The following is a 55,565-nucleotide window of genomic DNA, read 5'->3' on the forward strand; positions in this document are numbered from 1 at the left end:
AGCATGTCGATGCGCGGGGCCATGCGCAGGGCGACGTCGATGTTTTCCTCGACCAGGTCGACATAGCGGTCGGTCATCGACAGGACGACGCGGATGTCCGGATAGCGCGCCATGAAGTCGGGCAGCAGGCCGCCCAGATACGTGTTCCCGAAGGCGAGCGAAGCGCTCACGCGCAAGGTGCCGCCTGGCCCCGCTCGCAGGCCGGCGGCCGTGGCCTCGAGCGCGCGCGCTTCCTCCAGCATGCGCAGGGCGTTCTGGAAGATGGCATTCCCTGCCTCGGTCAGGCCCAGTTTGCGTGTGGACCGGTTCAGGAGCCGGGCGTGCAGTGTCTTCTCCAGGCGCGCCACCTGCTTGCTGATACTCGCCTTGGTCGTGTCCATCTGGCGCGCGGCCCCGGAAAAGGAACCGGTTTCGACGACGCGCACAAAAGCCCAGATATCGGAAAAATCGCGTGGCTGCATTTCTCTCCTCTTTCGCTCACCGTATCGCTTTTGGAAACAATCAGTTCTTCGTTTGATGGATTGTATCCCTGTTATGTCCGGCCTAAGCTGGCCTGACAACCTCACCGGAGAATTTGATGACGACGACAACCAGGCTGTCGGCCCCAGCGGCCATCCATGTGGGCAGCCTCGCCCTGCCCCTGCTCTTCATTGCGATGTGGAGTTCGGGCTATGTGGTCGGCAAGCTGGCCGTGCCCTATGCCGCACCGTTCACCTTGCTGACGCTGCGCTTCGGGCTGGGCGCCGCGCTATTGTTGCTGGTCGCGCTGGCCTCGCGCGCACCCTGGCCGAAGGACCTGAAAGCATTCGGCCACCTGGTCGTGGTCGGCCTCCTGATCCAGGCGCTGCAGTTCTCGGGGCTGTACACGGCGCTCAAAATGGGCGTATCGGCCGGCGAATCGGCGCTGATCGTCGGCACCATGCCCGTGTTCACGGCCCTCGGCGCGGCCCTGATGCTGGGCGAGCGGAGCGGCATGAAACAGTGGCTCGGCATGCTGGGCGGCGTGCTCGGCGTGCTGCTGGTGGTCTGGCACAAGCTGGGTAGCGGCACTGCGGGCCTCGGGGCCTACGCCGCCGCCGTGGTGGCCCTGGCCGGCATCACGCTCGGCACCCTCTACCAGAAAAAATACTGCGCCACGATGGACCTGCGCACCGGCGGCTTCGTGCAGCTGGCCGTCGCCACCCTGGTCGCCCTGCCGCTCTCGCTCGGCCTGGAAGGCTTCGACGTGCGCTGGACGCCGACGATGATCTTCGCCTCCGGCTGGCTCTCCATCGTGAATTCGATCGGCGCCAGCAGCCTGCTGTTCGTCCTGATGCGCAAGGGCGAAGCGAGCAAGGTAGCCAGTCTGTTTTACCTGATCCCGGGTGTCACAGTGCTGATGGCCTTTGCCGTGCTGGGCGAAACCCTGAACGCGCTGACGCTGGCGGGGTTCGTCGCGACCGGCGGCGCGGTCTGGTTCTGCACGCGGGCGCGCCAGGCGCGTACCGCAAAAAAAACGGGCTGCAGCCCGGTATGACACCGTGCATGCAGCCCGCCGTGCCCGAAGGCGTGTGGCTTACTTGAAGTAGACGCTGGCCTGGGTCTTGTTATTCGACTCGTCCGATTCGGACACCGCATTGGCCGGATCCGCGACCGCAGTCACGACGTGCGTGCCGCGCGTGCGCGTGGTCGGCCAGACGATGCTGACGTCGGCACTGGCGCCCGGCTGCAGGCTCACCGGCGCACTGGTGCCGACGGTGGACGTGTCTTCCATGAACTTCACCACGGCGCCGGACGCCGCGCTGCTGCCCTTGTTGGCGACCGTCGCCACCAGCGTGGCCTTCGAGTTCACCTGCGTCGCACGCACGCTCGTCACCACCAGGTCGGGCTGGTCGAAGCGGGCGAACAGGCGCCGGCCGTCGGCCTGGCGCGCGATCGAAGCCAGCTCGGTATGGTAGCCGTTGGCCGGATCGTCGGCAGGCGACGGATTGGTGGCGCAGGCCAGGGTGCAGCCGTCGGCATAACCGACCAGCAGGCGGCCCTCGGCGTCCACGGTGGCGTCCATGAAGTCGAGCAGGTTACGGCAAGGGTTGGAACCGCCGCCCATCCAGATGCAGCCGGCCTGCACCGGATCGGTCGGGGTGGCGTCGGTGGTCACCCAGCTCTTGCCGCCATCGTAGGTATGCGCCACGTACAGGTGCCACAGGCCCGCGAAAGCGGCATCCTGGAAGTTGCCCGCGGTCTTGGTGCCGAGATAGGCGAAGGCGGCGCGGTCGCCGTCGCCGGCCACCACGGCCGGGAAGGTCACGTTCTGCACGCCGAACTGGGCGCTGAGGTCCTGGTCGTCGGTCCAGGTCTGGCCGCGGTCGCGCGACACGGCGATGCGCGGATGGCCGTCGGCGTTCGCGTAGCCGTAATAGACGGTGCCATCGCTGCCGATGCCGACCGACGGGTCGCTCTCGCCGGCCAGGCTGTTCGGTACCTTGCGGATGGTCCAGGTCATGCCGTTGTCAACCGAGACCGCGAGGCCCTGCTGGCCGCCGCAGCTCTTGTTCGGCAGGTAGACCGTGCCGTCCGGCGCGACCTTGACGTGGCCGTGCAGGCCGCCGCATTGCTCGATGGTATAGACCGGCATCGACGGACCATAAGTCAGGCCGCCGTTGTCGCTGCGTGCGCAGGTCGCCGCGACCAGGCTCTGCGAGCAGTAATACACGGCGTGCGGATAGCTCCCCAGCAGCGGCTCCAGGCCCGGCACATAGGCGCCGCCGCCGATGCTCTGGTGGTCGACGCCCTGGCCCACGCCGCCGCCCTGGGTCGGCGTCCAGGTTTCGGCATCGTCGTCGGTGTAGCAGGACAGGCTGTTGACAACCGGATTGGCCAGCAGCTGGGATTCGATGGTGCGGCCCAGCTTCGAGTCGGTCCACAGGATCGGGTCGAGGCCGGTCACCGCGGTGCATTGCGGCGGTGCGGCGCTCTTCGCCACCCAGGTGGCGGAGGCGGGCTTGACGCTGTCGTCGAAGCCGACGCGCAGGGTCTGGGTATTCGACTGGAACATCACCTTGCCGGACTTCCAGTTGGCGCCGATCGAGGGTTCGCCCGCGTTCTTGCCGAGCCCGCTGGCGGCCGGCGGCTGGTAGCTCGTATAGCTGGGCGACGGACCGCTGCCGGGGGCCGGCGCGACCGGCTTCGCTGCGAGTTCGACGCTGGCGCTGATGCTCTCGCCCAACGGCGCGAACGGCACGATGCGGATGGTGTAGGTGCCGGTCACCGCGGGCAACACGGCGACCTCGGGGTCGCTCGACGAAGCGGCCGAACCGACGATGTTGCCGGCCTCGTCCAGCACGTACAGGTCGAAGTCCGCGCTGGCGTTGGCCCATTGCACACGCACGGTCAGGTTGTGGTCCGCCGCGTACGCGGCAGGCACGTCGACCTTCAGCGTGAAGTCGTCGCACGGCAAGGCGGCATTGCAGGTGACACTGCCGGCCAGTCCGCTGGTGTTGGGCACCAGGAAAGGGCCGGACGTATAGGCCGTCGAGGTCGTGCGGTCGGTAACGCTGCCTGCCGCCGGGTTGGCGGCGCCGGCGATTCCCGCGTGCAGCCCTGCGTACAGTAGCGCAAGGCCGAGCGGCATGGTAGACCACTTCGTTTTCATCGATTATCTCCATTGACGCGCAGGTAGGCTGGCAGAACCGTTCCGCTCGGTGAGGCCTCCCGCGTTCTGATACATACGGTATCAAAACTCGTCAATACGGGTTGCACGATAGAAATGCATGCGTCCTCGACGCGCAGGCAAGGCCAGCGTCCACGGCAGCCTGCAGCGCGGTACACTGATGGGCACAATCCACCCCAACAGTGCAACCCACCAGCGAACAGGATCGACCTTGGACGACTTCATCGGCATCTACGACAACGCCCTCACGCCCGAACAATGCGACGCGATCATCAACCGTTTCAATGCCAGCGACAAGGTCGTGCGCGGGCGCACCGGCAACGGCGTCGACACCAGCAAGAAGGACAGCTGGGACCTGACCATCGGCCCGCACAAGGAATGGCATGACGTCGGCAACCTGATGATGTCTGCCGTGGCACAGCATCTGACGGCGTATATCGACCAGTACCGCGCACTGGTGCTGGGCGCGCTGGCGCCGATGGTGGCGCATCCGCGCACCGGCCAGCCGGTGGCGCTGTCGCTGGAGAACTTCGACGAATGCGGCCGGCCGCATCTTGGCGCGCTGCTGCAGTCGATGTACCGCTGCGGGCCGATCAACCTGCAGAAGTATTTGCAGGGGACCGGCGGCTACCACCACTGGCATTCGGAAGTCTATCCGCAGAACGCCAGCTGCGAGACGCTGCACCGGGTGCTGCTGTTCCAGTTTTATCTGAACGATGTGGCGCAGGGCGGCGAGACCGAATTCCTGTACCAGGGGCGCAAGGTGGAAGCGCGCAAGGGACGCCTGATCATCGCGCCGGCCGGGTTCACGCATACGCACAAGGGACATGTGCCGGCCAGCGGCGACAAATACATCGCCACCTCTTGGATCCTGTTCCGGCGCGCCGAGGAGCTGTTCGGGAAGCCCGCGGGCTGACAGGCCAGGACGGGACAGGGCCATAAAAAAAGCCGGTCAGCTTGGCTGACCGGCTTTTTTTGAGTCCGCCCTTTTTCAAGGGCGGCACATTCAAACTACATTACGCCTTCTTGGCGCGCTTGCGGCTCACGACGCCAGCGCCCAGCATGGCGATGCCGAACAGGGCCAGCGAACCTGGCTCTGGCACTTCAGCCAGTTTGAACTGACCGTTGTTGCTGACAAAGAAGCTGCCTGGGGTGTTGGCGTAAGCCGAACCGTTGCAACCGTTGCCGGTGAAATTGGCGTACTGGCAAGCGACTTCGTCGACCAGGATGCTGGTCGGGTTAGCGACGGTGTTGGCGTTGGTGAAGGCGAAGGCCATGATCGACTCGGTCGACAGGTCCTGGCCGTTTTCACGGAAGAAGTAGCCCGAATCCAGCGAACCCTGGCTAGCCTTGGCCAGCACGGTGACTTGACCGTTGTTGGTTGGCGAGCCGCTTGCATCGACCAGACCGCCGCCGCCGGCCAGCACGGTGAACTCGGCGATCATGTTGCCCTGGTTGGCACCGTAGATGCCAGCCGACGTGCCGTACTGGTTGGTCGCGTTCTGGTACATGCGGATGGTGCCGCCGCTGAAGCTGAAGGCGCCGCTGAAGTTACCGGTACCGGTCGCTTCGAAGGTTGCCGAGATATTGCCGCCTGGGTAGTTCACCGGGAACAGCTGGCTGTTGCTGTCAGCCTGGACGATGTTGAACACTGCGTGTTCCGCGAACGAGAAGCTCGAGCCGCCGGTCGGGTTGATCTGGATGAAGGCGTTGCCGTTCACGTCCAGGTATTCGTTGACTTGCTGGCCGCTGGCATAGCCGCCGCCGATTGGATTGAAGACCCAGTCGTTCAACACGGTAGCGGCGTTAGCGCCACCGGCGACGGTCATTGCAACAGCTGCGGCACAAGCGAGTTTTTTCAGGAATTTCATGATCAGTCATTTCTCTTCAGTTGGGTTGTAGCCTCTATATGCAATACCCGTGCCAGCTAAGGCGATTACTTACAAATCAATGACTTAGGGTAAATTGTTACTGATGACATACGGCAACTGTAAAGTTTTCCGATTTATTTATCCTATCATTTCAGGTTTTTGAAACGATTATTTCTATTGCGCAATGAAAAAAAGCGGCGCATCAGCGCCGCTTTTTTATTTGCTCCTGCTTCAGGTGTTGTTGACCACCAGCCTGGGTTCCCCCGCCGCGCCAAAGCGCGCGCGGATCGAGGCGGCGATGCCCTTGGCATCGAGCCCGACCGAGGCCAGCAGCGCCGCCGGGTCGCCCTGGTCGATGAACTTATCCGGCAGGCCGAGGATCAGCAACGGCTTCACGATGCCGTTTGCGGCCAGTGCTTCGGCCACGGCGCTGCCCGCGCCGCCCATGGTCGCGCCCTCTTCCACCGTCACCAGCACCTCGTGTTCGAGCGCCAGCTGTTTCACCAGCTCGAGGTCGAGCGGTTTCACGAAGCGCATGTTGGCAACCGTCGCATTCAGTTCGCTGGCCGCGCCCAGGCTCGGCGCCACCATCGAGCCGAAGGCCAGGATGGCGATCTTTTCGCCCTTGCGCTTGATCTCGCCCTTGCCGATCTCGATCGAGGTGAGTTCCTGCTGGATGGCCGCGCCGATGCCGGCGCCGCGCGGATAGCGCACCGCCGCCGGACCCGGGTAGTGGTAAGCGGTGGTCAGCATCTGCCGGCACTCGTTCTCGTCGGAAGCCGCCATGACGACCATGTTCGGGATGCAGCGCAGGTAGGACAAATCGTAATTGCCGGCGTGCGTGGCACCGTCGGCGCCGACCAGGCCGGCCCTGTCCAGGGCGAAGGTCACGTCCAGGTTCTGCAGCGCCACGTCGTGGATCAGCTGGTCGTAGGCGCGCTGCAGGAAGGTCGAGTAGATCGCGACCACCGGCTTCATGCCTTCGGTGGCGAGGCCGCCGGCGAAGGTCACCGAGTGCTGCTCGGCGATGCCGACGTCGAAATAGCGCTCCGGGTATTGCGCATGGAAGCGCACCATGCCCGAGCCCTCGCGCATCGCCGGCGTGATACCGACCAGGCGCGGGTCTGCCGCCGCCATGTCGCACAGCCAGTTGCCGAAGACTTCGGTGTAGGTGATCTTCGCGGGCGCCGTGGCCGGGATGATGCCCTCGGTCGGATTGAATTTGCCGGTGCCGTGGTACAGGATCGGTTCGGCCTCGGCCAGCTTGTAGCCCTGGCCCTTTTTTGTGACCACGTGCAGGAACTGCGGGCCCTTGAGCTTCTTGATGTTTTCCAGCGTCGGGATCAGCGAGTCGAGATCATGGCCGTCGATCGGGCCGATGTAATTGAAACCGAATTCCTCGAACATCGTGGCCGGGACCACCATGCCCTTCGCGTGTTCCTCGATCTTGCGCGCCAGGTCGAGCACGGGACCGGGCAGCACGCTTTTACCGACCGTCTTGGCCGCGGCGTAGAACTGGCCGCTCATCAAGCGCGCCAGGTAGCGGTTGAGCGCGCCCACCGGCGGCGAGATCGACATGTCGTTGTCGTTCAGGACCACCAGCAGGTTGCAGTCTTCCTCGACGCCCGCATTGTTCAGCGCCTCGAAGGCCATGCCGGCCGTCATCGAGCCGTCGCCGATCACGGCAATCGCGTGGCGGTGCTCGCCCTTCAGCTTGGCCGCGGCGGCCATGCCGAGCGCGGCCGAGATCGAGGTCGACGAGTGCGCGGTGCCGAAGGTGTCGTATTCGCTTTCGTCGCGCTTCGGGAAGCCCGACAGGCCGTTCAGCTGGCGCAGCGTGTTCATGCGCTCGCGGCGGCCGGTCAGGATTTTATGGGAATAGGTCTGGTGGCCCACGTCCCAGACGATGCGGTCGTGCGGCGTCTCGAACACGTAGTGCAGCGCGATGGTCAGTTCGACCGTCCCCAGGTTCGAGGACAGGTGGCCACCCGTTTTCGAGACCGAATGCAGCAGGAACTGGCGCAGCTCGTCCGCGAGCGGCGTCAGTTGCGTGCGCGGCAGCATACGCAGGTCAGACGGGTCGTTGATGGTTTCTAGCAGTTTCATTTAGGCCTTCCGCTGCACGATCAGGTCCGCGAGTTCGCGCAGCCGCAGTGCTTGTTCTCCAAATGGCGCCAGCGCGTCATGCGCGTCGCGCCGCAATTTCTGCGCCAGTGCTTTCGATTCTTCCAGGCCGAGGATCGACACATAGGTCGGCTTGTTGTCGGCCGCATCCTTGCCGGCGGTCTTGCCGAGCGTGGCCGAATCGGCCGTGGCGTCGAGCACGTCGTCGACGACCTGGAACGCCAGGCCGACCGCCTTCGAATAGGCTTTTAAACTTTCCAGTTCGGCGTCATTCAACTCCTTGCCGCACAGTGCGCCCAGCAGCACCGATGCGCGCAGCAGGGCGCCGGTTTTCAGCTGGTGCATGCGCTCGAGCTGCTCGAGGCTCAAGGCCAGGCCGACGCTGTCGAGGTCGATCGCCTGGCCGCCGCACATGCCGCTCGAGCCCGCCGCTTCGGCCAGCAGGCGCAGCATGCCGATCAGGCGCACGGGCGGCAGCGTGTCGGTTCCGCTCAGTACCTGGAAAGCCTGGGCCTGCAACGCGTCGCCGACCAGCAGCGCCGTCGCTTCGTCGTAGGCGACGTGCACGGTCGGTTTGCCGCGGCGCAGTTCGTCGTCGTCCATGCAGGGCATGTCGTCGTGCACCAGCGAATAGGCGTGGATCATCTCCAGCGCGCTGGCGGCACGCGCCAGTGCCTGCGGGTCGGCCCCGAACAGGGCGCCGCTGGCGTAGACCAGCAGCGGACGCACGCGCTTGCCGCCGCCAAGGACCGTGTAGCGCATCGCCTCATGCAGCTTGTGCGGCACCAGGTGCGCCGGCGGCAGATAGTCCGAGAGCGCATCCTCGACCTCGGCCTGCACGCCGGCCATCCAGGCTGCGAACGGCAGTTCCTCCGTCAGCATCTGCGTCATTACGCGCCCTCGCCCGCGCCGTCGGCGCTGAAGGGTTTGAGCATGTCGCCCTCGAGCACCTTCACCTGGGACTCGACCTTTTCCAGCTGGGCCGCGCAAAACTTCACCAGCTCCGAGCCGCGCGCATAGGCCGCGACCGAAGCTTCCAGCGGCAGCTGGCCGCCTTCCATCTGGGTGACGAGCTGGGCCAGCTCAGCCATTGCTTCCTCGAAGGAGGCCGGGCTGGTATTCGACTCCGCTGCTCCCGCGTTTGAATTGATTGCCATAGTGTCTTCTTGTTGGGCCGGCGATCCCGCCATGCGCATCGGGTGCGCCACGCGGGAGTTGAATCGCGTATTTTAAAACAATCCACACCCTAGGGGTGGTCCGGCGCGATTGCCGAGCTGCTAAATAGAACAGTTCGTCGAAAGCGCAACCGCCTTTGAATTCATGAAAACCATGCCTTTCCGGCACTATCTGTGCCATTGCGCACCACAATCACGCGACGGACCACGTTGATCGGGGACGGGCCCCGGGCTCGATAACCGTCGCGAGCGGCAGGAGTGTTGCCCGAGAAGCGCAGCTGTACGGAGGTACAGCGAGCATCGGAGGGCAACAATCCAACGCGCAGCAGGTTATCGAGCCCGGCTGAGCTCGTTCCACGCTATAATCTCCGGTTCTGTCCGAAATACCGTATTTCCTTCCAAAAAAATACTGGTCTTTGGATTCTTTCTCTTCTTTGCGGTGATGCTTTTATAAAGGGGGGTTGGGATGTCCGATCTGGCTACCCACGCCAAGCTGGCGCGCTCCTGCGCTCAGCTTCCGGTAAATGTATATTTTGACAATGCGCTGTTGCAGCGCGAAATCGAGCAGCTGTTCCAGAAGGGACCGCGCTACGTCGGCCATGAACTGATGGTGCCGGAAACGGGCGATTTCGCGACCCTGCCTTCCGAAAACGAAGGCCGCATGCTCGTGCGCAATGCCAACGGCATCGAGGTGCTGTCCAACGTCTGCCGTCACCGCCAGGCGCTGATGTTCAATGGCCGCGGCAACGCCAACACCATCGTCTGCCCACTGCACCGCTGGACCTACGACCTCAAGGGAGAGCTGATCGGCGCCCCGCATTTCGCGGAGACGCCCTGCCTCAACCTGTCCAAGTCGCCGCTGCAAAGCTGGAACGGCCTGCTGTTCGAGCAGAACGGCTACGACGTGATGGACAAGCTCAAGCAGATGTCGGTCTCGAAGGACCTCGACTTTTCCGGCTACCTGTTCGACCACGTCGAGATCCATGACGTCGACTACAACTGGAAGACGTTCATCGAGGTCTACCTGGAGGATTACCACGTCGAGCCCTTCCACCCGGGCCTGGGCAATTTCGTCTCCTGCGAAGACCTGAAATGGGACTTCGGCCGCGACTACAGCGTACAGACCGTCGGCGTGAACCGCGGCCTGCAGAAGGCCGGCTCGCCGACCTATAAAAAATGGCAGGAAGCGGTCCTGAAGTTCAATGGCGGCAAGGAGCCGAAACAGGGCGCGATCTGGCTGACCCTGTACCCGAACATCATGGTCGAGTGGTATCCGAACGTGCTGGTGGTGTCGACGCTGTGGCCGCTAAGCCCCACGAGGACGCGCAACGTGGTCGAGTTTTATTATCCGGAAGAGATCGCCCTGTTCGAGCGCGAGCTGGTCGAAGCCGAACGCGCGGCCTACATGGAAACCTGCGTCGAGGACGACGAGATCGCCCAGCGCATGGATGCGGGCCGCAAGATCCTGCTCGATCGCGGCGTCAACGAAGTCGGGCCGTATCAATCGCCGATGGAAGACGGGATGCAGCACTTCCATGAGTGGTATCGCAGCAAGATAGACCTGTAACGCATGCCTGGCCTATGGATGCTGTTCGCCAGCTTCGCCTTTGCCCTGATGGGCACTTGCGTGAAGCTGGCGGCCGAACAGTATTCCATTGCGCAGATCGTCACCGTGCGCGGCCTGGTCGGGGTTGCGCTGCTGTTTTTCATGGCCCGTGTCTCCGGCCGTTCCCTCGCCACGAATGAACCGCTGTCCCATCTCTGGCGCGGCCTGCTCGGCGTGATCTCGCTGTGGCTCTGGTTCGCCGCGATTACCCGCCTGCCGCTGGCCACCGCCGTCACCCTCAACTACATGTCGCCGATCTGGACCGCCGTGGCCCTGGTCGGCATGAGCCTGTGGCGCGGTGAACGACGTGTCGCGTGGCCTCTGGTCGGCGCGATCCTCGTCAGTTTCATCGGTGTCGTGCTGGTGCTGCGTCCGGCCTTTGGCGCCGACCAGTGGCTGGGCGGCCTGATGGCGCTCGCTTCCGGCGCCCTGGCCGCGCTGGCCTACCTGATGGTGCGCAGGTTGAGCCGCAAGGGCGAACCGGAATACCGGGTCGTGTTCTATTTTTCGCTGCTGAACGTGGCGGCCGGGCTGGCGGGGATGCTGGCACTGCCTTCCAACCCACCCACGCATCCGTCCAGCTGGGGCGGCGTCGCCCTGCTGCTCGGCGTGGGCCTCACCGGCACCGCCGGCCAGCTGGCACTCACCCGCGCCTACCGCCTCGGGCGCACGCTGGTCGTGGCCAACCTGCAGTACAGCGGCATCGTCTTTTCCAGCCTCCTCGGCGGCTGGATCTGGGGCGACGCTTTTCACTGGACCGTCTGGGCCGGCATCGCCGTGATTCTCGGCTCCTGCATTGCGGCCGGCCTGATGGGACGCCGGGCGGTGCCGGGCACGCCTTCGCAAGCTGCTGTATCGTCTACCTGATTCTTGTAACGACTGGACCGTAATGCCTTCACTTTGGATGCTGTTCGCCAGCTTCGCGTTTGCCGCCATGGGCGCCGGCGTGAAACTGGCCTCCGAGTTCTACACCACCTCCGAACTCCTTTTCTACCGCGGCCTGATCGGCTCCGTGATCCTGTTCGCCATGGTCCGCCACCGCGGCGGCAGCTTCCGCACGCCCTTCCCGAAAGAACACCTGTTTCGCAGCCTTGTGGGCGTGACCTCGCTCTGGCTGTGGTTCTTCGCGATCGGCAAACTGCCGCTGGCCACCGCCATGACCCTGAACTACATGGCGCCGATCTGGATCGCCGCCGGCCTGTTCCTGGCCGGCTGGTGGTCGAAAACGAATACCGTCGAGTGGCCGCTGATCGTCGCCGTGGGCGCCAGCTTCTTCGGCGTCACCCTGGTGCTGCAGCCGGCCGTCGAATCGCACCAGTGGCTGGGCGGCCTGGCCGGCATCTGTTCGTCGGTGATCTCGGCGATGGCCTACATGCAGGTGCGCAAACTGGGGCAGATGGGCGAACCGGAATACCGCGTCGTCTTCTACTTCTCGCTGACGACCATGGTCGCCGGCCTGGCCGGCGTGTTGGCCGGCGACGGCCAGCAGGTCGGCATGCCCTTCCATGGCCACACGACGGGCGGCGCGGTGCTGCTGCTCGGGATCGGCGCGGCCGCCCTGATGGCGCAGATGGCGATGACGCGCGCCTACCGGGTCGGCAAGGTGCTGGTGGTGGCGAACCTGCAGTACACCGGCATCGTGTTTTCCAGCCTGTGGGGCCTGGCGCTCTGGGGCGACCGCTTCGACTGGCACGTGTGGCTGGGGATCGGCGTGATCCTGGCGTCCGGCATCGCCGCGACGTTCTACAATACGAAGAGCACGCCGAAGGGCGCCGCCATCAAGAAGACCGATCCGATCGCCAGCGAACTGTGAGGAAGCCCATGTACACGACCCTGATTTCCGCCGCCGACCTCGCGGCCCATATCGACGATCCGGACTGGGTCGTCGTCGACTGCCGGCACGACCTCGCCGACCTCGCCTTTGGCCGCGCGGCTTATGCGGCCGGCCACCTGCCGCACGCGCTGTTCGCCGACATGGAAACCGAACTGTCGGGCGAAAAACGCGGAGAAGACGGCGCGTTCCGCGGGCGCCATCCGCTGCCCTCGAAGGACGCACTGGTCGACACCCTGCGCCGCTGGGGCGTGAACGACAGCACCCAGGTCGTCGCCTACGACGCCCACGGCGGCATGTACGCAGCAAGGTTGTGGTGGCTGCTGCGCTGGATCGGGCATGAGGCCTCGGCCGTGCTCGACGGCGGGCTGCCGGCCTGGCAAGCCCTGGGACAGCCTTTGTCGGCCGATCCGCCAGAGCCGCGCAGGTCCGGCAGCATCGCTCTGCACGCGCCTTTCGTACCGACCGTGACGGTGGCCGAGGTACTGGAGAATATCGAGACGGAGAAACGCACCGTGGTCGACGCGCGCGCGGCCGACCGTTTCCGGGGCGAGAACGAGACGATCGATCCGGTCGGCGGGCATATCCCGGGCGCGAAGAACCGCTTTTTTAAAGACAACCTGCACAACGACGGCCGCTTCAAGGCGCCGGAGCAGCTGCGCGAGGAATTTTCAGGGGTGATCGATGATCCTGAAAAGGCCATCATGCAGTGCGGGTCGGGGGTGACGGCCTGTCACAACCTGCTGGCGCTGGAGGTGGCGGGGATGCCGGGTGCGGCCTTGTATCCGGGGTCGTGGAGCGAGTGGAGCAGCGATCCGGCGCGGCCGGTCGCAAAAGGGTAAATCGGTCTCGATTGATCGAACGTGCTACCGGGTGGGTACAAGTGCCCACCCTACGGTGCACCACCTTTGCAGGGTGGGCTCCCGAGCCCACGCGTACGTGCCGCGGCATACCCCACCGCGACCGCGAAGCGACCGTTAATGCCCCGCCGTCAAGAACAACACCATCGCCACGCCCAGGCCGATCAACAACACCTGCGGAATCGAATCCTTCACCGTCGCCCGCCTCTGCATCTGCGGCATCAGATCGCTCACCGCGATATAAATAAACCCCGACGACGCGAACACCAGCACGTACGGAATCAGCCCGCTGGCCCGGTCCAGCGTGTAATAGCCGATCAAGCCCCCCGCCACCGACAGCAAACTGCACAGCAGGTTGAACACGTAGGCGCGCATGCGCGAGAAGCCGGCGTTGAGCAGGACGATGAAATCGCCGATCTCGGTCGGGATCTCGTGGGCGACGATCGCCAGCGCCGTGACGATGCCCAGCTCCGGATTGGCCAGGAAGGCTGCCGCGATCAGGATGCCGTCCGTGAAATTGTGCATGCCGTCGCCGATCAGGATCATCCAGCCGGACTTGCCCGCCGCGTGCGCATCGTGGCCGTGGGCGTGATGGTGGCCGTCGCCTTCGTGGTGGTGCGAATGGCGCAGCAGCGCCAGCTTCTCGAGAAAAAAGAAGGCAAGCAGGCCGGCCAGCAGCGCGCCGAACAGCTTGCGCGGGTCGGCGTGCGACTCGAAGGCCTCGGGCAGTGCGTGCAGCAGCGAGGTCGAGAGCATGATGCCGACCGACAGGCTGACCAGCCGCTCCACCATTTTGGAGAGCAGCGTGAACGAAAATACAGCCGCGGCCGAGATGCTGACGACGCCGGCGATCAGGGTCGCCAGCAGGATGGAGATGAGAATCGGGTCGATGTGAAGCCTCTTGTTCTTACTGCGCGTGGCAAGCCGGGCATTGTACCGCTCCCGGCCGGCACGCGTGCTACTTCAGACGACGCCGTGGCTGCGGAACCAGTCCAGCGCGCGCCTCCAGCCGTCCTTCGCATCGGCCTCGTTGTAACTCGGACGGTAGTCCGCATGGAAGGCGTGGCCCGCATCCGGATAGACCACGAATTCCGACTTGCTGTTGCCCTTGGCCAGTTCCGCCTTCATGCGGTTGACCGTGTCGAGCGGGATGCCCGTGTCCTTGCCGCCGTACAGGCCCAGCACCGGGGTTTTGAGGTTGGCGGCGATGTCGATCGGATGCTTCGGCGAGTTCGCCGTCGCGTCGCCGACCAGGCGTCCATACCAGGCCACGCCCGCCTTGACCTTCGGGTTGTGCGCCGCGTACAACCAGGTGATGCGCCCACCCCAGCAGAAACCCGTGATGCCGAGGCGCTCGGTGTCGCCTCCCCTTTGCTTCGCCCAGGTGACGACGGTGTCGAGGTCGGACATGACCTGCGCATCCGGGGTCTTGCCGACGATGTCCCTCATCAGGTCGGCGATGTTGGCGACCTTGCCGGCGTCGCCCGCGCGCACGAACAGGTCGGGTGCGACGGCCATGTAGCCGGCCCTGGCGAAGCGGCGCGCCACGTCCTTGATGTGTTCATGGACGCCGAAGATTTCGGAGATGACGAGGATGACCGGCGGGTTGGTCTTGCCCTCGGGCTGGGCCCGGTAGACCGGCACGTCCTGGCCGTTGATGACGATGATGTGGTCGCCGGCCGAGAGGCCCGTGGTATCGGTCTGGACCAGGGTTTGCGCCGTGACCGGCAAGGCAGCAGCGGCAAAGGCGCTGCTGGCGGCGCCGCCGACGGCCACTTTCAGGAACACACGGCGATCGACGCCGTCTTCGAAACTGCTGGCGCCAACGAGGCTGTCGCCGTCCTGTACGAGATCCTTCATGTGCATCCCTCCGGTCGATGGTTGTAAGGTTGACTATCTTACAGCGACACGGAGCGCTGCGCCGGACGAATCGCCGGCGCAGCGGAAGGCACCGATTACGGCGTCAGCGTGAAGTTGACGCCGGTCGCGTTGGCGGTGGCGATGTTCACGCCGTCGACCGACTTGGCGGTGTAGCCGGTGGCCGAGGCGTCGACACGGTAGCTGCCGGCGGAGAGGCCCGCCGAAGCGGCGAAGCTCAAGGGCAGCGTGGCGCTGTAGACCGCGTACTGCGGTGCGACCACCGGCAGGTTGGCGATCGTGTAGGCGCCGGTGGCCAGGTCCGCGCCCTGGTATTTGATGGTGACGGTCGAGCCCGAGGCGAAGGACTGCTTGGCCGCGACATAGGCTGCCTCGGTGCTGCTTGGCGGCGTCATGGTGACGGTGCCGCCGATCGTGCCTACGGTGCTGGCCGGCAGCGCGATCGGCGCGGCCGCGGTGCTGAGCGTAGTGGTGCTGGTGGTCGATGCGACCGGCACCGCGCCGACGACGGCCGCCGCGCTGTTATTGGCGGTGATGACGACGTCGTAGCTGCCCGGGGCCAGTCGCGACAGGAAGAATTCGCCGGTGCTCGCGTTCGGGGTGGTGGCGCTGACGATATTGCCGTTCTGTTGGGCCGAGACGGTGACGCCGTTGGCCAGCAAGGCAGTGTTCACGAAACCCTTGATGCCGTTGATGGCGGCCGGGATCATCTTGATGACCGGCTTCAGGGCATAGTTGGTCTTGCCGCGTGCGACCACCGATTTGCAGGCGTCGAAGTCGATCACGACGTCCGAACGCGCGCCCGCTTCCACGGTGAAGCTGCCGTTCAACTTGATGCCGCTCTGGACGGCGCTCGGGGTCTCGAGCGGCTGTTCGGCCTTGGCGCCGGTCACCAGCACGGTGTTGGCGGTGCCGCTGGTGTTGGCGTCGAGGACGAGGCGGATCTGGTTGTACTGGCCGGCCTCGAGCGAGGTCTGGCCCAGGGTTTCGAGCACGCCGTTGGTGAGATTGAGCAGGTTGACCTTTTTCGGGCTGGCCAGGGTGATGTCGGTCCAGCCGGAATCCGTTTCGCCGGCGGTCGAGCTCTTGTTGACGCGTACTTTGACGACGGTCACGTTCACGGCATCGAAGCCGCAGGCCGGGGCATCGGTCATGGCCACGTTCAGGGTACCCATGGTGGCGACCGGCGCGGCTGCCGGGGTGCCGCCTCCTCCGCCACCGCCGCAGGCGCTCAGGGTTGCGGCGGCAACGATGCTGCCGAGGAGAAGAGGAGTACGCAGGGAGGTGAAACGCATGGAATACCTTTCAAAATTAGCTCGCCCGGGAGGCGCCGAAAGGACAATAACATTCCATGTGGCAACATTATGTTGCCCAGTTCACATTGAAACGTTTGATTACATCTGATACAGGTTTGCGTTGTCTTTACGCAACTTGACCAGCGGCGTACCGTAGGGTGGGCCTGCCCACCCTACGTATGCGACCGCCTCAATCGCCGGCGCTGACCGAGCCCAGTCCCTGCACCGACTTGTTGACGGTGCGCGGGCGGCCGTAATAACTGAGGCTGCCCATGCCCTGCACCTTCACATCGAGCCGGTCCTTCGCGTACACCTTGACGTCGCCGATGCCCTGGAAGCGGATATCGGTCTCGTTCGCGATCAGGGCCCTGGCGTCGACCTCGCCCACGCCTTCGGCCGTCATTTTGAACGTTTTCACCTGGCCGTTGATGGCCATGCTGCCGGCGCCGCGGTAGCCCACGTCGAGGCGCTCGCCGCGCACGTTATCGAGTTTGATTTCGCCGGCCCCTTCGGCATTGAATGCGCGCAGCTGGGGCATGGCGATGATGATGCGCTGGTCGTCGTGGGCGGTGTTGACATTCTTGTCGCGCATGCGCACGCGCAGCTCGCCGTTCACGACTTCGCTCGTGAGGTTATCGAGGAATTTGTCGCTGCCGCGCACACGCAGTGACTGCTGCGCCGCGCTTGCATCGACGGTGACGCTGATCGGGCCCTGCACATTGATCGAGGTGAATGGCGCGGCGGCGCGCACCTGGTCGGCGGCCGATGCGGCACCGGCGGAGAGGGAGAGAGCGAGGACGAGAGGCAGAGCGCGCATGATGATTTCCTGTTTCGTTGGAGTGAAATCATTCTAGGACGGCCCTTTCACGAAAGAGCCCGTTTTGCGACGAACTGCACGATTCGCCGGATGCGCTGCCGTTGCAGGCGGCGCATCCGGCTGCAAGGAGCTGCTTACGCCTGCGTGCGCAGGTACTCGGCGATGGCCTTGCCGACTTCGGTCGTATTCGCCGTGCCGCCCATGTCCGGCGTGCGCGGGCCCTGGGTCAGGCAGGTTTCCATCGCCTGCACGATGGCGTCGTGGGCGGCCGTGTAGTTCGAGTCGCCCTGCCCCAGGAACTCGAACATCATCGCGCCCGACCAGATCATCGCGATCGGGTTGGCGATGTTCTTGCCGTAGATGTCGGGCGCGGAACCGTGGACCGGCTCGAACAGCGACGGGAAGGTCCGCTCCGGGTTCAGGTTGGCCGAGGGCGCGATGCCGATCGTGCCGGCGCAGGCAGGCCCCAGGTCCGACAGGATGTCGCCGAACAGGTTCGAAGCGACCACCACATCGAAGCGTTCCGGCGACAGCACGAAGCGCGCGGCCAGGATGTCGACGTGGTACTTGTCCCACTTGACGTCGCCGTACTGCTCGCCCATGGCGGCCACGCGCTCGTCCCAGTAGGGCATCGAGATCGCGATGCCGTTCGACTTGGTGGCGGCGGTCAGGTGTTTCTTCGGACGGCGCCGGGCCAGTTCGAAGGCGTACTTCAGGATGCGGTCGGTGCCGTGGCGGGTAAAGACGGCTTCCTGCAGCACCAGTTCGCGCTCGGTCCCTTCGAACATGCGCCCGCCCACCGACGAATACTCGCCTTCGGTGTTTTCGCGCACCACATAGAAATCGATGTCGCCGGGCTTCTTGTTCGCCAGCGGGCACGGCACGCCAGGCATCAGGCGCACCGGGCGCAGGTTCACGTACTGGTCGAATTCGCGGCGGAATTTCAACAGCGAACCCCACAGCGAGATGTGGTCGGGCACGATATCCGGCCAGCCGACGGCGCCGAAATAGATCGCCTCGAAGCCGCTCAGTTGCTCCTTCCAGTCGTCCGGCATCATCTTGCCGTGCTTGGCGTAATAGTCGCAATCGGCCCATTCGAAGGTGGTGAACTCGAGCCCGATGTCGAAACGTCTGGCGGTCGCCTCGAGGGCGCGCAGGCCTTCCGGCATCACTTCCTTGCCGATGCCGTCACCGGCGATCACGGCGATCTTGTGGGTTTTCATGTCTCTCTCCTGGGTCTGGGTGGTAACGAATGGATACCAGCATAACGCATTACAGGGCGTTTATAATCGCCACTGACGTGAATGCAAAGGACACGAATCGTGAACAATCTCCTTCAGAATGACGACCTGCGTGTCTTCGTCACCGTGGTGCGCAAGGGCAGCTTCGCGGCCGCCGCGGAAGAGCTCGGCATGTCGCCGGCCTATGTGAGCAAGCGCATCGGCGTGCTGGAAGGCATCCTGAACGTCCGCCTGTTCCAGCGCACCACGCGCCGCATCGTCATCACGGGCGACGGCGAACAGGTGTACGCGCGCGCGCAAACCATCCTCGAGAACCTCGACGACCTGATCGACGAGGTCTCCGAACGGCGCCGCGCACCCAGCGGCATGCTGCGCATCTGCAGCAGCTTCGGCTTCGGGCGCAAGCTGGTGGCGCCGGCGATCGCGCGGCTGGCCGCGGCCTATCCGGGCCTGCAGATCCGCTTCGAAGTCTTCGACCGCCTGGTCGATACCGTGGCCGAAGGCTTCGATCTCGACGTGCGCGTGGGCGACGAGATCGCCCCGCAACTGATCGCGCGCCGCCTGCGCCCGAACGGCCGCATCCTGTGCGCCTCCCCTGCCTACCTGGCGCGCCACGGCACGCCGAAGAATCTGCAGGACCTCGCCGGCCACCAGTGCCTGCCGATCAAGGAGCGCGACCACCCCTTCGGCGTCTGGCGCCTGCGCGGGAAAAACGGGGAAGAGACGGTCAAAGTGTCGGGCGCGCTGTCGACCAACCACGGCGAGATCGCGCTGCGCTGGGCGCTCGACGGCGCCGGCATCGTGCTGCGTTCGCGCTGGGATGCCCAGCCCTACCTGGACGCCGGCACCCTGGCCGTGGTGCTGCCGGAGTACACGCAGGAGGCGAACGTGTGGGCCGTGTACCCGCAGCGCCTGGCCGGGTCGGCGAAGCTGCGGGTGTGCGTGGAGTTCCTGGACCAGCACCTGGAGATGCCGCGCCACGGAGCCGCCTGAATGGCGGCCGCGGCCGTCATGCCACGCCGCCGAGTGTTGCCTCTTCCAGTTCGCCCGCCGCCACTTCCCTGCCGCCACTGGCCGGCCGGCTGCGCACGATCAGCCGGTTGATATAGGGGTCATGAGGCAGGGTCGCGAGGTATTCGGGCTCGTACTCGTACAGGAAGCAGGGCAGGATCGAATACTGGAAGGACAGCAGCAGGCGCGCGGCGCGGCGCGGCGTCTCGCCCTTGTGCAGTCCCGCCGTATCGACCGCGAACCCGAAGCCCTGCGCGCCGGTTTGCCGCGCGATGCGCGCACCGAAGCGCGCGTGCACCGCGGCATCGTCCAGCACAGGCAAACGTGCTGTTCGCCGGTCCAGGTGCGTGCCCCTCACGTAGACATGCGGGCCGCTCGCATCGTCGACCGGGGTCAGGTAAACCATGATCCGAAAGGCCAGCCAGTCTTCCGAATCGCGATGGAATTTCTGGACGTCCCCGGATGCCGATTCCCCCGGAAAGGACCAGCGCGCACTGAGCCCGGACAGGGTCGGCGTGCATCCCAGGTACTGCCTGGCCAGGTCGAGGAGCGCCGGGCTGTTCGACAGGGCGAGCAGATAGGGACAGGTCACCAGGTCAGCGAGGGCGTAATTGGCGAAAGCCACGCCGTCGGGCCTGGCGTCCACGATGAACGGAACCGCACCGCGGGCCGCGACGCACTTGTCCGCCAGGTGCAGGAGCACCTCCCTGCACTGTTCATCCGACAGCACCTGCCCCAGGGGCGCGATGCCGTCGGTCCGCAATGCCGACACGAGCTCGCTGCACCCACCAGCTCCAGTCCGGAAGCGCCCGGTCCGGCACGCCACCCAGAACCGCAGCAGGGAAATCGACGCTCGGCGAAGCACGGGGTTGGTGATCACGCGCTGCAGATAATACAAAGACAGTCGGGGAACCCTGCGCTTCAGGGGAGAATCCACTCCGATGTATTTCACGCATCCTCCACGCAAGGGATGAACAGCGGTTGAACGAACAGAGCAGCCACCCGGACATCGTGCGCGACCGAAACGGGAGAGCCGGCCCGACCATAGCGTGAAAAATATGCTTAAGCAATAAATGTGAACGGAGGAATTTTTTGGTGTCACCTTGCAAGAAGGTGGCATGTGCCGTCACGCCGCAGCGGCTGGCGGGATCGGCGAAGATGGGGGATACGCGTAATTCCTGGCCCGGCACCGGGAGCTGCCGAGCCAGGAAGCGGGCCGGATGATGCCTACTTCACGCGGTACAGCGCGCAGAGTTTGTTGCCGTCCGGGTCGCGCACATAGGCCAGGTGCAGCGCGCCCATGGCGCCTTCGCGCAGGCCGGGCGCGTCCTCGATCGAGGTGCCGCCATGCGCCAGCGCGACGTCGTGGAACTGCTGCACCTGCTCGGGCGAGCTGCACTTGAAACCGATCGTGCCGCCGTTCGCGCAGGTCGCCGCTTCGCCGTTGATCGGTTCGGTGATGCCGAAGCTGCTGCCCTCGTGGCGATAGAACAGCCGGGTGTGGCCGGAAGGTCCCTGGTTGCGGTACGGTTCGCCTGCCCCGAGTGTGCCGAGTACGGCGTCGTAAAAGCGCTTCGAGCGTTCGATGTCGTTCGAACCGATCATGACGTGACTGAACATGCTGTCTCCTTGTCTGGCTTCGATTACATATCGAAGGCGGTGTTATTGGATGAATCCGGAATCGGACGAGTGCAAGCTTAAATTAAAACCGTCTTTCCTGGCAAACTCCATCCGCGAATGCAAAAAACCCGCCAATGGGCGGGTTTTTATATTGCCGAATAAGCGCGGCAGCGCCCATGCTATCTGCGTGGTGCGCGCCGGTTATCCGCATCGGCGAATTAAATCGCGCAGATGCTTCCGGCTTTTTCGCCTTTAGGACCGGTCGAGCGCACGAACGAAACGCGCTGGTTTTCGGCCAGGCTCTTGAAGCCTTCCGACTGGATATCCTGGAAATGGGCGAACAAGTCGCCGCCGCCTGCATCAGGCGTGATGAAGCCGAAGCCTTTTGCATCGTTGAACCATTTGACGGTGCCGGTTTGAGTAGTCATTTTACATTCCTTGTTTTGCATGGGGCGAAGATGCCCGAAATGCACTTACGACCAAGAGGGGGAGTAACGGAGGAAATCAAACAGGACTGCCGAAAAGGCAAGGCGGGAAAGAAAGACCAACAATAACAACGACTTGATGTAGTGCGAGATGGAAGATACAGGTATTTTCCGGATTTGCCTAATCATTTCGGATTTAATTTCGGCCCTGTGCATTTTCCCTTCATTTATTAGGAACGAAGAAATGACTGTTAAGATCCGCAAACCCGTTCGAGGCGAATCGCGCTGAATCGGGAGCAATCAGGATTCAAATAAACAATGACCCAACACCGACTCGGCAATTTCATCCACGACAAGATGGAATCCATCTTGCAGGCATGGGAGGATTTTGCGCGCACCATCGAGCCGCCCGCGTTGACCATGGACGACACCGAATTGCGCGACCACGCCCGCCAGATGCTGACCGCCTTCGCGTCCGACCTGGCAACGGCGCAATCCGAGCGCGAGCGCTCCGCCAAGTCGAAGGGGCTGGGAAAGCGCGGGCCGGACGATACGGCCGCGGAAATCCATGCCGAAGCGCGGCTGCTGTCGGGCTACACGGTGGTCCAGCTAGTGTCGGAATACCGCGCCCTGCGCTCGAGCGTGCTCACCCTCTGGGCGGCCGATGTCGGGGACGCCGGCACGCCCAACATGGGCGACGTGACACGCTTCAACGAGGCGGTCGACCAGGCACTGGCCGAGTCGGTGGCGCGCTATGAGTTCATGGTCAAGCAATCGCAGAACATGTTCCTGGCCATCCTCGGCCACGACCTGCGCAACCCGCTCGGGACCGTGGTCACCGGCTCGAACTTCCTGATGCAGGCGGTCGACATCCCGCCGAGGTACGTGCTGGTGGCCACCAGGATGTTCAACAGCGCCAAGCGCATGAGCAAATTGATCAACGACCTGATCGACTTCACGCGCACCCATCTCGGGCCCGGCATCCCGATCCAGGTCAAGCTGGGCAACCTGGTGGGGGTGTGCGAAGAAGTGGTCGACGAAATGCGGACCTATCACCCGGAGCGCCTGATCGAGCTGCACGTGCCGGCCAAGATCGAGGCGATTTTCGACGAGAGCCGCCTGGCCCAGGTGCTGTCGAACCTGATCGGCAATGCGATCCAGTACGGCACCCCCGACGAACCCGTGTCGGTGCGCCTGGCAGGCGACGGCGACGATGTCGTGGTGACGATTAACAACCGCGGCGCACCCATCGCGGTGGATCACATCCGCACCATTTTCGATCCGATGGTGCGGATCGCCGCCAACGCCGGCATCGCCGACAGCGGCTACATGGAACGCACGAGCCTGGGCATCGGCCTGTATATTTCGCGTCAAATCGTCCATTCGCATGGAGGCACGGTCGGCGTCGAATCGAATGCGGCCGACGGCACGACCTTCACCATGACCATGCCGCGCCTGCCGGCGGGATTCCGCTCATAGCGTGAACGGATCCGAAGCCGGCAGAGCGCTCCCGGCCTGCGCACTCCAGGCTTGACGGTCAGGCCGCGGCCTGGAACGCCAGTTCGCTGTTCTTGATATTGGCAATCGGCCCGAGGATGGCGCCGTCGAATTCACGCGGCGCGATGCCCTTCTCGAACAGCTTCGGCATGTCCGGGTTGGCCAGCGCCCCGCGGCCAAGCGCAACGATGTCCGCGCCCAGCTCCAGCGCTTCGGCGGCCCGCTCGATGGCGTGCAGTGAACCGTTGGCGATGATCGTCACGCCTGGCGCATGGCGCCGCGCCAGCGCGATGAGGGTATCGCTGCCGCCCTCGAAAGCCGGTTGCCAGGCTTCGAACTCGGTGACGTGGATGAAGTCGGCCCCGGCTTGCGCCAGCGCGCCGAAAATCGCTGCCGCGTCCCGCTCTCCGCCCGGCCACTTGGCCTTGAAGTCGTTGACCTTGCCTTGCGAGATGCGGATCCCCACCGGCACCTGGTCGCCGAGTGCCGCCTTGACGGCGCGCAGCACCTCCACCAGCAGCCGCACCCGTCCCTGTATGTCGCCACCCCAGCCGTCGTCGCGCAGGTTGGTGTGGGCGGTCAGGAACTGGTCCAGCAGGTAGCCGTTGGCGCCGTGGATTTCGACGCCGTCGAAGCCGCCCACGCGCACCGCCCGCAGGGCCGACTGGACAAAGCCGTCGATCGCCTCGGCGATGTCCTGTTCGCTCATCTGCACGGGCGTCGGGTAGCGGCCTTCGCCATAATAAAAGCCCATCTGTTCACCGGCCGGCTGGACCGCGGATGGCCCGGCGGTATGCGAACGGAAGGGATTGTCCTGGCTGAGCGCCCCCGCATGCATCAGCTGCGCGAACGCCAGCGCGCCGCCGCCGTGGACCGCGGCGATAATGTCGGCCCAGGCACGCGCCTGCTCGTCGTCGGCGATGCCGGGCTGGTAGCGGTAGCCTTGCGCATAGGCCTTGTCGGTGTACAGGCCTTCGGTAATCACCAGGCCGAAGCCGCCGCGGGCGAAGCGGGTGTAATAGTCGCGCATGGCGGCGGTCGGCACGCCTGCGGCCGTGGCGGTCACGCGCGTCATTGGCGCCACCGCCAGACGGTTACGGAAATGCAGGCCCTTCATATCGTGTCCGGATAAAATCGGAGATTGGAAATCGGTCATGCGGTATGCTCCCTCATCTGGCTTGCCCTGCGGATGCAGTGCTTCGGATACCATCCTAGATGACCGGGCGCGACAGAAACAGCCGCGCTCGTGTGAAACCGCCTTATCAAAATGGGTTATAAATGCAGATCGCTGACGTACGCATTTTCCTGGCAGTGGCGGCCGCCGGCAGTCTCTCCGCCGCCGCGCGGCAACTCAATATCGGGCCGATGCAGGTATCGCGCCGCATCGCCGTCCTCGAGCAGGAACTTGGCGTACGCCTGTTTCACCGCACCACCCGCTCGGTGGCGCTGACGGCTGAAGGAGAGGCGTTTTCTCCTTATGCAAACACGATCGTCGAAGCCGAGGAAAGCGCGCGCGGCGAACTGCATCCGGCGCCGGCCACCGCGTCCGGCACCCTCAAGCTCACCGCCCCCAGCGTCTTCGGCCAGACCATCATCCTGCCTTTCCTGACGACGCTGCTGGAACAGCACCCCGACCTGTGCATCGACCTCGACCTGTCGGACCGGGTGCTGGACATCGTGGGACAGGGCCTGGACCTGGCGCTGCGCATCGCGACGCTGGAAGACTCGGAACTGGTCGCCAGGCGGATCGCGGGCAATCCCCGCATCATCTGCGCCGCGCCGCACTACCTCGCGCGCCATGGCATGCCGGCCCGGCTGGCGGACCTGGATGAGCACCAATGCATCGTGCTCCACAGCGTGCCGCGCTGGCCGGTACTGGTGCATGGCGAACTGCAGCGCAGGCGCGTCAATGCGCGCTTCACGACGAGCAGCGTCGATGCGGTGCGCACCGCCACCTTGCAGGGGCTGGGCCTGGCCATGCTCACCTACTGGGACGTGCACGAGCAATTGCGCGACGGCGCGCTGGTGGCCGTCGTGCTGGAAGACGCGGCGATGGAAGACCTGTCGGTGTGGGCGCTGACCCCGACGCGGCGCTACGCGCCGGCCCGGGTCAAGATCTTCCTTGACGCGCTGGAACAGGAGCTCGCGCGCCGGCAGCAGGGCCAGGGCATGGCGCCGGCGGCCTGAGCGTCCGGCCGACCCGATCAGGCCTGTGCTTGCGTCATCCCGCCGGGGTCAGGCAGGGGACGACATGGTGGAGCATGCGCTCGATGTACTCCTCTTTTTCTCCCACCGGCGCCACGTAATGCATCGCATCGTGCGCCGCATCGACTCCTTCCAGGCGGGCGATGACCCAGGCGGCGAGGTACTGCGAGGCCAGGCAGCCGCCCGCCGTCGCGATATTCCCCCTGGCGAAAAATGGCTGGTGGAGGACCTCGACGCCGGCCTCCTGCACCCATGGCCGGGTCAGCAGGTCGGTACAGGCGGGAACGCGATCGAGCAATCCGAGCCTGGCCAGGACCAGGGTGCCCGAGCATTGGGCGCCCAGTAACTGCCGGCCGGGATCGAGCCTCAGTTGGTCCATCAGCGCCGCATTCGCCACCACTTCCCTCGTTTGCGCGCCGCTTCCGATCAGTACCGCATCGGCCTGGGCCGCCTCGGAGAGGGAGGCCTGGGCTTCGAGTACGACCCCGTTCATCGAGGTGACGCGCGGCGTCGGGCAGGCGATGGAAACGCGCCATCCCGGCTTCTTGACGCGGTTCAGGATGCCGAAGGCGATCAGCGAGTCGAGTTCATTGAAGCCGTCGAAAGTCAGGATGGCGATATGCATGGCGACGGGTGCTCCATTCGTTGGGATACCGGCCATGGTACGTCACCCGGCCTTGCCTCATCGGCAAAAATGCTTGACCCTCACGCGGCGTCAGGCTTTATTGTTGTGCGAACTTGACAATATGCGGAGAACGCGATGCTGCTGAAGATCGGCCAACTGGCACGGCAAACCGGCCTGACCGTGCGCACCCTGCACCACTACGACGCCATCGGGCTGCTGCGCCCGAGCGGACGGGCAGACAACGGCTACCGGATGTACAACGAACGCGACGTCGCGCGCCTGCACCAGGTGCAAGCCTTGCGCCGCCTCGGCCTGGGTCTCGAGGAAGCCGGCGCCCTGCTGGCCGGCGAACACGCCGACATCGGCGCCGTCGTCGCCCGGCAGGTGGCGCAGCTGAACAGCCAGATCGGGCAGGCCACGCTGCTGCGCGACCGCCTGCTGCGCCTGCAGGAAGGCTTTGCCAGCACCAGCGAGCCGGACCTGCAGGAATGGCTCACGACCCTGGAATTGATGGCGGTCTTCGACAAGCACCTGACGCCGGAAGAAACGGCGCGCTGGCGCGCCCATGCCCAGGAAAACCAGGGTGCCGAAGCGGCGTCCTGGAAGGCGCTGACCGCGGAGATGGGGGCCATGATGCGCGCCGGCGTGCCGCCCTCCGCGCCGGAAGCCCAGGACGGCGCGCGCCGCTGGATGGCATTGGTCGATCCGCACCTCAAGCGCAGTCTGCCGCTGATGCTCAAGATGGACGCCCTGTACCGCGACGAACCGCAGCTGCAGGCCGCCGTCGGATTCGACCCTGCGCTGCTCGACTATGTCGGCCAGGCCGCCAACCACTACCGTCTCGGCCTGTACGCGCGCCACCTGGAACCGGCGCAGCTGGAGGCGATCCGCGAGCGCTACCTGCGCCACCCTAACGGCGCCTGGGTGGCGCTCTCGCGCGACCTGTCCGCCCTGATGGAACGCGGCGTCCCGCCCGGCGATCCGGACGTGCTGGCGCTCTGCGTACGCTGGCGCGGCCTGTTCGAGGAGTGCTGGGGCAGCGACCCGGACATCCGGAAGCGCATCCTGCACGCCCAGGCCATTGACCCGCTGCTGGCCCTGGGCAGCATCTGGGACACGCCGCTGCGGGCCTATCTGGAAGCCGGCATCGAACGGCTCGACGCGCAGGAGGCCAGCCATGCGTAAGCCCGATCCGAACCGCGGCGCCCTGTGGCGCAACACGAATTTCCGCTGGCTGTGCGGGGGCGGCGCCATCTCCCTGCTGGGCGACCAGTTCACCCTGATCGCCCTGCCCTGGCTGGTCCTGAAGCTGAGCGGCGATCCGCTGGCGCTGGGCGGCGTGCTGGCGGCGATGGGCGCGCCGCGCGCGCTCTTCATGCTGGTCGGCGGCGCCCTCGTCGACCGCAGCTCGCCGCGCCGTATCCTGCTCGCCACCAAGTGCGCCAGCGCGCTGCTGGTCGGCCTGCTCGGCGCGCTGGTGCTGATGGGCCGGATCGACATGGCGCTGGTGTATGTGCTGGCGGCGGCGATCGGCCTGTGCACTGCCTTCGCCTATCCGGCCGGCAGCGCCCTGCTTCCCGGCGTGCTCGAACCGGCCCTGCTGGCGCCGGCCAACGGCGTGCTGATGGGCATGCGCCAGGTGTCGATGCTGGCCGGCCCGCTGCTCGCTGGGCTGCTGATCGTGGCTGGAGGCGATGCGGGCGGCGCTGCCGGCGGCGGCCTGGCCGATGCCCGCGGTCTCGGGATTGCCCTGCTGCTGGACGCGCTCAGCTACCTGGTCTCGGCGCTCACGCTGGCGCAGGTGCGTCCGCTCGCGCAAGCCGCGGCGCCGGCAAACAGGCCGCCGCTGCTGGCGAGCCTGGCGGCCGGGCTGCGCTACTGCCGGGACGACACGGTCCTGCGCGCCTGTTTTATTTACTGGGGCGCGATGGCCTTGTTCGTGTCCGGTCCCCTGCAGGTAGCGCTGCCGCTGCTGGCCGCGCGTCTTGGCGGCGCCGGTGCCTACGGCAGCCTGATGGCCGCACACGGCGGCGGCATGCTGGCGGGGATGATATTCGCGGGCGTCCGTCCGGGCCTGCGCATCGCCAATTTCGGCACCACGCTGCTGGTAGCCGACGGCGCCGTCGGCCTGCTCTTCATCGCCATGGCCGGCGTGGCCGGCATGTGGCAGGGTGTCGGCTTGCTGCTGGCACTGGGCCTGGTGTCCGGCTACCTGCAGGTGGCGCTGATCTCATGGCTGCAGCGCCGCATCCGTGCCGACATGCTCGGGCGCGGCATGGCGCTGCTGATGTTCCTGTTCATGGGCCTGGCGCCGGTCTCCGCAGCCCTGAGCGGCTGGCTGGCAGGCGCCGTCGGCCTCGATGCCATCTTTGCCGGGGCCGGCGTGGCGATGCTGGCGCTGGTGACGGTCGGCTTCGTCGGGACACCGATCCGGCATCTGAGCGAAGCCTGAACCGGGCGGATCAGGCGAACTTGGTGGCAGCCGGCAGGCGCTTGCCGACGACCTTCACGGTCGCCATTTTCTCGCTGCCGACCGAGACCATCGAATCGGCGCGCACCTGTGCTTTATAACTCTGCGCGCCGGCGTAGGTGGTGCCGACAACGGCGAGTGCGGCGACCAGGAACAGCGTTTCCATGTGCTTGAGGACGTTCATTTTCAGGCTCCCTTCGGTTGGTTGGCGGCCCGTTTGCGTGTGCGTCCGGGCTTTCGATGGGAGTAGATTAGCAAGCGGTCCTCCACGCTTCCATCGGCGTGCGACGAAGTGCAAAAAACGCGTGATGAAGCGCGCAAAGCGGCGATATGGGCGATGTTGAGGCCGGGTGCAGGAATGTTCGCAGCTGATCAGTGCAGGACGGCGTCGCCGTAGGTGCGGCGCAGGCCCGGCTGGCGCAGCACGCGGTGCGCGGTGGCGAAGGGGACGCCCTGTTCGCTCAGCATGCGCGCCGCGGCGTACATGCCCTGCGCGCGCAGCGCTGCAATCGATGCGTCGATCAGTTTTGCGGTGTCATAGTCCCGGCGCGGTTTCATGATGTTCTCCTGGTCGATACTGCGCGATCCATACGGTGGCGCCACCGCAGGCCGCATCGTCCGCCGCATGCCGCAGCACGGCGAACCCATGCTGCACCAGCAGGCTGCGGTATTCGTCCGCGTCGAGCGAGGCGTGATACAGCGCTTCTCCGCCGTTATCGCTCCAGGTTTCGCCATATGCGCTGCCCGACGTGAATACCAGTATGCCACCGGGATGCAGCCAATGCGAGAAGGCCGCGAACATCCCGCGCTGGTCGTCGTGCGGCAAATGGAAAAAGCTGTGCCAGGCGATGAGGGCCTCGAACCTGCGGTCGAGCGTCAGCTTTCGCATGTCGCCGACCAGCAAGCGCGTGTCCGGAAAACGCGTGCGCGCGATGGCGATCATGGCGGCGCTGGCATCGACGCCGGTGAGCTCGAACTGCCGCTCGGCCAGGAAGCGCAGGATCGGTTCGCCGGTGCCGCAGCCGAGGTCGAGGATCGACGCACCCGGCTTCAGCGCCTGGACCAGGTAGTCGAGGTAGGGCTTTTCGATGAGTTCGCGGGTGCGGTGCTCGTCGAACCACGCCGCGATCTTGTCGTAAGCACGAGCAAGGTCCGTATCCCTGGCTTGCATGTCACTGTTGCGCGGGCGGACGTCGGATGGAGCGGGGGTGACCATGCCGAATGGTAGCACCTGGTCGCCGCGGCCAGCCGTACCGGTGCCCTCCCTGGTCGGCATGGGCAGCATCGTCATGGACGACGTCATCGTGCAGGACCAGGTCATGCTCGGCGCCGGCAGCCTGGTCGCGCCAGGCAAGACCCTGGAGAGCGGCTTCCTGTACATGGGACGGCCCGCCGGAAAAATCCGGCCTTTGAGCGCAGCGGAGATCGCGTACCTGCGCTATTCGGCGGAACATTACGTGCGGGTGAAGGACAACTACCTGGGTACGCCGGTTTCAGGCTGACCGGCTCGTCACCTTGAATCAGGCCGGAGCAAGGAAGGTCCGCCTCCCGTGCCGCATACCGTCATCGCATGCCGCAGCACCTCGTCGACCAGCCTGTCACGCGGCCCGCGTACGGTGCGCAGCAGGCCGATGCGCCGCAGCGGTGCGTCACCCGGCAGGGCGATGCGGGTGAGCGCCAGGTTCGAGGTCCACATCGGCGCCCAGTCCACGACCAGCGAGATCCCCAGGCCGCGGCTGACGAAGGTGGCAATCGTCATCAGGCCGTCGATCTCGAGCCGCACCCGCGGCTGGATGTTGCGCTCGCGCAGATAGCGGTCGGCCAGGCGGCCGCCCCAGATGCGGCGGTCGTAGCGGATGAAGGGCTCGGAGCGGAGCAAGGCGTGCGCATCCTGCTCGCCTGTGAAGCGGGCGGGCGCGATCACCACCAGCGGCTCTTCGGTCAGCGCATGCCACTCGCAGCTTTTCGGAATCGCGAACTGGTGCTCGACCACAATCGCGGCATCGAGCTCGCCAGCCATCACCTTGGCCGAGATGTCGACCGAATGGCCGACGTCGACGAACACCGACAGCTCGGGATGGTCGGCGTACAGCTTCTCCAGCACCGGCGAAACGATCGAGGTCGCGGCCGAGAAAAAGCTGCCGAGGCGCAGCTGCCCGAGCCCGTCGCGGTCGACGGCGGCGGCGCGCAGGTCGGTCACGCTCCTGACCACGCCGCGTGACTGGTCGAGGATCTGCAGGCCCGCTTCGGTCGGTTTCACAGCGCGGCCGGAACGGATGACCAGGGCCACGCCCAGCTCCTCCTCCAGGGTACGGATGCGAGCGGCGACGGCGGCCGGCGTCAGGTCCAGCCGGCGCGCCGCTTCGGCCATCGAGCCGCATTCGACGACGGCGACAAAGCTTTGCAAGAATCGGGTATCCATGGCCGGAGTCTAGCACCGGAAGTCCGGTCCCTGAAGCGGGAAGATAATTTTCCTATTGTTCAAAGCTAAGAATGTGGCCTGTATCCATTCAAAAATTTGTTTGACAATGCAGCCTCATTATCTTGTTGTCCCGTCAAGGAAGAGCCATGAACAACCCAGTACAGAACGTCCGCAGCCTGGTCTCGGAAGCCGAGTGGGAAGCGCGCGTCAACCTCGCCGCCTGTTACCGGCTGGTCGCCCATTTCGGCATGTCCGACCTGATCTACAACCACATCACCTGCCACGTCCCCGGCGCCGAAGGCGAATTCCTCATCAATCCGTACGGGATGCTGTACGAGGAAATCACCGCCTCCTGCCTCGTCAAGATCAACCTGGCGGGCGACATCCTGCTCAACCCGAACCCGACCTATGGCATCAACCAGGCCGGCTACGTGATCCATAGCGCGATCCACGGCGCGCGCGCCGACGTCGATTGCGTGATCCACACCCACACGCGGGCGGGCATGGCGGTATCGGCGCTGGAATGCGGCCTGTTGCCGATCGCGCAGACGAACATGCGCTTCGGGAAGGTGGCGTACCACGACTACGAAGGCGTCGCGGTCGACGTGGACGAGCGCGAGCGCCTGGTGGCCGACCTCGGAAGCTCGGACGTGATGATCCTGCGGAACCACGGCCTGCTGACCTGCGGCCCGAGCGTCGCCGAGGCCTTCAACACGATGTACTGGCTGGAGAACGCCTGCAAGGTGCAGCTCGACGCGCTGGCATGCAATGCGGCCCTGATCGTGCCGCCCCAGAAGGTCATCGAGAAGACGGCCAACCAGTTCGAGCCGCATGTGCGCAGGCCGTATGGCATCATGGAGTGGCCAGCCATGCTGCGTTTGCTCGACCGCCGCGACACGTCCTACCGCGACTGATTCACCCCTCCCCGATCCACAAACCAGGCCAGCACAGCTCCCGCAAGAGGAGCGAGGCGGCTGCGTGCGTCCATCGAAACGGACGCGCGCAACAATCAGGAGACACAAATGGAAACCGCAATCGAAAAGAAAGTGATGGGCAAGATTTTCTGGCGCCTCGTGCCCTTGCTCATGGGTTTGTATGTGCTGTCGTATATTGACCGCATCAACGTCGGCTTCGCCGCGCTGACGATGAACAAGGACCTGGGCCTCTCCGCCTACGTCTTTGGCTGGGGTGCCGGGATTTTCTTCCTTGGGTACTGCCTCTTCGAAGTACCGAGCAACCTGATGCTGGCCAAGGTCGGCGCGCGGCGCTGGATTGCGCGCATCCTGTTCACCTGGGGCCTGCTCTCGACCGGCATGGCCTTCATCCAGGGAGCGAACAGCTTCCTGGTCATGCGCTTCCTGCTCGGCGTGGCCGAAGCGGGCTTCTTCCCGGGCGTGGTGCTGTATTTGACCTACTGGTTCCCGGCGCGCTACCGTGCCCGCATCATCGCAGCCTTCATGCTCTCGATCCCCGTGTCGATCGCGGTCGGTGCGCCGCTCTCGACCTGGATCCTCGGGATGGACGGGGTCCAGGGCCTCAAGGGCTGGCAGTGGCTGTTCATCATCGAGGGCGTGCCCGCCGTGCTGGCCACCTGGGTCGTGCTGCGCTGGCTGACCGACCGTCCGGAAGGCGCCAAATGGCTCACCGCGGCCGAGAAGACCTGGCTCGAGGGGCAGCTGGCGGCCGACCGCGAAATGGCGGGCAAGGTGAAGCAGACCTCGTCGCTGCGGGCAGTGTTCACCAACCCCGCGATCCTGGCGCTGAGCTTCGTCTACTTCTGCGCCACCGGCGCCAACGTCGGCCTGTCGTCCTTCCTGCCGCAGATGATCAAGGGGCAAGGCTTCAGCAACCTGGCCGTCGGCTTCCTGACTTCGCTGCCCTATATCGTCGGCTGCGCGGGCATGCTGATCATCGGCTACTGGTCGGACCGCACCAAGGAACGCCGCTGGTTCCTGGTGCTGACCATGGTGATGGCCGCGCTCGGCCTGTACATGGCGGCGGCCTTCGGCGGCGGGATCTGGGCTATCCTGTCGCTCGCGCTGGCCGCGGTCGGCATCCTCGGCTGCAAGGGACCGTTCTGGCCCCTGCCCTCGGCTTACCTGAGCGGCACCGCGGTGGCGGGCGGGATCGCCTTCATCAACTCGGTGGGCAACCTGGGCGGCTTCGTCGGACCGTATGCGGTGGGCTGGATCAAGGATGCGACCGGCAGTTTCGAAGGCGGGCTGTATGCGCTCGCCGGCCTCGCGGCGCTGGCGGCGCTGACGACCCTCGTGTTCGTGCGCGGGCGTGGGCCTGCGCAGGTGACGGACGGGGTCGGGCCGCAGGACAAGCCGAAGGCGGTGGCCGGCTGATCCGGCCTGGTCCACTCGCCGTCGCGGCGAGTGGACTTCGGATCAGGGCAACTGGCCCTTCGCACGCAAGCGCTCGATGGCGTGGACGATCGTCGCTTCGGTCTCCACCGCTTCGGTGAAGCCGGCGCGGCGGATCTTGCCCATGTCCGACACCATGTCGAATTCGGTGTTGAACACGAAGTCGCCGAACCACCAGCCGACCAGTTTCTCGAAGGGTGGCGTGCGCAGGCCGTGCTGCCGCACCAGCCGCTCCCAGGCGTCGGCCTTGAGCGGCATCTGCTGCGCCAGCGACAAGGGTTGCGGCGGCCCGACTTCCATGTCGAAGGCTGCAGCCACGTGGCGCCAGACGCGCTCCCAGCGAAACGGCTCGTTCACCAGGTTGAAAGCCTCGCCGCGCGCCGCCGGGTCGAGCGCGGCCCAGACGCTGGCGCGCGCCATCCAGTCGGCATCCGTGGTCTGGGCCAGCACGCCGGAATACACTTTCCGGGTGCCCGGAAAGCGCAGCGGTACGCCGGCTTGCCGGCTCAGCGCGGCGAACACGCCCATCACCATCACGATGTTCATCGGGTTGCCGGCGATGTCGCCGACCACGACGTCCGGGCGCAGGATCGACCACTCGAACTCGCCGGCGGCACTGCGCTCGCGCAGCAGGTCTTCCTGGGCATAATAAAAATTCGGGGTCAGGTGGCGCGGATCGTCCTCATAGAACGGGGCCTGGGTTGCACCCAGGTGCACGCCGTAGACCTTTGCGCCCTGGTAGTGGACGACGCGCTGTAACGGCGCCCCCACGCTTTTCAGGCCGTCGAGCAGGTTGCGCAGCATGCCGCCGTTGATCCGCTCTTCGTCCAGCAGGTCGGTCCCGCCCTTGAGCGCGGCGTAGAACACGTGGGTGGTGTCGCGCGCGCCTTCCAGGGCCCGCGCGGTAGCCTGCGCGTCGAGCAGGTCGGCCTTGATGGTTTCGACGCCGTCGACAAGGGTGCGCGGCAAGGCACGGACCTGCCAGTCGGGACGTCCCTGCAGTTCGCGCACGACCGCGTTGCCGATGATGCCGCTGGCGCCGACGACCAGCGCACTGTATTTGGTATTCATCCGTTCCTCCGTTGGCTTAGTGCGCCGCTTCCCAGTTCGCGCCCACGCCGGTCTCGGCCACCAGCGGCACCTTCAGTTCGGCGACACCCGCCATCAGCTCCGGCAGCTTCGTTTTGACCAGTTCCAGCTCGGCTTCCGGCACTTCCAGCACCAGTTCGTCGTGCACCTGCATGACCATGCGCGTGGCGAGTTTTTCGGATTCCAGCCAGCCCTGCACCGCGATCATCGCCAGCTTGATCAGGTCGGCGGCCGTGCCCTGCATCGGCGCGTTGATCGCCGCCCGTTCGGCGCCGGCGCGGCGCGGGCCGTTCGGGGAGTTGATCTCGGGGAGCCACAGGCGGCGGCCGAACACGGTCTCGACATAGCCCTTCGCCTTGGCCGCCAGGCGCGTCTCGTCCATGTACTGCTTCACGCCGGCGAAGCGGGCAAAGTAGCGGTCGATGTAGTTGGCGGCGGCGCCGCGCTCGATCTGCAGGTTCTGGGCCAGGCCGAAGGCGCTCATGCCGTAGATCAGGCCAAAGTTGATGACCTTGGCGTAGCGGCGCTGCTCGGAATCGACTTCGTCCGGGGCGACGCCGAAGATCTCTGCGGCGGTCGCGCGGTGGATGTCGACGCCTTCGGCAAACGCCTTCAGCATCGCTTCGTCGCCCGAGATGTGGGCCATGATGCGCAGCTCGATCTGCGAGTAGTCGGCCGAGACGATCACGCTGCCCGGCGGCGCAACAAAAGCTTCGCGGATGCGGCGGCCTTCTCCGGTGCGTACCGGGATGTTCTGCAGGTTCGGATCGTTGGAGGCCAGGCGGCCCGTGATGGCAACTGCCTGCGCGTAGTTGGTGTGCACGCGGCCGGTGCTCTGATTGACCATCTTCGGCAGCTTGTCGGTATAGGTCGATTTCAGCTTCGACAGGCTGCGGTGCTCGAGCAGGACCTTCGGCAATGGAAAATCCTCGGCCAGCTTTTGCAGCACCTCTTCGTCGGTCGAGGGCGCGCCGGTGGCGGTCTTCTTGATGACCGGCAGGCCGAGCTTCACGAAGAAGATCTCGCCGATCTGTTTCGGCGAGCCGAGGTTGAACGGGCCGCCGGCCATCTCGTAGGCCTTGGCTTCGAGTTCAACCAGGCGCGCGCCCAGTTCGCGCGATTGCGCTTCCAGTTTCGCGGCGTCGATCAGCACGCCGTTACGCTCGATCTTCTGCAGCACGATCTGGGTCGGCAGCTCGATGTTCCTGTAGATGAAGCTCAGGCCCGCATCCTTTTCCACGTGCGGCAGCATGGTCTGGTGCAGGCGCAGCGTGATGTCGGAATCCTCGGCCGCGTACTCGGTCGCGCGATTCAGTTCGACCTGGTCGAAACAGATCATGTTGGCGCCCTTGCCGCAGACGTCGACGAAAGGAATCGTCGTGTAGCCGAGGTGGCGCATCGCCATCGTGTCCATGTCGTGCGGCTTGTGCGACTCGAACACGTAGGACTGCAGCAGCGTATCGTGGACGATGCCCTTTAAGGTCACCCCATGGTTGTTAAAAATGTGCATGTCGTACTTCAGGTTCTGGCCCAGCTTCGGCTTGTCCGGGTTTTCCAGCCAGCCGCGCATGCGTTCCAGCACCTCTTCGCGCGGCAGCTGTTCCGGCACGCCGGCATAGCGGTGCGCCACCGGGATATAGGCGCCCTTGCCCGCTTCGACGGACAAGGAGATGCCGACCATCTGCGCCGTCATCGGGTCGAGCGAAGTCGTTTCGGTATCGACCGAAGTCAGCTCGGCCGCATCGGCCAGCGCCAGCCATTTATCGAGCTGCTCCCAGGTCGTCACCAGTTCGTATTCGCCCTTGATGATCGGCATGCCGGGCAGCGTGTCCTGTGCGCCTTCCGGCGAATTGAGGACCGGGCCGCCGGTCGGCGTTTGCGACAGTTCGCGCAGCATGGTTTTAAAGCCGTAGCGATTGAAAAAGTCGCGCAGCGCATCGGTGTCTTCCGGGCGCGCCACTAAACTTTCCTCGATCGAGATCACGTGGCCCATCAGGTCGCAGTCGGTTTTTACCGTGATCAGCTGGCGTCCCTGCGGCAGCCATTCCAATGCCGAGCGCAGGTTTTCGCCGACGGCGCCGGTAATCGTGTGCGCGTTTTCGATCACGCCGTCGAGCGAGCCGTGCAAGGCAAGCCATTTCAGGGCCGTCTTCGGGCCGCACTTGTTCACGCCCGGCACGTTGTCGACGGTGTCGCCGATCAGGGTCAGGTAGTCGATGATGCGGTTCGGCGGCACGCCGAATTTCGTCAACACGCCGGCTTCGTCGAGCTTTTCGTTGCTCATCGTATTGATGAGCGTGACCTTGTCGTTGACCAGCTGTGCCAGGTCCTTGTCGCCGGTCGAGACGATGGTGTGCATGCCCTTCGCCGCGGCCTGCACGGCCAGGGTGCCGATCACGTCGTCCGCCTCCACTCCTTCCACCATCAGGATCGGCCAGCCCATGTGGCGCACGACTTCGTGGATCGGCTCGATCTGCTTGGAGAGGTCGGGCGGCATCGAGGCGCGGGTCGCCTTGTACTCTGGGTACATATCGTCGCGGAAGGTTTTACCTTTCGCATCGAAGACGCAGGCAATGTAGGCGGCCGGATAGTCGGCGCGCAGGCGGCGCAGCATGTTGACCATGCCGTGCATGGCGCCGGTCGGGTGGCCGTCCGGGCCGCGCAGGTCGGGCAAGGCGTGGAAGGCGCGGTACAAATAGCTGGAACCGTCGACGAGCAGCAGGGTATTTTGCATAGGTGTAGGGTGAAGCGGCGAAGAGCCAAAAGTGGGTCCGCAAGCGGGTGGTACATTATCGCAGAATCGGCATGAAGAAAGCACAACAGGAAGGCTGCGGCTGAGCTCTTATATGGGGTCGCCGGCACACATTTCACAGGGAAGGCACTGTGTTTGTTACAATGGTTCAAACGATATTAGGTGACCATCATGCCGCGCACACTTCCCCGCCTGACCCTGTCGATCGCCCTGCTGGCCTGCGCCGGCACAGTGTACGCACAAACGGCCCAGACCGGACAAACCTCGCCGGCCGCACCTGCTGCGACCAGCGGGCAGCCGCAGACCGAACGCATCGAACCGGGCAGCGACGAGCCGGCCACGAAGATCGAACCGCGCCGCGGCACCCGGATCAAGGAAAAGCGCAACAATGGCCAGGTGACCGAAGTCGAAGTCCAGGCGGGCAAAAGCCACTATACGCTGAAGCCGAACCAGCCCGCCGGCAACGCGGTGCCGGGCGATGCACAGAGCAGCGCCTTCCGCGCACCGCAATGGCAGGTGATGGAATTCGACCTGAACGGGAAGAAAAAGGCGGCCGATGCCGAGGCTGCTGCTGCCGCTGCGGGAACCACGGCGCCGGCGCCGCCAGGCAGCGTGACCGCCAGCTCGATCGGCGCTGCAGGCGCACCGAAGGTCAAGGTGCCGCCGGCAACTGTCCAGATGACGAAGCCGGCGGACATTCCGCCGCCACCGCCGCTGCCCGCTACCCGCTGATCCAGCTGCCAGGCAGGCGCTTGCGCCCGCGCGCCCAGATTCTTTCCACCTCAGACTTTCAAGCCCTCTCGCACCATGGCAGTTTTCACGGCGGTAACACTGGATGACCTCACCCAGTGGATGAAACAGTTTCCTCTCGGCCAGGCAGTGGCGCTCAAGGGCATTGCCTCCGGCATCGAAAACAGTAATTTCTTCCTGACGACCCAGCGCGGCGCCGAGCGTGCCGAGTATGTGCTGACGGTCTTCGAGAACCTCGACTTCGACCAGTTGCCCTTCTACCTGCAACTGATGCGCCACCTGGCCGAGCGCGGCATCCCGGTGCCGGCGCCGGTGCCGAATGCCGTCGGCGACCTCGTGGTGCCGCTGCACGGCAAGCCGGCCGCCATCGTCAGTAAACTCGAGGGCAGCTCGCAGATGGACCCGCAACCGGTGCACTGCGCGGAGGTCGGTACGATGCTGGCGCGCATGCACCTGGCAGCAAGCGACTTCCCGATGCAGCAGCCGAACCTGCGCGGCCTGGCGTGGTGGCAGGCCACCACGCCGCTCGTGCTGCCCTATCTGACGCCCGCGAACGCCTGCTTCCTGCACGATGAAGTCACGTTCCAGACAGAGTTCGCAGCCAGCCCCGTCTACGCGCAATTGCCGCGCGGCCCGGTCCACGCCGACCTGTTCCGTAATAACGTGATGTTCGTCGGCGAAAAGCTGACCGGCTGCTTCGACTTTTATTTTGCCGGCGTCGACACCTGGCTGTTCGACCTGGCCGTGACCGTCAACGACTGGTGCATCGACCTGGACAGCGGCGAGCTCGACGAGGCGCGCGTGAATGCGCTGCTGGCCAGCTACCGCGCCGTGCGCCCGTTCACCGATGCGGAAGACATTGCCTGGCAACCGATGCTGCGCGCCGCGGCGCTGCGCTTCTGGCTGTCGCGCCTGTACGACTTTTACGTGCCGCGCGAGGCCGAGATGCTGACGCCCCACGACCCCACCCATTTCGAGCGCATCCTGCGCGAGCGCATTGCGACGCCCGCACCGCGCCTGGCTAATTTCGAATGAACAACATGCCCGCAATTACCGGCTGGAACTGGCTGAAGCAAGGCACCGGCCTGTTCCGCAAACAACCCGCCGCGCTGACGACCCTGCTGTTCGCCAACATCCTGTTCAGCCTGCTGATCAGCGCCGTGCCGCTGCTGGGCAAGATGGTGGCCGTGGTCCTGATTCCCTCGTTCTCGATGGCTTTCATGAAGGCCTGCCTGATGATCGAGAACGGCGAGCGCGTCACGCCCCCGGTACTGCTGACCGGCTTCAGGAAGCCGGTCATCGGTCCGCTGTGCAAGATCGGCCTGATCTACCTCGGCGCCTCGCTGCTGCTGACCTTGCTCACCAAGGTCGCGATCGACCCGAGCTTCTGGCAGCAGGTGTCGCAGCCGGTGGACCCGGCCGCGCCGCCGCAGGTGCAAGCTTCGGACCTGCTGGCCATGTTCGGCATTTTCCTGCTGGACGTGGCGGTGCTGATCGCACTGGCCTTTGCCGCGCCGCTCACCTACTGGCAGCAAATGGGGCCGGGCAAGGCCACCTTTTACAGTTTCTTCGCCGTCCTGAAAAGCGCGCGCGTGTTCATCGTGCTGCTGATGGCCTGGTTCGCGATCTTCTTCGGCATCTGCTTCATCGTCGCGCTGGTGCTGGGCGGCACGAGCCTGGCGCGCGTGGCGATCATGTGGCTGATCTTCCTGTTCGTGCTGCTGCTGCAGTGCGCGATGTATGCGGGGTATCGGCAGATTTTCGGGAAGCCGGTGGAGATGCCGGCGACAGGGCGCGTCAACCTCGACAAGTGAAGCTGTTGTAGGGTGGGCGGATCTCCGCCCACGCGGTGATACGCGACGGCACGATAATCGAGCATGCAATCGGAGCAGTACGCGGGGGCGCGGTCATCAGGTACGAAGTCGGAGCCGTTGCGTATCACCGCGTGGGCATGAATGCCCACCCTACGCAAGGCCCCCTTAGCGGGCGATCCGCTCCAGTTTCGCCACCGACAGATCGAGCACTTTCATCCCGGCCGCGCCGAAGTTGATCTGCGCGCGCGCCGCACCGGCGCCACCCTCGATATTCACGATCACGCCTTCGCCGAACTTGGCATGCGCCACCGCTTCGCCGATGCGCCAGCCGGAGCCCCCGCCCGATTTCTGGGTGATCTGGGCGGCGATCTTGTTGTCGCTACCGGCGTTGCGGAAGGCGGCGTCGTCCCAGGCGGTCGCCGCCTTCTTGTTGGCGAACCAGTGGCTCTGCACGCGCGGCGAGAGCCATTTCAGGGCTTCTTCGGGCAGCTCGTCGAAGAAGCGCGATTTCATATTGAAACGGGTCTGGCCGTGCAGCATGCGCTGCTGGGTGAAGCTCATATATAAACGCTTGCGTGCGCGCGTGATCGCCACATACATCAGGCGCCGCTCTTCGTCCACGCCGTCCGCCTCGCGGGCGCTGGTTTCATGCGGGAACAGGCCCTCTTCCAGACCCGTGATGAACACGGCATCGAATTCCAGGCCCTTGGCCGAGTGCACCGTCATCAGCTGCATCGCGTCCTGCCCCGCCTGGGCCTGGGCATCCCCCGCTTCAAGGGAGGCGTGGGCGAGGAAGGCGGACAGCGGCGACATGACCTGCGGCAGCGGCGTGTCGGCATCCATGATCTCGATGCCGTCCTGGTACACGACCGCGTCGCCGGCCTGCGCCTGCGAGGGCGGACCCAGGTGGGCCGGCGCGAACTGGCCGAAGCCTTCTTCCTGCACGAACTGGGTCGCCGCGTTGACCATCTGCTCCAGGTTTTCGATACGGTCGGCGCCTTCTTTTTCGTTGGCGTAGTGGGTGAGCAGGTTGCTGCGCTCGAGCACGACACGCACCATTTCCGGCAGCGCCAGCTGCTGGGTCTCGAAGCGCGCGCCCTCGATCAGTTTCACGAAGCCGCCGAGCGAGGTGCCGGCCTTGCCCGTCATGTAGGGCACGGCCGCGTACAGCGAGATGCCATAGGTATCGGCCGCCATCTGCAGCTGCTCGATCGAGCGCACGCCGATGCCGCGGGTCGGGAAATTCACGACGCGCAGGAAAGCGGAATCGTTGTGCGGATTGTCCATCAGCTGCAGATAGGCGATCGCATGCTTGACCTCGGCGCGCTGGAAGTAGCGCAGGCCGCCGTAGACGGTATAGGGAATGCCGGCCGCAAACAGCGCGTGCTCGATGACCCGGCTTTGCGCGTTCGAGCGATACAGGATCGCGATTTCCTTGCGCTCCAGGCCTTCGCCCATCAGGCTTTTGGCTTCTTCGATGATCCACTGCGCTTCTTCGAGATCCGACGATGCTTCATAGATGCGCACCGGCTCGCCCTGCCCCGCATCGGTACGCAGGTTTTTCCCCAAACGCTTCGTGTTGTTGGCGATCAGGTAGTTGGCGCTGTCGAGGATGTGGCCATGCGAGCGGTAGTTCTGCTCCAGCTTGATCAGGTTCTTGACATGGAAATCGCGCTCGAAGGCCGACATGTTGCCGACGTTGGCGCCACGGAAGGCGTAGATGCTCTGGTCGTCGTCGCCGACGGCGAAGATGGCGCCGCCGACCTGCTCGCCATGCCCGGCCAGCAGTTTGAGCAGGTTGTACTGCAGGTCATTGGTATCCTGGAACTCGTCGACCAGCACGTGCTTGAAACGCATCTGGTAGTGCTGGCGCAGCGGCGCGTTGCGCGACAGCAGCTCGTAGGAGCGCAGCAGCAGCTCGGCGAAATCGACCACGCCTTCTTTCTGGCATTGCTGGTCGTAGAGTTCGTAGAGCTCGACCATCTTGCGTTCGATCGGATCGTAGGCCTCGACCTGGCCCGCGCGCAGTCCCTGGTCCTTCGCGTTGTTGATGAAGTACATCAGGTTTTTGGCCGGATATTTTTCATCGTCGACGTTTGCCGCTTTGAGTAACCGCTTGATCATCGACAGCTGGTCCTGCGAGTCGAGGATCTGGAACGATTGCGGCAGCGCGGCGTCGCGGTAGTGGGTGCGCAGCAGGCGGTTGCACAGGCCGTGGAAGGTGCCGATCCACATGCCGCGCGTGTTCACCGGCAGCATGGTCGACAGGCGGGTCAGCATCTCCTTCGCCGCCTTGTTGGTAAACGTTACCGCCATGATGCCGGCCGGGCTCACCTGTCCGGTCTGGAGCAGCCAGGCAATACGGGTCGTCAGGACGCGGGTCTTGCCCGAACCGGCGCCGGCAAGGATCAGCGCACTTTGCGAGGGCAGCGTAACGGCTGCCAATTGTTCGGGATTGAGGTTGTGAAGGAGATTCATGCGGCCATTATAGCGCCGGGATCTACTGTATGCCCATCCAGTCACGCGTAGAAACTGTTCAGTGTTGACAGAAAATTTCGACCGAGCTCGTATTCTGAAAGAATATTTCGCATTGAGCGCAGCGGGCTGGCCGCCGATGTCCCACCGCTCGTGCTGCATCTCATGCATGGATTCGTCAATTTCCCACGCACCATGCATGAGCAATTTCCAAGCGAAAATCGAAAAAGCCGCTCTATCTTTCAATATCTTCATTTAACTCAGCAGTAACGGCACGCATCCCTCCCGCGCGCCACCTGTTCAGAAATTCGCTTAACTTAACGACAAATACGCGATGCATCGCGTGGTCCAATATCCATTGTTGTCACCAAAGGAGAAACCTATGTTGAATCGAGTCGTGACGGTCGCCGCACTTGCAGTCGGCGGAATGATGTTGTCGAAACAAATGAAGAAGGGCCGCACCCAGAACGGCGATTCGTCGATCATCGAGGCGATCGAAGTGAACGTCCCGCTGCGCACGGCCTACAACCAGTTCACCCAGTTCGAGGACTTCCCGCAGTTCATGAAGAGCGTCAAGGAAATCCGCCAGCTCGACGACAAGCGCCTGCACTGGAAAGCGAATATTGCCGGCGAAGACAAGGAATGGGATGCGGAAATCACCGAGCAGATTCCCGACAAGCGCATCGCCTGGCGCAGCATCGGCGGCGTGCACAATGCCGGCGTAGTAACCTTCCATAAAATCTCGGACAACGTCACCCGCGTGACGCTGCAGATGGATTACCAGCCGGACGGTGCGCTGGAAGCCATCGGCGACGCCCTTGGGGCGGTGCGCATGGAAACGCGCTCGAACCTGCAAAACTACAAGGAAATGCTGGAGAAGCGCGGCTCCGAAACGGGCGCATGGCGCGGCAAGATCGACCAGCACTGATCAGTGCAGCGTTGAATAAAAACAGCCCGGAGGCCAGCGATGGCCTCCGGGCTGTCTTCGTTCGCAGGACGTCCCGACCGCGGCCGGGATGCAGCTTTTACCAGACCCGGCAACGCTTCAGCGCCGCCATCGGCTGCCCCGGCTTGCAGGCGAAGGCCTTCTCGAACTCCGGCATGTTGATCACGACACCGTTCACCCGGTACTTGCCCGGCGAATGGGGATCGGTCATGGCGGTGACGCGCAGGTTTTCAGGACGGTCGTTTTCGCAGGCCCATTGCGCATAGCCGACGAAGAAACGCTGCTCCGGCGTGAGGCCATCACGCGCAGGCTGCGCCTGCTGAGGCATGCTCGCCATCTGCGTCTTCCAGGCCATCCAGCCGAGGATCACACCGCCCAGATCGGCCACATCCTCGCCCAGGGTCAGCTTGCTGTTGATCTTGATGTCGTCCACCACCGTGTAGCCCGCGTACTGGTCGACGATGCACTGGGCGCGGTCGGTGAATTCCTTGGCGTCCTTTTTGGTCCACCAATCTTTCAGGTTGCCCCTGGCATCGAACTGGCGGCCCTCGTCGTCGAACGCATGGGTCAGTTCGTGGCCGATGGTGCCGCCCGTGTTGCCGTAGCCGGGGGCGTCGTCCATCTTCGGATCGAACAGCGGCGGCTGCAGCACGCCGGCCGGGAAGTTGATGTCGTTCATCTGCGGATTGAAATAGGCATTCACCGTCGGCGGCGTCATCAGCCACTCGCTGCGGTCGAGCGGCTTGCCGATCTTGGCCAGCTGGCGCCGGTTCTCGAACTGCGTGCCGCGGATGGCGTTGCCGGTGAAATCGTCGGGCCGGACCTCGAAGGCCGAATAATCGCGCCAGGTGTCCGGGTAGCCGATCTTGTTGACGATGGCGTCGAGCTTTTCGCGGGCGCGCTTCTTCGTGTCCGGGCTCATCCAGTCGAGCGACTCGATGTCTTTCGCCATGGCCTCTTCCACCTGGCGCGTCATATGCAGCGATTTCGCCTTCAGCTCGGGCGAGAATGCGCGGCTGACGAATTCCTGGCCCAGCGCTTCGCCCAGCTGCGCGTCGACCAGCTGCACGCAACGCTTCCAGCGCGGCGGCTGTTTCTCGACGCCGCGCAGGGTCTGGCTGAAGAAGGCGAAATGCGGCTGGTCGAACTGCGGCGCCAGCGCCGGAGAGAGGCTTTTCAGCACATGCCAGCGCAGATAGGTCTTGACCGCCACCAGGTCGTTCGCGCGCAGCTGTTTACTGAACGCCTTCATGAACTTCGGTTCGGTCACGTTGAAGGTCTTGATGCCCGGCTGGCCCGCGGCGGCCAGATAGCTTTTCCAATCAAAACCCGGCGTCATCGCCTGCAGGCCTTTCAGGTCCGTCTTGTGGAACAGCTTATACGGGTCGCGCTTGTCGACCCGGGTCAGCGAGGCCTGGGCCAGCGCGGTTTCGAGGCGCATCACGGTCGCGGCCGAACGTTTGGCGCTCGCTTCCGATTCGCCGATCAGGCCGAACATCGTGCGCACGTGGGCTTCGTACTTGGCGCGGATTTCCTTTGAGCGCGCGTCGGTTTTCAGGTAATAGTCGCGGTCCGGCAAACCCAGGCCGCCGCCGCTGGCAAAGGCGATCACGCGGGTCGAGTCGCCGAAGTCCTGGTTCGAGCTGAACCCGAAGAAGAAATCCTCGCTCGACAAGGCCAGTTGCAAGCCGGCCAGTACGCGCGGCAGTTCGCGGATCGAGGCCATGCTGTCGATCTGGGTGAGGAACGGCGCCAGCGGCTCGGCGCCGCGTTTGGCGATCGCGCCCTCGTCCATGCAGGCGCCGAAGTAGTCGCCGATCTTTTGCTGGGTCGCGTTGCGGCCCTCCTTCTGTTTCGCCAGGCCGTCGAGGATGCCCCACAGGTAGCGCTGGTTATCCTGCGCCAGCTTGCTGTAGACCGACCAGCGCGCCTGGTCGCTTGGGACCGGGTTGTTCTTCATCCAGCCGCCGCACGCGTACTGGTAAAAATCGACACAGGGATCGGCGCTCTTGTCCATCGCGCTGACGTCCAGGCCCGGCGTGTAGGGGAAGGTCGTGGCCGGACGATCCGGTTCGGTGGTCTGGGCAGCGGCGAAGGCGGCGCTGCAGGCAAGCGCGCCGGCGAGGGCAAGACGGGTCAGTTGGTGCATGGGTGGATGTCCGCGAAAGTGATCCTCCATGCTGACATATAAATATTGCTGAAGCAATAATGATCAGCTGCTGATAGGGAATGCAGAACGCGTATTAAACCGGCCGATAAAGCGTCATACTTGCTTTGATAGCAACAACTTCGTACACTTGGCCGCTCGGGCTGCCTGCAATCGGCCAGAAGCAGCCGTTGACGAAGTGCGCGGTGCATCACACGATAAAGGGGGCAAGAGATGCTGGAACTGAGTAGTCCACGGTGGAGTGAGCTGAGCGATGCGTACGGCAGCGCTGCGAAGATTCCTGAGCTTCTTCGGCAGCTATCGGCTTTACCCAGTGATGATGGCAGATCCGAACCGTGGTTCAGCCTATGGAGTGCCCTTGCTCACCAAGGCGACGTGTACTCGGCTTCGTTCGCAGCGGTTCCACACGTTATCGCGGCAATCGCTAGCTCACCAGAACGCGTGACCGATGTGTATTTTCACTTCCCCGCATGGGTCGAAATCTGCCGGCACAAGAATGGCGTCGATGTTCCCGATGAGCTGGTAGCAGATTACTTCGACTCACTAAGCCGCATTCCTGCTTTGGTTGCAAGTGCCGAAGAAAAGCAGTGGAGCGCTGCTTTTACGGCCTGCGCTCTGTCTGCTACTGCCGCCGCAAAGGGTCAACACGAGCTTGCAGAGGCGCTGCTAGAGCTGACCTCATCGGACACCGTTGGCGAGTTCTTGGAGTGGTCCTACGACCGCTAAGGGTCGTAAGCGGACGCTACAATAGGTCCGCAATCGGCCAGAAGCGGGCATTTGCGTCAACCTATCGACAAGGTAAAGACCATGCGTTCTCCGTCAAGACTCGTTCCACCTCGCAGCGAGAATGGCTTCTCATGGGTATGGCTGCTGGGAGCTTTGTTGGTTGGATTCGGGTATTTTGTGCATTCCTTCTCGAACGTGGTCCGGTGCATTACAGCGTTTCTGATTCTTGTGTTTTGCGCTTACGTGACTGTTATCAACAAACGGGAAAAGCGCAGATTTGAAGCGATTTCCAGCATCCGTGACGAGGAATCAATATGTACCTTTGCACGGAGTTTCTCGACCAGGCATGTGGATACTTGGGTCATTCGTGCAGCACATCAGGAGATCCAGCGACTGATGAAGTCATACGTACCGGCCTTCCCCGTGCGAGCGTCGGACGTTCTCTTGGACGACTTGCACATAGATTCCGACGACATCGAGGAATTGTTGGTGGACATTGCCGCGCGGACTGGGCACTCGCTTGATGAGACCGAAAGCAACCCTTTTTACGGGAAGGTCGATACGGTTCGGGATCTGGTGCTATTCATCAATGCACAGCCACAATTGGCCACTGTTCGGCCGTCCGCTTAGGGTCGGTTGCGAACGTACACTAGAGGTCTGCAACCGGCCAAGAGCGGACGCAGAAGAACAAGGAGACCAATGATTTATCTCGACTGTTCGGGAGTGCATTTTGGTTCGCAGCTCGACGAGAAGCATCTGTTTGAGTGGGCGATGGAGATTTCGGGTGTCCTTCGGTGGGAACAAGATACGTTGGTGGTCAGAACGAACCTATCGCAAGCATCTCTTAGAGACCTGTTAGCTTTGTTCAGTCGCTATCAAATACCAATGGCCCAGCTGTCCCAATTCCGAACGTCCAAGAACGAAGATTGGTTTGCCGCACCAAAGACGTATTGGTACAACCGCGTTTTCGGTAAGCCTGCCCGCTGACAGCAGGGCTGCCCGAGGTCCGCTTCGGGTCGCAAGCAGACGCTACCAAACCAGAAATCGGACGAGCACGGTTCACCAAGTCCACCCGCCAGACCAGCCTCCTGTCACCTTTTGTATGTAAAACGTCATCACCGAGGAGCGGCCCATGACAAAGTTTCTTGTTTCCTTCCCCGCGAGCGCAATGGATGTTCCTGCCGAGGACATGCCTGCTGTTGCTGAAGCGTCGCACGCGATTATCCGAGAGGCAAAGGCCGCCGGGGTCTACGTGTTTGGCGGTGGAATCAATATCGAGGTCGCACCCGTCATGGTTGCAGCGGACGGCAGCTGCACAAGCGACACATATCGCCAGACCAGAGAGTTCGATGGGGGCTTTTGCGTACTCGAACTGCCGTCCAGACCGGATGCTGTTCGGTGGGCGGCCAAGCTCGCTGCGGCCTGCCGCTGTGCACAGGAGCTGCGCGAGTTCTACTACGATCCTGAAAGCTGATGTAGATGCCGGACCTGATCCGTTTCACCGCCCTCTTCGCCCTCACCGCCCTCGCCGAAATTGTCGGCTGCTATCTGCCCTGGCTGGTACTCAAGCAAGGTAAATCCGTTTGGCTGCTGCTGCCGGCCGCCGCATCGCTGACCCTGTTCGCCTGGCTGCTGACCCTGCATCCGACTGCCGCCGGCCGCACCTATGCGGCCTACGGCGGCATGTATATCGCGGTGGCCCTGCTGTGGCTGCGCTTCGTGGACGGCATCCCGCTGAGCCGCTGGGACCTGGCCGGGGCCGGCCTGGCGCTGGCCGGGATGGCCGTGATCGCCCTGCAGCCTCGTTAGATCAGTCGCCCGGGCCTTCGCCCGGCATCGTATCGGCCATCAGGCGCAATTCTTCGGGCGTCAGGTCTTCCGGTTTCTTGCCCGCGAGGGCATCGAAGTCCTCCGCCCCGGATGCTTTGTCCTCTTGCGGCTGCACTTGCGGCTGTCCTGTGGCATGGCCGCCCTGCTCTGCTGCGGCTCCCGGTTGCTTGTTCATGTCGTGCTCCATTCTGGTGGTTCAAAACCCCAGTCTGGCACAGGGGCGCCTTCGGTGGCGCCCCGCTCCGGCCCATCAATGGCCTGGGCCGCCTCCGCCGCCTCCGCCGCCGGCCCCGTGCATGCCCGGCCCGCCGCCGCCACGCATCGGGCGCTGGCCGTTGCCGCCGAAACTGCCGAAGCGGTAGGACAGGCCGACGAAATACGTCCGGCCATTGAAGCGGCGGATGCTGTGTTCGCGCAGGCGGTCGGTCTCGGTGATCGATTCCATCTTCTGGGAATCGAACAGGTCGTTGACGTTGAGCACCAGGGAGAGCGCCGGGCTCAGGTTGTGGCGGTAATTGAAATCGGCCGTGCGGACCGGCTGGCGGTAACCCTCGCCGAGCAGGGTCTTGCCCTGGGCGTTGAGCATCAACTGGAAATGGTTGTTGCGGTCGTATTGATAGCCGAAACGGGCGCGTCCGCTCAAGGTGGTCGCGCTGCGCTTGTCGCCGCTGGCACTGCCCAGCACGCTTTGTTCGGCATAGCCGAGGTTGCCGCTGGCGTTGACGCTCAGCTTGTCCGTGAGCTTGCCGCCGAACGTAAATTCGAGGCCGCCCGAATTGCTGCTGCCGGCGTTTTCCTTGGTCGTCAGCAGGACATTGTCGGCCAGGAAGAAGCGGCGTTCGGAAATCAGGTCGGTATCGCGCCGCGCGTACAGGCGCAGGTTCGTATCCACTTTGCCGAGCTTGGTCTCGATGCCGAACTCGAGCGAATCGGAGTCGCTCGGCTGCAGCGCCGGATTGCCGGAGGAAACGTTGTACTCGTCGCGGTACACGACGAAGGGATTCAGGTCGCCCGCGCCCGGACGGCGAATGCGGTGCGCGTAGCTCAGGCGCAGCGTGGTGTCGTCGGACCAGCCATAGGTGACGAAGGCGCTCGGGATCGCGTCCAGGTAATGGTTGCCGGCACGGATATTCGTCGTCGCCTGGAACATGTCGACATCGGTGTACTCGGCGCGCAGGCCGCCGAGCACGCCCCAGTCCTTGTTGATGCGCCATTGATACGAGGCGTACAGGGCCGCGGTCGTCTCGTCGAGCTCGAAGCGGTTGCTGCGGCCGGTGTTGAGGCGTTCGGCTAGCGTCGCGGCGTCGATGTCGAGGTAGGCGTTGTCGAACACGCTGCTGGTGCGCGCCAGTTTATAGCCGAGTTTGACGATGCCGTGTTCGCCCGGCAGCTCGTAGTCGCCCGTGAAGTCGGCGATGCGGTTGCTGGTCTCGTTGTCCTGACGCGTGCGCGCGGCCTGGGCATTAACGGGACGCACCGTGTAGTCGCTGGCGTTGCGCAGGTCGCCCTCGGTCTTCGCGCCGGACAGGCGCAAGTCCATTTTAAAGAGTTCGCCCTGGGAATCACCCTTGTGGTCGAGGCGGGTCGACAGGCTGTAGTTGCGGCTGCGGCCGTCGCGGCTTGCCTGGCGCAGGTAGTCGCTGTCGACCAGGCCGGCGGCATTGGTGCTGTGGAAGCGTTCGCTCGAAACGGTATCGCTGTCGGTACCGGAGGCCATGACGGTCGCCGCGACGACATCCTTCTCGCCCAGGTTGTAGCTCAGCGACGCATTCATGCCGACGGTGTCGTTGGCGGTATCGCTGTTCGAGGCCTGGGTGCTGCGCGCCACGGCGCCGGTGGCCGGATCGATGCGTTCGCGCACCGTGTCGCCGGTCGACTCGCGCTTGTCGCGGCGGCCATACACCCCGCCCTGGACGCTCATGCGTCCGGTCGTATAGCTGCCGAAACTGCTGAGGTTGGCACGGCCCTCGGTGCCGAGGTTCGCGTTCACCGAGGCGAAACCGCCGGGCGTCCGTTCGCGCCGCATCACCAGGTTCAGGATCGGTCCGCCGCCGCCCTCATTACCGAACTGGGCGCCGGGATTATTGATGACCTCGACCGATTCCAGGTCGGCCGCCGGCAAGGCATTGATCGCCGCGGCCCGGTTATCGCCCTGCATCATGGCCGAGGGCTTGCCGTCGACATAGATCTGCACATTGCTCTTTCCGCGCAACGTCACGTTGCCGTCCGGGTCGACCGCCACCGAGGGCACCTTGTTCAGGGTATCGGCCACGGTATCGTTCGAGCTGGCCGGATCGGCCTTCACATCGTAGACCTGGCGGTCGATGCGGTTCGCGTTGCGCTTGGTGGTCACCGAGACCGTCGCCGCTGCCTCGGGCGCGGACTGGGCCTGCTCGGGCGTGGAAGCGGACACAGGCGCAGGCGCCTGCTGCGCCACTGCCGACACGCAGGCGAGCAGCGCGCCGAGCGCGATGGCGGATTTGGCCGGCAGGCGGGGAAGGTCGGAACGGTGTGTGGCAGGCATGGAGGCGGCGTCGCATTGCAGAGTTTGGTTGACTGCAATTGTCGCATGCAGGCATAAGCGAAATTCTTTCCGGCGTGAAGGATTTGGTAACGGCTTGTTTCAGGCCGCAGGGTAGAATCAATGGAGCCCTGTTTCGTCAACGACTACAAAGGAATGCAATGCCGACTCCCCGTCCCCTGGCCAAGACCGTCCTCTACACGCTGCTGGCCGCGGCGCTGACCATGCCCGCCCTCGCCGCCGAACCGGCCTGGGTCACGAAAAGCAACGACAACGCCAGGGTGCTGCTGAACGTGATGGCGAAGTATTCGCCCGAAGGCGCCAGCAACCTGGGCGTGGACGGCTATGACGAGCAGATCACGGACATGTCGCGCGACCAGTTCGAGGCCACCAACCGGGATTTGCGCGCGGCGATCGCCGAACTGCAGAAGCGCATGCGCAGCGAGACCGACTCGAAGGTGAAGCAGGACCTGCAGATCCTGATCGACAAGGCCCAGGACAACATCAAGACCAATGCGCTGCAGCGCAAATACTTCATGCCCTTCGACGATCTCACCGGCATGATCTTCGGCGTCGTGCGCGCCACGCTCGACCCGCGCATCCCGCAGGCGCGCCAGCAGTCGCTGCTGGTGCGGCTGGATAAATACGCGGGCCTGGCCAAGGGCTATCGGCCGGTGACGGAACTGGCGCACGAGCGCCTGCAGGAACGCCTGAAGGCGAACAAGAATCTGCTCGGTCCGTATAAAGGCGAAATCGAACAGGCCTTGAACGACGGCCCGACCCTGTTGAAGGGGATGCGCGAGCTGCTCGCGAAAAGCGAGCTGAAAGGCTGGGAGAGCCGCTTCGACACCCTGGAAAAACAGCTGACCGCCTACAACGCGCGCCTGAAAACGGAGATGCTGCCGCGCGCGCGGGCTGACCACCGCCTGCCGCCGGAAGTGTATGCCGACAACCTGAAGAACTTCGGCGTCGACATCGGGCCGCAGGAAATGATCTCGAAGGCCCTGACCTCGTTCGCGGAAATCCGCAACCAGATGCAGATCACGGCGAACCTGATCGCGAAGGAACGCGGCTTCAAGGATGCCGATTACCGCGTCGTGATGAATGAGCTGAAAAAGCAGCAGATCCCGCTCGATGCGGTGATGCCGCTCTACGCCGAGCGCCTGGCCGCGATCGAGTCGGCGGTGCGCGAGCAGCACATCGTCACGCTCCCGGCGCGCAAGGCCGTGATCCGCCTGGCCTCGATGGCGGAGAACGCGGCGCAACCGGCCCCGCACATGAGCCCTCCGCGCCTGATCGGCAACACCGGAGAGTATGGCGAATTCGTGCTCACCACCGGCATGCCGCCGGACGCCAGCGGCAAGCGCCTGGTGTTCGACGATTTCACCCACCAGTCGGGCACCTGGTCGATCACCGCGCACGAGGCGCGTCCCGGCCACGAACTGCAGTTCGCGAAGATGATCGAGACCGGCGTGTCGACCGCACGCGCCGTCTTCGCCTTCAACAGCGTCAACGTCGAAGGCTGGGCACTGTATGCGGAAGCGGAAATGCAGCCCTACGAGCCGCTCGACGGCCAGCTGTTCGCGCTGCAGGCGCGCGCCATGCGTGCGGCCCGCGCCTTCCTCGACCCGATGGTCAACCTGGGCGAGATCACCCCGGACGGCGTCAAAACCTTCCTGATGCGCGACGTCGGCCTGTCCGAGGGCATGGCGACCCAGGAAATGCAGCGCTACACCTTCCGCGCACCGGGCCAGGCGACCTCCTATTTCTACGGCTACCAGCGATTGATGGAGACGCGCCAGGCGGCCGAGGTGGCGCTGCGCGGCAAGTTCGACCGCCAGAAGTTCAACGACTTCGTGCTGGCCCAGGGGCTGGTGCCGCCGAAGCTGCTGCGCAAGGCGGTGATGGAGGAGTTCGTGCCGGCGCAGGGGAAATAAACACGTCCGCTGGCGGATTTATTCGGTGGCGGTGGTGTAACGTACGGGGTGTTTAACTGCGCTTCGGCGCCGGACGCGCCACGCCGTTCGCGAGCGCCTCGCCGATGATCCCGCGCGTCGCCCGGTCCGCCTCCTTCTGCTGGGCTTCCATCTGCTCGCCCAGCACCTCCATTTTCTTGCCAAGCGCCTCCATCGGCTTGCCGGCCTCTTCCATCTGCTTGCCGAGGGCTTCCATTTTCGCCTGGTTGAAGGTGGCGGCGGCCAGCGCCATCCTGGTGCCGTAGGCGCCCATGGCTTCGCCGTGGCGGCCCATTTCCTTGCCCTGCTTTTCCATCTCGGCGCCGGTTTTTTCCATCGGCGCCCAGGCCTGGCGCACGCGTGCGAGCGTGGCGGCGTCCTGCACGATGTATTCCTTGCCGTCCTTGCGGAACCAGAAGAATTCGCCCTGCACGCTGCGCTTGATGCCCTCGATGTCGGCACCGTCGACCTTATCGCCGGTCATGTTCACGCGCGAGCCGGCACGCACCAGGGCGTAGGGCTCGCCGCCTTCGCTGCGGTGCATGGCGTGCATCGCCTTGAGCCCATCGGATGGCGGCGCGGCGTGCACGGCCAGCAGGGGCGCGGCGCAGGCAGCAGCGGCGGCGCTCAGCAGGAGGGCGTGCCTGATACGGGAGGAGGCGAAAGGAAAGCGTGCTTGCATGGTGGTCTCCACAAGTCGATTGACGATGGAGCCACTGTAGGAGAACCGAAAGCCGCCTGCCCGCTTCATGCGACGAACCGTCGCTTTCGCGGAACAGGCGACAAAATACCAGACTTAATACACGACCACGGAGCGAATCGACTCGCCCGACTTCATCAGGTCAAACCCTTCGTTGATGCGCTCGAGCGGCAGGTGGTGGGTGATCAGGTCGTCGATGTTGATCTTGTTTTCCATGTACCAGTCGACGATCTTCGGCACGTCGGTGCGGCCGCGCGCGCCGCCGAAAGCGGAGCCCTTCCACTCGCGGCCCGTCACCAGCTGGAACGGACGGGTCGAGATCTCGGCACCCGCTTCCGCCACGCCGATGATGATCGACTGGCCCCAGCCCTTGTGGCAGCACTCGAGCGCCTGGCGCATGGTCTTGACGTTGCCGATGCACTCGAAGGAGTAATCGGCGCCGCCGTCGGTGATCTGGACAATCGTGTCCACCACGTTCTCGACCTGGGTCGGATTGACGAAATGGGTCATGCCGAACTTGCGTGCCATTTCCTGGCGCGCCGGGTTGATGTCGACGCCGATGATTTTGTCCGCGCCCACCATCTTCGCCGCCTGGATCACGTTCAGGCCGATGCCGCCCAGGCCGAACACGACGACGTTGGCGCCCGCTTCCACCTTGGCGGTGAAGATCACGGCACCGATGCCGGTGGTCACGCCGCAGCCGATATAGCAGATCTTGTCGAAGGGCGCGTCGTTACGCACCTTGGCCAGCGCGATTTCCGGAACCACGATGTAGTTCGAGAAGGTCGAGGTGCCCATGTAGTGGAAGATCGGCTTGCCGTCGAGCGAGAAACGGGACGTCGCGTCAGGCATCAGGCCGCGGCCTTGCGTGGAGCGGATCGCCTGGCACAGGTTCGTTTTTTGCGACAGGCAGAATTTGCACTGGCGGCATTCCGGCGTGTAGAGCGGAATGACGTGGTCGTCCTTCCTGAGGCTGGTGACGCCCGGGCCGACGTCGACGACGACACCCGCGCCTTCATGGCCGAGGATGGCGGGGAACAGCCCTTCCGGGTCGGCGCCCGAGAGCGTGTAGTAATCGGTGTGGCAAATGCCGGTGGCCTTGACTTCGACCAGGACCTCGCCGGCCTTCGGGCCTTCGAGTTCGACTTCCTCGATCGTCAGCGGCTGACCCGCCTTCCATGCAATCGCTGCCTTGGTTTTCATGTGTGGTTCCTGTTACCTGGGAATGGAGTGTTCGCCATCATACCAAGTGCCGGAAAACTGCGTGGTCTATGCAGGCTGCAAAAATGCTGCATTTGCACAATGCTGGGGGACAAAAATATATCACCAAATGTAACGATGCATACTGTTTTCAATTGTGCAGGTGTGCAACATTGCAACACAGCCGAGCACGGTTGATTTGTCATTTGCCTATACATACTTTTCCTGCCTACACTGGCTCAGCCGTCACAAGCGGCAAACGACGTCTTATAAAAAACATGCACGCGAGCCAAGAATCGCGGCATTTCGATAGGCTTTCATACGGAGAAGTAAAAAATGATTCAACGATCCAATCGTGCTTCAAACAAGATCCTTAGCCTGTGCCTGACCGCTGCTGCGGCCAGCATCCTGTGCAGTTCCGCCATGGCGGCGGCACCGGACACCACCCGCGTCATCGTTGCATTCAAACCAGGCGCGAAAGCGGCCATCAAAGGCGTCGTTGCCGCGGCCAAAGGCTCGGTCAAGCACGAAATCTTCGGCATGAATGCCATGGCCATCGAAGTGCCACGCACCGCCCTCGCGGGCCTGGAAAACAACCCGAACGTCGAATACGTCGAGGAAGACGTCATCCGCAAGCCGTTCGCGCTGACCACCCCGTCGACCGGTACTCCGTACGCAAGCGGCCAGCTGGTCCCATACGGCATCAAGCTGGTGCAGGCCGACCAGCTGCCGGACACCAACGCCGGCAACCGCAAGGTCTGCATCATCGACTCCGGCGTCGATTTCACCCATGAAGACCTGAAGGACAACGGCGCCAACGTGACCGGCGAATACGATTCCGGCACCGGCTGGTGGAACACCGACGAGACCCACCACGGCACCCACGTGTTCGGCACCATCGCAGGCGTCAACAACAGCGGCGTCGGCGTGGTCGGCGTGAACCCGAACAAGAAGCTCAAGCTGCACATCGTCAAGGTGTTCGGCGCGAACGGCGCCTGGACCTATTCGTCGACCCTGGCCAGCGCCGCCAACAAGTGCGGCGCGGCGAATGCCAACATCATCACGATGTCGCTGGGCGGCGGCCGCGCCAGCATGACCGAACAGAAAGCCTTCGACAGCCTGCAGACCAAGGGCGTGCTGAGCATCGCTGCCGCCGGCAACGACGGTAACACCGTCGTCAGCTATCCGGCCGGTTACGCCAGCGTGATGATGGTCGCCGCCCTTGACGAGAACAAGAACTGGGCCACCTTCTCGCAGTACAACAGCAAAGTCGAGATCGCCGGTCCTGGCGTCAGCGTCCTGTCGACTGTCCCAATGGGCGTCGGCCAGGATCCAGTCCTGAGCGTCGGCACGACCACCTACGCACCCACCGCGATGGAAGGCTCGCCGGTCACGACCGCGACCGCTCCGCTGGCCGACTTCGGCATCGGCGACACCGTCAACACTGCCGTGTCGGGCAAGGTCTGCCTGATCCAGCGCGGCACGGTCGACTTCGCGACCAAGGTCACCAACTGCCAGAACAGCGGCGGCGTCGGCGCAGTCGTGTACAACAACGTGGCCGGTCCTCTGGCAGGCACGCTGGGCACCACCGTGACCAACATTCCTTCGGTCGGCGCGTCCGACACCGAAGGCGCGGCGATGAAGGCCCA

Annotated in this window: 52 protein-coding genes and 1 pseudogene (2 of these 53 only partly in view); 25 read left to right on the forward strand and 28 right to left on the reverse strand. The window is 64.3% G+C overall.

From position 1 onward, the window contains the following. Positions 1-461, reverse strand: the 5' end (the start) of a protein-coding gene (locus LPB04_RS01710; RefSeq protein WP_193687093.1) for a LysR family transcriptional regulator. Its footprint begins 472 nt before the window's first position; only the first 461 of its 933 coding nucleotides appear in the window; it begins with the start codon at positions 459-461; the stop codon falls past the left edge of the window. Between the two features lie 116 nt (positions 462-577). Here LPB04_RS01710 and LPB04_RS01715 point away from each other — a divergent pair, with 116 nt between their 5' ends. Beyond that, positions 578-1,516 carry a DMT family transporter gene (locus tag LPB04_RS01715; RefSeq protein ID WP_193687094.1) on the forward strand — a complete coding sequence of 313 codons (939 nt, stop codon included), beginning with the start codon at positions 578-580 and terminating at the stop codon, positions 1,514-1,516. 39 nt (positions 1,517-1,555) lie between these two features. On the opposite strand, the gene LPB04_RS01720 is transcribed toward LPB04_RS01715, so the two are convergent. Beyond that, positions 1,556-3,631 carry a CARDB domain-containing protein gene (locus LPB04_RS01720; RefSeq protein WP_193687095.1) on the reverse strand — a complete coding sequence of 692 codons (2,076 nt, stop codon included), beginning with the start codon at positions 3,629-3,631 and terminating at the stop codon, positions 1,556-1,558. 229 nt (positions 3,632-3,860) lie between these two features. Between LPB04_RS01720 and LPB04_RS01725 the strand changes: the two genes are divergently transcribed. Then, positions 3,861-4,565 (forward strand): 2OG-Fe(II) oxygenase, encoded by a 705-nt coding sequence (locus tag LPB04_RS01725; RefSeq protein ID WP_193687096.1) that lies wholly within the window; start codon positions 3,861-3,863, stop codon positions 4,563-4,565. 100 nt (positions 4,566-4,665) lie between these two features. On the opposite strand, the gene pepA is transcribed toward LPB04_RS01725, so the two are convergent. From pepA to LPB04_RS01745, 4 genes are all read right to left on the reverse strand, one after another. Beyond that, positions 4,666-5,520: a flocculation-associated PEP-CTERM protein PepA gene (gene pepA, locus LPB04_RS01730; protein ID WP_193687097.1), complete on the reverse strand. Its 855-nt coding sequence runs from the start codon at positions 5,518-5,520 to the stop codon at positions 4,666-4,668. Positions 5,521-5,751: 231 nt separating this feature from the next. Then, positions 5,752-7,626, reverse strand: coding sequence for a 1-deoxy-D-xylulose-5-phosphate synthase (gene dxs, locus LPB04_RS01735; RefSeq protein WP_193687098.1), 1,875 nt, complete (start codon positions 7,624-7,626; stop codon positions 5,752-5,754). After that, positions 7,627-8,535, reverse strand: a complete 909-nt coding sequence (locus LPB04_RS01740; protein ID WP_407943875.1) for a polyprenyl synthetase family protein — start codon at positions 8,533-8,535, stop codon at positions 7,627-7,629. It lies immediately after the preceding gene. Next, a complete protein-coding gene (locus LPB04_RS01745; protein WP_193687099.1) occupies positions 8,535-8,801 on the reverse strand; it encodes an exodeoxyribonuclease VII small subunit in 267 nt (88 codons plus the stop codon). Before LPB04_RS01745 ends, LPB04_RS01740 begins: the two co-directional genes overlap by 1 nt. 484 nt (positions 8,802-9,285) lie before the next feature. Between LPB04_RS01745 and LPB04_RS01750 the strand changes: the two genes are divergently transcribed. From LPB04_RS01750 to LPB04_RS01765, 4 genes are read left to right on the forward strand one after another with little or no spacing between them, the layout of a single operon-like run. Beyond that, positions 9,286-10,386, forward strand: a complete 1,101-nt coding sequence (locus tag LPB04_RS01750; protein WP_193687100.1) for an aromatic ring-hydroxylating oxygenase subunit alpha — start codon at positions 9,286-9,288, stop codon at positions 10,384-10,386. A 3-nt stretch (positions 10,387-10,389) separates the two neighbouring features. Continuing rightward, the gene (locus LPB04_RS01755) at positions 10,390-11,292 is read left to right on the forward strand and encodes a DMT family transporter (RefSeq protein ID WP_193687101.1); all 903 of its coding nucleotides are present in this window, start codon (positions 10,390-10,392) and stop codon (positions 11,290-11,292) included. Positions 11,293-11,314: 22 nt separating this feature from the next. Continuing rightward, the gene (locus LPB04_RS01760; protein WP_193687102.1) at positions 11,315-12,238 is read left to right on the forward strand and encodes a DMT family transporter; all 924 of its coding nucleotides are present in this window, start codon (positions 11,315-11,317) and stop codon (positions 12,236-12,238) included. 8 nt (positions 12,239-12,246) lie between these two features. Further along, complete coding sequence (locus LPB04_RS01765; RefSeq protein ID WP_193687103.1) at positions 12,247-13,098, forward strand: sulfurtransferase; 852 nt, start codon at positions 12,247-12,249, stop codon at positions 13,096-13,098. 135 nt (positions 13,099-13,233) lie between these two features. Here the strand turns inward: LPB04_RS01765 and LPB04_RS01770 are convergent, their stop codons facing one another. From LPB04_RS01770 to LPB04_RS01790, 5 genes are all read right to left on the reverse strand, one after another. Next, entirely contained in the window at positions 13,234-13,950 is a 717-nt protein-coding gene (locus LPB04_RS01770; RefSeq protein ID WP_227496724.1) for a ZIP family metal transporter, read from the reverse strand. A gap of 129 nt (positions 13,951-14,079) precedes the next feature. Then, a complete protein-coding gene (locus LPB04_RS01775) occupies positions 14,080-14,976 on the reverse strand; it encodes a dienelactone hydrolase family protein (protein ID WP_193687104.1) in 897 nt (298 codons plus the stop codon). Positions 14,977-15,071: 95 nt separating this feature from the next. Further along, entirely contained in the window at positions 15,072-16,289 is a 1,218-nt protein-coding gene (locus tag LPB04_RS01780) for a DUF4382 domain-containing protein (protein ID WP_193687105.1), read from the reverse strand. A gap of 190 nt (positions 16,290-16,479) precedes the next feature. Continuing rightward, positions 16,480-17,106, reverse strand: a complete 627-nt coding sequence (locus tag LPB04_RS01785) for a head GIN domain-containing protein (protein ID WP_193687106.1) — start codon at positions 17,104-17,106, stop codon at positions 16,480-16,482. A gap of 134 nt (positions 17,107-17,240) precedes the next feature. After that, positions 17,241-18,329 (reverse strand): tartrate dehydrogenase, encoded by a 1,089-nt coding sequence (locus LPB04_RS01790; protein WP_193687107.1) that lies wholly within the window; start codon positions 18,327-18,329, stop codon positions 17,241-17,243. Positions 18,330-18,428: 99 nt separating this feature from the next. Between LPB04_RS01790 and LPB04_RS01795 the strand changes: the two genes are divergently transcribed. After that, positions 18,429-19,340 carry a LysR substrate-binding domain-containing protein gene (locus LPB04_RS01795; protein WP_193687108.1) on the forward strand — a complete coding sequence of 304 codons (912 nt, stop codon included), beginning with the start codon at positions 18,429-18,431 and terminating at the stop codon, positions 19,338-19,340. Between the two features lie 16 nt (positions 19,341-19,356). Here the strand turns inward: LPB04_RS01795 and LPB04_RS01800 are convergent, their stop codons facing one another. From LPB04_RS01800 to LPB04_RS01810, 3 genes are all read right to left on the reverse strand, one after another. After that, positions 19,357-20,310, reverse strand: a complete 954-nt coding sequence (locus LPB04_RS01800; protein WP_193687109.1) for a phytanoyl-CoA dioxygenase family protein — start codon at positions 20,308-20,310, stop codon at positions 19,357-19,359. A gap of 275 nt (positions 20,311-20,585) precedes the next feature. Then, positions 20,586-20,978: a VOC family protein gene (locus tag LPB04_RS01805; RefSeq protein WP_193687110.1), complete on the reverse strand. Its 393-nt coding sequence runs from the start codon at positions 20,976-20,978 to the stop codon at positions 20,586-20,588. Between the two features lie 218 nt (positions 20,979-21,196). Next, entirely contained in the window at positions 21,197-21,406 is a 210-nt protein-coding gene (locus LPB04_RS01810; protein WP_192053319.1) for a cold-shock protein, read from the reverse strand. A gap of 315 nt (positions 21,407-21,721) precedes the next feature. Here LPB04_RS01810 and LPB04_RS01815 point away from each other — a divergent pair, with 315 nt between their 5' ends. Beyond that, entirely contained in the window at positions 21,722-22,882 is a 1,161-nt protein-coding gene (locus LPB04_RS01815; RefSeq protein ID WP_193687111.1) for a sensor histidine kinase, read from the forward strand. 58 nt (positions 22,883-22,940) lie between these two features. Here the strand turns inward: LPB04_RS01815 and LPB04_RS01820 are convergent, their stop codons facing one another. Continuing rightward, on the reverse strand, positions 22,941-24,017 hold the full coding sequence (locus LPB04_RS01820; RefSeq protein ID WP_227496588.1) for an NADH:flavin oxidoreductase: 1,077 nt from the start codon (positions 24,015-24,017) through the stop codon (positions 22,941-22,943). A 161-nt stretch (positions 24,018-24,178) separates the two neighbouring features. Between LPB04_RS01820 and LPB04_RS01825 the strand changes: the two genes are divergently transcribed. After that, on the forward strand, positions 24,179-25,087 hold the full coding sequence (locus LPB04_RS01825; RefSeq protein ID WP_193687113.1) for a LysR family transcriptional regulator: 909 nt from the start codon (positions 24,179-24,181) through the stop codon (positions 25,085-25,087). Between the two features lie 34 nt (positions 25,088-25,121). Here the strand turns inward: LPB04_RS01825 and LPB04_RS01830 are convergent, their stop codons facing one another. Next, positions 25,122-25,730 carry a DJ-1/PfpI family protein gene (locus tag LPB04_RS01830; protein WP_193687114.1) on the reverse strand — a complete coding sequence of 203 codons (609 nt, stop codon included), beginning with the start codon at positions 25,728-25,730 and terminating at the stop codon, positions 25,122-25,124. A gap of 135 nt (positions 25,731-25,865) precedes the next feature. On the opposite strand from LPB04_RS01830, the gene LPB04_RS01835 reads away from it, so the two are divergent. Both LPB04_RS01835 and LPB04_RS01840 read left to right on the forward strand, forming a co-directional pair. Beyond that, positions 25,866-26,915, forward strand: coding sequence for a MerR family transcriptional regulator (locus tag LPB04_RS01835; RefSeq protein ID WP_193687115.1), 1,050 nt, complete (start codon positions 25,866-25,868; stop codon positions 26,913-26,915). Continuing rightward, positions 26,908-28,182, forward strand: coding sequence for an MFS transporter (locus LPB04_RS01840; protein ID WP_193687116.1), 1,275 nt, complete (start codon positions 26,908-26,910; stop codon positions 28,180-28,182). The genes LPB04_RS01835 and LPB04_RS01840 overlap by 8 nt, the downstream gene beginning before the upstream one ends. 10 nt (positions 28,183-28,192) lie before the next feature. Here LPB04_RS01840 and LPB04_RS01845 read toward each other — a convergent pair whose 3' ends face one another. The 3 genes from LPB04_RS01845 to LPB04_RS01855 all read right to left on the reverse strand — a co-directional run bounded on the left by LPB04_RS01845 (position 28,193) and on the right by LPB04_RS01855 (position 29,371). After that, on the reverse strand, positions 28,193-28,384 hold the full coding sequence (locus LPB04_RS01845; RefSeq protein WP_193687117.1) for a hypothetical protein: 192 nt from the start codon (positions 28,382-28,384) through the stop codon (positions 28,193-28,195). 188 nt (positions 28,385-28,572) lie between these two features. Further along, entirely contained in the window at positions 28,573-28,758 is a 186-nt protein-coding gene (locus tag LPB04_RS01850; RefSeq protein WP_193687118.1) for a hypothetical protein, read from the reverse strand. Next, positions 28,736-29,371 carry a class I SAM-dependent DNA methyltransferase gene (locus tag LPB04_RS01855; RefSeq protein WP_193687119.1) on the reverse strand — a complete coding sequence of 212 codons (636 nt, stop codon included), beginning with the start codon at positions 29,369-29,371 and terminating at the stop codon, positions 28,736-28,738. The genes LPB04_RS01850 and LPB04_RS01855 overlap by 23 nt, the downstream gene beginning before the upstream one ends. A 94-nt stretch (positions 29,372-29,465) precedes the next feature. Between LPB04_RS01855 and LPB04_RS01860 the strand changes: the two are divergent. Then, positions 29,466-29,702: pseudogene (locus tag LPB04_RS01860) on the forward strand (gamma carbonic anhydrase family protein); the annotation flags it as partial. An 8-nt stretch (positions 29,703-29,710) separates the two neighbouring features. Here LPB04_RS01860 and LPB04_RS01865 read toward each other — a convergent pair. Beyond that, entirely contained in the window at positions 29,711-30,622 is a 912-nt protein-coding gene (locus LPB04_RS01865) for a LysR family transcriptional regulator (RefSeq protein ID WP_193687120.1), read from the reverse strand. Positions 30,623-30,768: 146 nt separating this feature from the next. On the opposite strand from LPB04_RS01865, the gene LPB04_RS01870 reads away from it, so the two are divergent. Beyond that, a complete protein-coding gene (locus LPB04_RS01870) occupies positions 30,769-31,536 on the forward strand; it encodes a class II aldolase/adducin family protein (protein ID WP_193687121.1) in 768 nt (255 codons plus the stop codon). Between the two features lie 108 nt (positions 31,537-31,644). Then, a complete protein-coding gene (locus LPB04_RS01875) occupies positions 31,645-32,973 on the forward strand; it encodes an MFS transporter (RefSeq protein WP_193687122.1) in 1,329 nt (442 codons plus the stop codon). 42 nt (positions 32,974-33,015) lie between these two features. Here LPB04_RS01875 and LPB04_RS01880 read toward each other — a convergent pair whose 3' ends face one another. Further along, positions 33,016-34,062: an SDR family oxidoreductase gene (locus LPB04_RS01880; RefSeq protein WP_193687123.1), complete on the reverse strand. Its 1,047-nt coding sequence runs from the start codon at positions 34,060-34,062 to the stop codon at positions 33,016-33,018. Positions 34,063-34,078: 16 nt separating this feature from the next. After that, positions 34,079-36,814, reverse strand: a complete 2,736-nt coding sequence (gene polA / locus LPB04_RS01885; RefSeq protein ID WP_193687124.1) for a DNA polymerase I — start codon at positions 36,812-36,814, stop codon at positions 34,079-34,081. A 189-nt stretch (positions 36,815-37,003) separates the two neighbouring features. Between polA and LPB04_RS01890 the strand changes: the two genes are divergently transcribed. The 3 genes from LPB04_RS01890 to LPB04_RS01900 all read left to right on the forward strand — a co-directional run bounded on the left by LPB04_RS01890 (position 37,004) and on the right by LPB04_RS01900 (position 39,396). Further along, complete coding sequence (locus tag LPB04_RS01890; RefSeq protein WP_193687125.1) at positions 37,004-37,564, forward strand: DUF2782 domain-containing protein; 561 nt, start codon at positions 37,004-37,006, stop codon at positions 37,562-37,564. Positions 37,565-37,639: 75 nt separating this feature from the next. Then, on the forward strand, positions 37,640-38,617 hold the full coding sequence (locus tag LPB04_RS01895; protein WP_193687126.1) for a homoserine kinase: 978 nt from the start codon (positions 37,640-37,642) through the stop codon (positions 38,615-38,617). 5 nt (positions 38,618-38,622) lie between these two features. Beyond that, the gene (locus LPB04_RS01900) at positions 38,623-39,396 is read left to right on the forward strand and encodes a BPSS1780 family membrane protein (RefSeq protein WP_227496589.1); all 774 of its coding nucleotides are present in this window, start codon (positions 38,623-38,625) and stop codon (positions 39,394-39,396) included. Between the two features lie 165 nt (positions 39,397-39,561). Here the strand turns inward: LPB04_RS01900 and LPB04_RS01905 are convergent, their stop codons facing one another. Beyond that, a complete protein-coding gene (locus LPB04_RS01905; RefSeq protein WP_193687128.1) occupies positions 39,562-41,874 on the reverse strand; it encodes a UvrD-helicase domain-containing protein in 2,313 nt (770 codons plus the stop codon). A 379-nt stretch (positions 41,875-42,253) separates the two neighbouring features. On the opposite strand from LPB04_RS01905, the gene LPB04_RS01910 reads away from it, so the two are divergent. After that, positions 42,254-42,799, forward strand: coding sequence for an SRPBCC family protein (locus LPB04_RS01910; RefSeq protein ID WP_193687129.1), 546 nt, complete (start codon positions 42,254-42,256; stop codon positions 42,797-42,799). Between the two features lie 97 nt (positions 42,800-42,896). On the opposite strand, the gene LPB04_RS01915 is transcribed toward LPB04_RS01910, so the two are convergent. Beyond that, positions 42,897-44,966 carry a M13 family metallopeptidase gene (locus LPB04_RS01915; RefSeq protein WP_193687130.1) on the reverse strand — a complete coding sequence of 690 codons (2,070 nt, stop codon included), beginning with the start codon at positions 44,964-44,966 and terminating at the stop codon, positions 42,897-42,899. A gap of 231 nt (positions 44,967-45,197) precedes the next feature. On the opposite strand from LPB04_RS01915, the gene LPB04_RS01920 reads away from it, so the two are divergent. The 5 genes from LPB04_RS01920 (at position 45,198) to LPB04_RS01935 (ending at position 47,519) form a co-directional block, all read left to right on the forward strand. Then, the gene (locus LPB04_RS01920; RefSeq protein WP_193687131.1) at positions 45,198-45,710 is read left to right on the forward strand and encodes a hypothetical protein; all 513 of its coding nucleotides are present in this window, start codon (positions 45,198-45,200) and stop codon (positions 45,708-45,710) included. 51 nt (positions 45,711-45,761) lie between these two features. After that, a complete protein-coding gene (locus LPB04_RS23955; protein WP_227496590.1) occupies positions 45,762-46,340 on the forward strand; it encodes an acyl carrier protein in 579 nt (192 codons plus the stop codon). 69 nt (positions 46,341-46,409) lie between these two features. Next, positions 46,410-46,697: a hypothetical protein gene (locus LPB04_RS01925; RefSeq protein ID WP_193687132.1), complete on the forward strand. Its 288-nt coding sequence runs from the start codon at positions 46,410-46,412 to the stop codon at positions 46,695-46,697. A gap of 145 nt (positions 46,698-46,842) precedes the next feature. Next, complete coding sequence (locus LPB04_RS01930) at positions 46,843-47,184, forward strand: YciI family protein (protein ID WP_193687133.1); 342 nt, start codon at positions 46,843-46,845, stop codon at positions 47,182-47,184. A 5-nt stretch (positions 47,185-47,189) separates the two neighbouring features. Then, positions 47,190-47,519 carry a YnfA family protein gene (locus LPB04_RS01935; RefSeq protein ID WP_193687134.1) on the forward strand — a complete coding sequence of 110 codons (330 nt, stop codon included), beginning with the start codon at positions 47,190-47,192 and terminating at the stop codon, positions 47,517-47,519. 1 nt (position 47,520) lies between these two features. Here LPB04_RS01935 and LPB04_RS01940 read toward each other — a convergent pair whose 3' ends face one another. Continuing rightward, the gene (locus LPB04_RS01940; RefSeq protein WP_193687135.1) at positions 47,521-47,715 is read right to left on the reverse strand and encodes a hypothetical protein; all 195 of its coding nucleotides are present in this window, start codon (positions 47,713-47,715) and stop codon (positions 47,521-47,523) included. 75 nt (positions 47,716-47,790) lie between these two features. After that, positions 47,791-50,064 (reverse strand): outer membrane beta-barrel family protein, encoded by a 2,274-nt coding sequence (locus LPB04_RS01945; RefSeq protein ID WP_193687136.1) that lies wholly within the window; start codon positions 50,062-50,064, stop codon positions 47,791-47,793. A 158-nt stretch (positions 50,065-50,222) separates the two neighbouring features. Here LPB04_RS01945 and LPB04_RS01950 point away from each other — a divergent pair, with 158 nt between their 5' ends. Continuing rightward, positions 50,223-51,998, forward strand: coding sequence for a DUF885 domain-containing protein (locus tag LPB04_RS01950; protein ID WP_193687137.1), 1,776 nt, complete (start codon positions 50,223-50,225; stop codon positions 51,996-51,998). Positions 51,999-52,050: 52 nt separating this feature from the next. Here the strand turns inward: LPB04_RS01950 and LPB04_RS01955 are convergent, their stop codons facing one another. After that, on the reverse strand, positions 52,051-52,698 hold the full coding sequence (locus tag LPB04_RS01955) for a YggN family protein (protein ID WP_193687138.1): 648 nt from the start codon (positions 52,696-52,698) through the stop codon (positions 52,051-52,053). Between the two features lie 114 nt (positions 52,699-52,812). Then, entirely contained in the window at positions 52,813-53,919 is a 1,107-nt protein-coding gene (locus LPB04_RS01960; RefSeq protein WP_193687139.1) for an S-(hydroxymethyl)glutathione dehydrogenase/class III alcohol dehydrogenase, read from the reverse strand. Positions 53,920-54,252: 333 nt separating this feature from the next. Between LPB04_RS01960 and LPB04_RS01965 the strand changes: the two genes are divergently transcribed. After that, a protein-coding gene (locus LPB04_RS01965) for a S8 family serine peptidase (RefSeq protein ID WP_193687140.1) crosses the window boundary here: on the forward strand, positions 54,253-55,565 show its 5' portion. The gene runs 265 nt beyond the window's last position; 1,313 of the gene's 1,578 nt are visible here — the first part of the coding sequence; the start codon lies at positions 54,253-54,255; the stop codon falls past the right edge of the window.

Source organism: Massilia litorea (genome assembly GCF_015101885.1).
In the GTDB taxonomy this organism is placed as follows: domain Bacteria; phylum Pseudomonadota; class Gammaproteobacteria; order Burkholderiales; family Burkholderiaceae_D; genus Telluria; species Telluria litorea.

Excerpts from the sequence above, each read along its gene's own strand:
- LPB04_RS01715 (WP_193687094.1), top strand. The coding sequence starts at position 578 with ATGACGACGACAACCAGGCTGTCGGCCCCAGCGGCCATCCATGTGGGC.
- LPB04_RS01720 (WP_193687095.1), bottom strand. The coding sequence starts at position 3,631 with ATGAAAACGAAGTGGTCTACCATGCCGCTCGGCCTTGCGCTACTGTAC.
- pepA (WP_193687097.1), bottom strand. The coding sequence starts at position 5,520 with ATGAAATTCCTGAAAAAACTCGCTTGTGCCGCAGCTGTTGCAATGACC.
- dxs (WP_193687098.1), bottom strand. The coding sequence starts at position 7,626 with ATGAAACTGCTAGAAACCATCAACGACCCGTCTGACCTGCGTATGCTG.
- LPB04_RS01740 (WP_407943875.1), bottom strand. The coding sequence starts at position 8,535 with ATGACGCAGATGCTGACGGAGGAACTGCCGTTCGCAGCCTGGATGGCC.
- LPB04_RS01745 (WP_193687099.1), bottom strand. The coding sequence starts at position 8,801 with ATGGCAATCAATTCAAACGCGGGAGCAGCGGAGTCGAATACCAGCCCG.
- LPB04_RS01750 (WP_193687100.1), top strand. The coding sequence starts at position 9,286 with ATGTCCGATCTGGCTACCCACGCCAAGCTGGCGCGCTCCTGCGCTCAG.
- LPB04_RS01755 (WP_193687101.1), top strand. The coding sequence starts at position 10,390 with ATGCCTGGCCTATGGATGCTGTTCGCCAGCTTCGCCTTTGCCCTGATG.
- LPB04_RS01760 (WP_193687102.1), top strand. The coding sequence starts at position 11,315 with ATGCCTTCACTTTGGATGCTGTTCGCCAGCTTCGCGTTTGCCGCCATG.
- LPB04_RS01765 (WP_193687103.1), top strand. The coding sequence starts at position 12,247 with ATGTACACGACCCTGATTTCCGCCGCCGACCTCGCGGCCCATATCGAC.
- LPB04_RS01775 (WP_193687104.1), bottom strand. The coding sequence starts at position 14,976 with ATGAAGGATCTCGTACAGGACGGCGACAGCCTCGTTGGCGCCAGCAGT.
- LPB04_RS01780 (WP_193687105.1), bottom strand. The coding sequence starts at position 16,289 with ATGCGTTTCACCTCCCTGCGTACTCCTCTTCTCCTCGGCAGCATCGTT.
- LPB04_RS01785 (WP_193687106.1), bottom strand. The coding sequence starts at position 17,106 with ATGCGCGCTCTGCCTCTCGTCCTCGCTCTCTCCCTCTCCGCCGGTGCC.
- LPB04_RS01790 (WP_193687107.1), bottom strand. The coding sequence starts at position 18,329 with ATGAAAACCCACAAGATCGCCGTGATCGCCGGTGACGGCATCGGCAAG.
- LPB04_RS01805 (WP_193687110.1), bottom strand. The coding sequence starts at position 20,978 with ATGTTCAGTCACGTCATGATCGGTTCGAACGACATCGAACGCTCGAAG.
- LPB04_RS01810 (WP_192053319.1), bottom strand. The coding sequence starts at position 21,406 with ATGACTACTCAAACCGGCACCGTCAAATGGTTCAACGATGCAAAAGGC.
- LPB04_RS01815 (WP_193687111.1), top strand. The coding sequence starts at position 21,722 with ATGACCCAACACCGACTCGGCAATTTCATCCACGACAAGATGGAATCC.
- LPB04_RS01820 (WP_227496588.1), bottom strand. The coding sequence starts at position 24,017 with ATGAAGGGCCTGCATTTCCGTAACCGTCTGGCGGTGGCGCCAATGACG.
- LPB04_RS01825 (WP_193687113.1), top strand. The coding sequence starts at position 24,179 with ATGCAGATCGCTGACGTACGCATTTTCCTGGCAGTGGCGGCCGCCGGC.
- LPB04_RS01830 (WP_193687114.1), bottom strand. The coding sequence starts at position 25,730 with ATGCATATCGCCATCCTGACTTTCGACGGCTTCAATGAACTCGACTCG.
- LPB04_RS01835 (WP_193687115.1), top strand. The coding sequence starts at position 25,866 with ATGCTGCTGAAGATCGGCCAACTGGCACGGCAAACCGGCCTGACCGTG.
- LPB04_RS01840 (WP_193687116.1), top strand. The coding sequence starts at position 26,908 with ATGCGTAAGCCCGATCCGAACCGCGGCGCCCTGTGGCGCAACACGAAT.
- LPB04_RS01845 (WP_193687117.1), bottom strand. The coding sequence starts at position 28,384 with ATGAACGTCCTCAAGCACATGGAAACGCTGTTCCTGGTCGCCGCACTC.
- LPB04_RS01850 (WP_193687118.1), bottom strand. The coding sequence starts at position 28,758 with ATGAAACCGCGCCGGGACTATGACACCGCAAAACTGATCGACGCATCG.
- LPB04_RS01855 (WP_193687119.1), bottom strand. The coding sequence starts at position 29,371 with ATGCAAGCCAGGGATACGGACCTTGCTCGTGCTTACGACAAGATCGCG.
- LPB04_RS01865 (WP_193687120.1), bottom strand. The coding sequence starts at position 30,622 with ATGGATACCCGATTCTTGCAAAGCTTTGTCGCCGTCGTCGAATGCGGC.
- LPB04_RS01870 (WP_193687121.1), top strand. The coding sequence starts at position 30,769 with ATGAACAACCCAGTACAGAACGTCCGCAGCCTGGTCTCGGAAGCCGAG.
- LPB04_RS01875 (WP_193687122.1), top strand. The coding sequence starts at position 31,645 with ATGGAAACCGCAATCGAAAAGAAAGTGATGGGCAAGATTTTCTGGCGC.
- LPB04_RS01880 (WP_193687123.1), bottom strand. The coding sequence starts at position 34,062 with ATGAATACCAAATACAGTGCGCTGGTCGTCGGCGCCAGCGGCATCATC.
- polA (WP_193687124.1), bottom strand. The coding sequence starts at position 36,814 with ATGCAAAATACCCTGCTGCTCGTCGACGGTTCCAGCTATTTGTACCGC.
- LPB04_RS01890 (WP_193687125.1), top strand. The coding sequence starts at position 37,004 with ATGCCGCGCACACTTCCCCGCCTGACCCTGTCGATCGCCCTGCTGGCC.
- LPB04_RS01895 (WP_193687126.1), top strand. The coding sequence starts at position 37,640 with ATGGCAGTTTTCACGGCGGTAACACTGGATGACCTCACCCAGTGGATG.
- LPB04_RS01900 (WP_227496589.1), top strand. The coding sequence starts at position 38,623 with ATGCCCGCAATTACCGGCTGGAACTGGCTGAAGCAAGGCACCGGCCTG.
- LPB04_RS01905 (WP_193687128.1), bottom strand. The coding sequence starts at position 41,874 with ATGAATCTCCTTCACAACCTCAATCCCGAACAATTGGCAGCCGTTACG.
- LPB04_RS01910 (WP_193687129.1), top strand. The coding sequence starts at position 42,254 with ATGTTGAATCGAGTCGTGACGGTCGCCGCACTTGCAGTCGGCGGAATG.
- LPB04_RS01915 (WP_193687130.1), bottom strand. The coding sequence starts at position 44,966 with ATGCACCAACTGACCCGTCTTGCCCTCGCCGGCGCGCTTGCCTGCAGC.
- LPB04_RS01920 (WP_193687131.1), top strand. The coding sequence starts at position 45,198 with ATGCTGGAACTGAGTAGTCCACGGTGGAGTGAGCTGAGCGATGCGTAC.
- LPB04_RS01925 (WP_193687132.1), top strand. The coding sequence starts at position 46,410 with ATGATTTATCTCGACTGTTCGGGAGTGCATTTTGGTTCGCAGCTCGAC.
- LPB04_RS01930 (WP_193687133.1), top strand. The coding sequence starts at position 46,843 with ATGACAAAGTTTCTTGTTTCCTTCCCCGCGAGCGCAATGGATGTTCCT.
- LPB04_RS01935 (WP_193687134.1), top strand. The coding sequence starts at position 47,190 with ATGCCGGACCTGATCCGTTTCACCGCCCTCTTCGCCCTCACCGCCCTC.
- LPB04_RS01940 (WP_193687135.1), bottom strand. The coding sequence starts at position 47,715 with ATGAACAAGCAACCGGGAGCCGCAGCAGAGCAGGGCGGCCATGCCACA.
- LPB04_RS01945 (WP_193687136.1), bottom strand. The coding sequence starts at position 50,064 with ATGCCTGCCACACACCGTTCCGACCTTCCCCGCCTGCCGGCCAAATCC.
- LPB04_RS01950 (WP_193687137.1), top strand. The coding sequence starts at position 50,223 with ATGCCGACTCCCCGTCCCCTGGCCAAGACCGTCCTCTACACGCTGCTG.
- LPB04_RS01955 (WP_193687138.1), bottom strand. The coding sequence starts at position 52,698 with ATGCAAGCACGCTTTCCTTTCGCCTCCTCCCGTATCAGGCACGCCCTC.
- LPB04_RS01960 (WP_193687139.1), bottom strand. The coding sequence starts at position 53,919 with ATGAAAACCAAGGCAGCGATTGCATGGAAGGCGGGTCAGCCGCTGACG.